Source organism: Bradyrhizobium sp. S3.7.6, from assembly GCF_054061875.1.
This window is the reverse complement of sequence record NZ_JBSSEQ010000003.1, coordinates 173015-230685: the sequence shown is the minus strand read 5'-3', so window position 1 is coordinate 230685 and position 57671 is coordinate 173015. Positions and strand designations below refer to the sequence as shown.

At 58.2% G+C, this 57671-nt stretch carries 36 protein-coding genes and 6 pseudogenes; 23 read left to right on the top strand and 19 right to left on the bottom strand.

Annotated features, from left to right (window positions below):
* Nucleotides 1-168: 168 nt before the first annotated feature.
* The 3 genes from ACVJ5M_RS44590 (at nt 169) to dctA (ending at nt 2605) form a co-directional block, all read left to right on the top strand.
* On the top strand, nt 169-474 hold the full coding sequence (locus ACVJ5M_RS44590) for a hypothetical protein (protein ID WP_354079523.1): 306 nt from the start codon (nt 169-171) through the stop codon (nt 472-474).
* Nucleotides 475-697: 223 nt separating this feature from the next.
* The gene (locus tag ACVJ5M_RS44585; protein ID WP_354079525.1) at nt 698-1024 is read left to right on the top strand and encodes a TlpA disulfide reductase family protein; all 327 of its coding nucleotides are present in this window, start codon (nt 698-700) and stop codon (nt 1022-1024) included.
* A gap of 285 nt (nt 1025-1309) precedes the next feature.
* Nucleotides 1310-2605, top strand: a complete 1296-nt coding sequence (dctA, locus tag ACVJ5M_RS44580) for a C4-dicarboxylate transporter DctA (RefSeq protein WP_187437134.1) — start codon at nt 1310-1312, stop codon at nt 2603-2605.
* Between the two features lie 286 nt (nt 2606-2891).
* Here the strand turns inward: dctA and ACVJ5M_RS44575 are convergent.
* The 11 genes and pseudogenes from ACVJ5M_RS44575 to ACVJ5M_RS44525 all read right to left on the bottom strand — a co-directional run.
* Nucleotides 2892-3510, bottom strand: a pseudogene (locus tag ACVJ5M_RS44575) (Ku protein); the annotation flags it as partial.
* A 436-nt stretch (nt 3511-3946) separates the two neighbouring features.
* Nucleotides 3947-4514, bottom strand: a pseudogene (locus ACVJ5M_RS44570) (MFS transporter); the annotation flags it as partial.
* 287 nt (nt 4515-4801) lie between these two features.
* Entirely contained in the window at nt 4802-5539 is a 738-nt protein-coding gene (locus ACVJ5M_RS44565; protein ID WP_354079527.1) for an outer membrane protein, read from the bottom strand.
* Nucleotides 5540-5757: 218 nt separating this feature from the next.
* The gene (locus tag ACVJ5M_RS44560; protein ID WP_354079529.1) at nt 5758-6072 is read right to left on the bottom strand and encodes a hypothetical protein; all 315 of its coding nucleotides are present in this window, start codon (nt 6070-6072) and stop codon (nt 5758-5760) included.
* Nucleotides 6073-7513: 1441 nt separating this feature from the next.
* Nucleotides 7514-7684: pseudogene (locus ACVJ5M_RS44555) on the bottom strand (ISL3 family transposase); the annotation flags it as partial.
* A 164-nt stretch (nt 7685-7848) separates the two neighbouring features.
* A complete protein-coding gene (locus tag ACVJ5M_RS44550; protein WP_354079531.1) occupies nt 7849-8199 on the bottom strand; it encodes a hypothetical protein in 351 nt (116 codons plus the stop codon).
* A gap of 1262 nt (nt 8200-9461) precedes the next feature.
* Nucleotides 9462-10490 carry an LLM class flavin-dependent oxidoreductase gene (locus ACVJ5M_RS44545; RefSeq protein WP_354079533.1) on the bottom strand — a complete coding sequence of 343 codons (1029 nt, stop codon included), beginning with the start codon at nt 10488-10490 and terminating at the stop codon, nt 9462-9464.
* Between the two features lie 217 nt (nt 10491-10707).
* Complete coding sequence (gene hisC, locus ACVJ5M_RS44540) at nt 10708-11784, bottom strand: histidinol-phosphate transaminase (RefSeq protein ID WP_354079623.1); 1077 nt, start codon at nt 11782-11784, stop codon at nt 10708-10710.
* An 861-nt stretch (nt 11785-12645) separates the two neighbouring features.
* On the bottom strand, nt 12646-13578 hold the full coding sequence (locus ACVJ5M_RS44535; protein WP_354079535.1) for a branched-chain amino acid ABC transporter substrate-binding protein: 933 nt from the start codon (nt 13576-13578) through the stop codon (nt 12646-12648).
* A 594-nt stretch (nt 13579-14172) separates the two neighbouring features.
* The gene (locus tag ACVJ5M_RS44530) at nt 14173-14892 is read right to left on the bottom strand and encodes a MerR family transcriptional regulator (protein WP_354079537.1); all 720 of its coding nucleotides are present in this window, start codon (nt 14890-14892) and stop codon (nt 14173-14175) included.
* Nucleotides 14893-17219: 2327 nt separating this feature from the next.
* The gene (locus ACVJ5M_RS44525) at nt 17220-18164 is read right to left on the bottom strand and encodes a LysR family transcriptional regulator (RefSeq protein ID WP_354079539.1); all 945 of its coding nucleotides are present in this window, start codon (nt 18162-18164) and stop codon (nt 17220-17222) included.
* Nucleotides 18165-18611: 447 nt separating this feature from the next.
* Here ACVJ5M_RS44525 and ACVJ5M_RS44520 point away from each other — a divergent pair, with 447 nt between their 5' ends.
* The 13 genes from ACVJ5M_RS44520 to ACVJ5M_RS44460 all read left to right on the top strand — a co-directional run bounded on the left by ACVJ5M_RS44520 (nt 18612) and on the right by ACVJ5M_RS44460 (nt 34183).
* Nucleotides 18612-19028 (top strand): response regulator transcription factor, encoded by a 417-nt coding sequence (locus ACVJ5M_RS44520; RefSeq protein ID WP_354079541.1) that lies wholly within the window; start codon nt 18612-18614, stop codon nt 19026-19028.
* A complete protein-coding gene (locus ACVJ5M_RS44515) occupies nt 19025-19657 on the top strand; it encodes a NodA family N-acyltransferase (RefSeq protein WP_085399767.1) in 633 nt (210 codons plus the stop codon). The genes ACVJ5M_RS44520 and ACVJ5M_RS44515 overlap by 4 nt, the downstream gene beginning before the upstream one ends.
* Nucleotides 19654-20331: a chitooligosaccharide deacetylase NodB gene (gene nodB / locus ACVJ5M_RS44510; RefSeq protein ID WP_456679750.1), complete on the top strand. Its 678-nt coding sequence runs from the start codon at nt 19654-19656 to the stop codon at nt 20329-20331. Before ACVJ5M_RS44515 ends, nodB begins: the two co-directional genes overlap by 4 nt.
* Nucleotides 20328-21683, top strand: coding sequence for a chitooligosaccharide synthase NodC (gene nodC / locus ACVJ5M_RS44505; protein ID WP_354079543.1), 1356 nt, complete (start codon nt 20328-20330; stop codon nt 21681-21683). Before nodB ends, nodC begins: the two co-directional genes overlap by 4 nt.
* A gap of 23 nt (nt 21684-21706) precedes the next feature.
* Nucleotides 21707-22336 (top strand): nodulation methyltransferase NodS, encoded by a 630-nt coding sequence (gene nodS, locus ACVJ5M_RS44500; protein ID WP_354079545.1) that lies wholly within the window; start codon nt 21707-21709, stop codon nt 22334-22336.
* Nucleotides 22337-22347: 11 nt separating this feature from the next.
* Nucleotides 22348-24060, top strand: coding sequence for a nodulation protein NodU (gene nodU / locus ACVJ5M_RS44495; RefSeq protein ID WP_354079547.1), 1713 nt, complete (start codon nt 22348-22350; stop codon nt 24058-24060).
* A gap of 4 nt (nt 24061-24064) precedes the next feature.
* Entirely contained in the window at nt 24065-24979 is a 915-nt protein-coding gene (nodI, locus tag ACVJ5M_RS44490) for a nodulation factor ABC transporter ATP-binding protein NodI (protein ID WP_354079549.1), read from the top strand.
* 3 nt (nt 24980-24982) lie between these two features.
* Nucleotides 24983-25771: an ABC transporter permease gene (locus ACVJ5M_RS44485; RefSeq protein ID WP_354079551.1), complete on the top strand. Its 789-nt coding sequence runs from the start codon at nt 24983-24985 to the stop codon at nt 25769-25771.
* 196 nt (nt 25772-25967) lie between these two features.
* Nucleotides 25968-27971: a carbamoyltransferase family protein gene (locus ACVJ5M_RS44480; RefSeq protein WP_354079627.1), complete on the top strand. Its 2004-nt coding sequence runs from the start codon at nt 25968-25970 to the stop codon at nt 27969-27971.
* A 195-nt stretch (nt 27972-28166) separates the two neighbouring features.
* Nucleotides 28167-29141 (top strand): nodulation protein NodZ, encoded by a 975-nt coding sequence (locus ACVJ5M_RS44475; RefSeq protein ID WP_354079553.1) that lies wholly within the window; start codon nt 28167-28169, stop codon nt 29139-29141.
* 920 nt (nt 29142-30061) lie between these two features.
* On the top strand, nt 30062-30904 hold the full coding sequence (locus ACVJ5M_RS44470) for an SDR family NAD(P)-dependent oxidoreductase (RefSeq protein WP_354079555.1): 843 nt from the start codon (nt 30062-30064) through the stop codon (nt 30902-30904).
* A gap of 256 nt (nt 30905-31160) precedes the next feature.
* Complete coding sequence (gene nifA / locus ACVJ5M_RS44465; RefSeq protein ID WP_354079557.1) at nt 31161-32906, top strand: nif-specific transcriptional activator NifA; 1746 nt, start codon at nt 31161-31163, stop codon at nt 32904-32906.
* A 410-nt stretch (nt 32907-33316) separates the two neighbouring features.
* Entirely contained in the window at nt 33317-34183 is an 867-nt protein-coding gene (locus ACVJ5M_RS44460) for an electron transfer flavoprotein subunit beta/FixA family protein (RefSeq protein ID WP_354079559.1), read from the top strand.
* Nucleotides 34184-34774: 591 nt separating this feature from the next.
* Here the strand turns inward: ACVJ5M_RS44460 and tcuC are convergent.
* The 6 genes from tcuC to ACVJ5M_RS44430 all read right to left on the bottom strand — a co-directional run bounded on the left by tcuC (nt 34775) and on the right by ACVJ5M_RS44430 (nt 46538).
* Nucleotides 34775-36124: an MFS transporter gene (gene tcuC / locus ACVJ5M_RS44455; RefSeq protein ID WP_354079561.1), complete on the bottom strand. Its 1350-nt coding sequence runs from the start codon at nt 36122-36124 to the stop codon at nt 34775-34777.
* Between the two features lie 962 nt (nt 36125-37086).
* Nucleotides 37087-38913: a glutamine--fructose-6-phosphate transaminase (isomerizing) gene (glmS, locus tag ACVJ5M_RS44450; protein ID WP_354079563.1), complete on the bottom strand. Its 1827-nt coding sequence runs from the start codon at nt 38911-38913 to the stop codon at nt 37087-37089.
* 222 nt (nt 38914-39135) lie between these two features.
* A complete protein-coding gene (gene fcl, locus ACVJ5M_RS44445) occupies nt 39136-40113 on the bottom strand; it encodes a GDP-L-fucose synthase (RefSeq protein ID WP_354079565.1) in 978 nt (325 codons plus the stop codon).
* Nucleotides 40094-41179 (bottom strand): GDP-mannose 4,6-dehydratase, encoded by a 1086-nt coding sequence (gene gmd, locus ACVJ5M_RS44440; protein ID WP_354079567.1) that lies wholly within the window; start codon nt 41177-41179, stop codon nt 40094-40096. Before gmd ends, fcl begins: the two co-directional genes overlap by 20 nt.
* A 2822-nt stretch (nt 41180-44001) precedes the next feature.
* On the bottom strand, nt 44002-45381 hold the full coding sequence (locus ACVJ5M_RS44435) for a Gfo/Idh/MocA family oxidoreductase (protein WP_354079569.1): 1380 nt from the start codon (nt 45379-45381) through the stop codon (nt 44002-44004).
* Between the two features lie 131 nt (nt 45382-45512).
* Nucleotides 45513-46538, bottom strand: a complete 1026-nt coding sequence (locus tag ACVJ5M_RS44430; protein WP_354079571.1) for a radical SAM protein — start codon at nt 46536-46538, stop codon at nt 45513-45515.
* 333 nt (nt 46539-46871) lie between these two features.
* On the opposite strand from ACVJ5M_RS44430, the pseudogene ACVJ5M_RS44425 reads away from it, so the two are divergent.
* The 7 genes and pseudogenes from ACVJ5M_RS44425 to panB all read left to right on the top strand — a co-directional run.
* Nucleotides 46872-47617, top strand: a pseudogene (locus ACVJ5M_RS44425) (IS630 family transposase); the annotation flags it as partial.
* Between the two features lie 178 nt (nt 47618-47795).
* Nucleotides 47796-48320, top strand: a pseudogene (locus ACVJ5M_RS44420) (radical SAM protein); the annotation flags it as partial.
* A 60-nt stretch (nt 48321-48380) separates the two neighbouring features.
* Nucleotides 48381-48734: an aspartate 1-decarboxylase gene (panD, locus tag ACVJ5M_RS44415; protein WP_148774902.1), complete on the top strand. Its 354-nt coding sequence runs from the start codon at nt 48381-48383 to the stop codon at nt 48732-48734.
* A gap of 84 nt (nt 48735-48818) precedes the next feature.
* Nucleotides 48819-49972 (top strand): annotated as a pseudogene (locus ACVJ5M_RS44410) (8-amino-7-oxononanoate synthase).
* Nucleotides 49969-50601, top strand: a complete 633-nt coding sequence (gene bioD / locus ACVJ5M_RS44405; protein ID WP_354079574.1) for a dethiobiotin synthase — start codon at nt 49969-49971, stop codon at nt 50599-50601. Before ACVJ5M_RS44410 ends, bioD begins: the two are co-directional and overlap by 4 nt.
* Before the next feature lie 157 nt (nt 50602-50758).
* Nucleotides 50759-51298, top strand: a complete 540-nt coding sequence (locus ACVJ5M_RS44400; RefSeq protein WP_456679749.1) for an aminotransferase class III-fold pyridoxal phosphate-dependent enzyme — start codon at nt 50759-50761, stop codon at nt 51296-51298.
* Between the two features lie 772 nt (nt 51299-52070).
* Entirely contained in the window at nt 52071-52943 is an 873-nt protein-coding gene (panB, locus tag ACVJ5M_RS44395) for a 3-methyl-2-oxobutanoate hydroxymethyltransferase (protein ID WP_354100146.1), read from the top strand.
* A gap of 936 nt (nt 52944-53879) precedes the next feature.
* Here panB and nolL read toward each other — a convergent pair.
* Both nolL and ectB read right to left on the bottom strand, forming a co-directional pair.
* Entirely contained in the window at nt 53880-55001 is a 1122-nt protein-coding gene (gene nolL, locus ACVJ5M_RS44390) for a nodulation factor fucose acetyltransferase NolL (protein WP_354079578.1), read from the bottom strand.
* Nucleotides 55002-55931: 930 nt separating this feature from the next.
* Entirely contained in the window at nt 55932-57185 is a 1254-nt protein-coding gene (gene ectB, locus ACVJ5M_RS44385) for a diaminobutyrate--2-oxoglutarate transaminase (RefSeq protein ID WP_354079580.1), read from the bottom strand.
* Nucleotides 57186-57671 lie beyond the last annotated feature (486 nt).

The following is a 57671-nucleotide window of genomic DNA, read 5'->3' as shown; positions in this document are numbered from 1 at the left end:
CGATCATAGCTGCTGTGTTCATTGCAGCCGAACTCGCGCTGATCTTGCATCCACCTTTCCTGTCGCTACCTCATGGATCATTGTGGTGGCGGTGGGATCAGCAATCCCCCTCAGCTACGCGATCATCGGAGATTACTTTCCGGCCGAATTGACGCCCGCGCAAACGCCGTGCTCAACGTTCTGCATTTCGGGTGGGCTTTCCTGGTCCAGTACGGGACGGGGTTAATTCTCGAGCAATGGCCGGCAAAGGACGGACACTGCCCCTCAATCGCGTATCAGACGGCGTTCAGTATCAATGTGCTGCTGCAGCTGGCCGCCCTGGTCTGGTTCATCGCCCCTCGGATCAAAGAGTTGAACTGGAAATCTCAGATCGCCCTCAAGCGCAAGTCGACGGACCAAAGCAGGTCAGTTCACGTCGTGATCCCGAGCGCCGGATTGGTCATCCTGGAAACCGATCGGGATGTGGAGTGGTGAACTCGGCCTTGCGCTGCCTGGCTTTCGGCCTCGTCGGTCTACAGGCGCGTCAAGAACGTCCGGCCGGCTGATCGCCTGAGAAGCTCCAAATAACTGGTCGGATATGCGACATGCGTCGCGAGGTCGACAGGAATAATACGAAAAATGCGTAATATCAATGAGCGCGGGCTGGCATGCGACTTGCTATCTTTCTCGGAACAGCCAGGTGAAATGAGTTTGAGCAATGACCAGTCTGACTGAGAGCGCAAGTCAAGTCGGTGCGGCAGATGTGCTGAGCGTCGGTTCGCGCGCCCCCTTGATCAAAGTTGAGGACTGGTTACGTGGCCAGCCGGTTATAAAGTTCGAGCCTGGGAAAGTATACATCGTCGACTTTTGGGCGACGTGGTCCGGACCATGTATCGCCTCGATGGCGCATTTTGTGATCCTGCAAGACAAATACAGGAACAATGGAGTTGAGTTGGTGGGCATCGTGTCGCGCTCCGGCGCGATAGCTGCGAGAGTGCCTGCCGAAGTGAAGAATGGTCGCCGGCTGCTAAGGTTGGCGTCATAGAAGCTGCCGGATGGCATCTTCGAACAACCAAACAAGATAGAAATGGGTGGTGACGCTGATGCTCTCCAGCTCTCAAGGACGCTTTCTCACAATTCTATCGCTGCTCTCAGAAGCGATTCAGAACCTCGTTTCGCTTAGATGGCAAGCCGATTCGGGAATCCGCGGCAATGGACGGGCCCATCCGGAGCGGTCAGAGTCCCCTGCGCCCCGCACCGAAGGAACACTGAGCGAAGCGGTACCTTCCTTGTCACTCCTCTTTGGTACCACGGCGCCGGGTCGAGCATGATGTACACTCACCGCCAGCGCCGCTCTGTCAAAGCCGCCGCCCTGTTCCGGCCATCTGGCCCCTGGTACAAAGTTCTTTACATCCAGGTACTCATCGCGATCCTGATTGGGATTCTCGTTGGCTGGTTGTGGCCTGCTGTGGGGACGAGCAGCTGGGTCAAAGCGCTTGGCGACGGTTTCATCAAGCTGATCAAGATGGTGATCGCACCGATCATCTTCTGTACTGTTGTGTCCGGAATTGCGCATGTTCAGGATGCACGAAAGGTCGGCCGAGTCGGCGTCAAGGCACTGCTTTACTTCGAGATCGTATCAACCTTCGCGCTCGTCCTGGGTCTCGTGATGGGCAATCTCGTTCAGGCCGGTCATGGACTTGCTCCCAGGGCTGATGCCGCGGCGGTAGCTAACTATGTCAAGACGGCGGAAGGGCAGAAGGCGGTCGATTTTCTCCTCAATATCATTCCTGATAGCGTGGTTGGCGCCCTGGCGCGAGGCGACGTGCTACAGGTGCTGCTGTTTGCCATCCTATTCGGGTTCTCGCTGATGGCGCTTGGCGAGCGTGGTGAGCGGATGCGCGGTCTGGTTGACGATGCTGCGCACGCGGTGTTTGGTGTCATTAGAATCGTGATGAAGGCCGCGCCGATCGGAGCGTTCGGCGCCATGGCCTACACCATCGGTGAATTCGGACCCTCCGCGCTCGGTAAACTCATCGGATTAGTTGCCCTGTTCTATGTGACAGCCGGGCTCTTCGTGATCATTGTGCTTGGCCTGATCGCGCGCTTGGTCGGCTTTTCCATCCTAAAGTTCATCGTCTACATCAAGGATGAGCTGCTGATCGTGCTCGGAACGTCGTCGTCCGAAAGCGCGCTGCCGCAGTTGATGGAAAAGCTCGAACGGCTGGGCTGTTCCAAGCCGGTCGTGGGCCTAGTGGTACCGACGGGATACTCTTTCAATTTGGATGGGACTAACATTTACATGACGTTGGCGACGTTGTTCATCGCGCAGGCGCTCGGGGTCGATCTCAGCTTTGGCCAGCAGCTCACGATACTGGTTGTGGCAATGCTCACCTCGAAGGGCGCAAGCGGTGTTACCGGTGCTGGTTTCGTTACCCTGGCCGCAACGTTGACGGTGGTCAGTCCTGAGCTTGTCCCGGGCATCGCGATCGTATTCTCAATCGACAAGTTCATGAGCGAGGTGCGCGCGCTTACGAACATTATCGGGAACGGTATTGCCGCGGTGTTTGTATCCTGGTGGGAAGGCGAACTCGACCATGACTCACTACACGCGCAGCTCAAGTAGACGTGCGAGCTCAGCTCGCCCAGGCTGGCGGGGATGCTCGCAAGCGACGCGGCCTCCCACGACCCGGCCAGCAAACGTCCAACCAAATCGCCGCCCCGCGATCACTTTGCTGCAGCTCAGACGGCCAATACCGTCGCCAACGGAATGCTGCGGGCCAGCAAAGCCGCAGTTCAACCCTGAGTGGCACGCTTTGGCAATCGGCCTTCAAAGCGGCGGCCGCGGTGGCTGCATAGGTCTTGCAGCAAGCGCCTAACTGCTTTCGAATTGTTTTGCGGTCCTGGTTTCGCTGTCTTCGTCTTCTGATTGGCTTCTGCGCGGCCTTAGTCTCAGCTGCCGCGCCGCCGATGCTCTTGCGCAGCGCGTCCATCAGGTCAACGACCTTCTCGCCGCGCGGACGCTCCTTCGGCACGATCGGCTTGCCCGCCCGCTTCTGGTCGACGATGGGCTCGGCGAGATCGAGCATATGCTTGCTGCTTTGACGTCCTGGATATCTTCGAAATATTGTGCTTGCTGCGCATCTCGGGTGGCGCAAGAGGACGCCCAAGCCGTATCAAGTAGCGCGGGTCGATGTCGGACCTGTCGTCGAACTGACCGATCTCGATGGTCCGCGTGGATTCCAACGCGATATCCTCGAGCTCCTCATGGGTGAGCTCGATGAACTGACCCTTGTGGAGTTCGGAGCCTTTCACGATGTCATCGTTGGGTACGTCGTCGCCAGTATCCGCGTCGACCTTCAGGTATATGATCCGACGGCCCGGTTGAGCTGGTTGAACGAGACCTTGTCGCTCTCCGTGGTCGCCAGATACAAAGCAACCGCACACGTGCACGGAGATCCTCAAAAAGCCTTTACAGTTACCCGCGGGGCCATAGTACGCAGAACTCCGTTTAGGGCGACTCGGATTCAAGATGAACGACCGTATCCAGTTCCGACAGACGGCCAGGCGAATCCCATCGGGAACATCGCTACATGCGGGAATACTGGGGGGCGTCCAGGGGAGCGAAGGAAGCGGGTCGCACAACGGATGGGCATTTCGAGCCCGCCGATGTCGCGCTCGGTCGTTGATCGAGCGCTTGCTGAGCCAGCAACGCAGCCGCTTCGAGCCCATTGCGGGTCGCCATACTCAATCGCCTCATCGTTGTCCCTGCGCTCCCTTGCCATTGAGGAGCACTTTACGTGAGGCAACAACTCAGCATTCAGGAACATTTCTCGCGACGCAATGCGCTTCCATCCAGATTGTTGCGCTATACGCCTGAAACCATTGCGCGGCTGAGCTCTTCAGGCGAAAGACGGAAGGCTCAGAGATGCGTTTCTAAAGGAAACGCGCGAGCATGATCAGCAGATACCGTATTAAGCGCGAACGCGGGCCTCTGCCCCTCCGCTTCAACGAGAATACCGCCAACCGCCGGTCCAACACTTCGCGCGATATTATAACTGATGCCGTTAACGCGACTGCCGCAGGGCAGAGCTTCCGACAGCACCTGCTCGCTCACCGAAGATTACCAAGCGGGTCCCATGAGCGCCATGCCGTCGCCGACGGTAAAGCAGAACGTCAGACAACGATTCTGGCGTAGTGAGACCCAGCCAGTCAAGGACGGCCAACGCGGTCGCGCCGCAAAGCTCGATCGAATGCGCAACTCGCCCCACAATGCGACGGTCATGCATGTCGGCAATTGCCCCAGCAGATATCGCAATCAGCATGATGGGCAGCAGGAGCGCGGTCTTGCACAAGCGCAAGCTGGTCCGCCGAAGACGTCACCTGCGTCATCGCCCAGGCTGCGCCGACGCCCTGGATCAGGATGCCGAGATTTGTGAGCAACTCGCAAGCCAGATGCGTCGAAAAGGTGGATAGCGCAATGGTGCTGTGATGCCGTCGCTGCTGGACGACAGGGGCTTGGACGGATGCGTCATCTCGGCTCGTACCTTGCCTCCCATTCACCGCCACGGCGTCAACTCGAGCAGCAGCTTCACAAATACGGCTCTCATCTGCCCGGTTCGTCTCTTGTGACATCCTCGCGTATCTGAGCGTTTTCTGGGGCTCGGATTGCGACGACAGACTATAGCCAAGGAGAACGGCTTTGCTTAAGCGCGGTCTCCCGGAATGCATAAGACCGTGTATGGCTCCTGTACAGCAGACTGACAGGTCAAAACAGCCCCGACCATCCGCCGGGGCTTTCGATCCGCCGTTGAACGACAGATCAATATTTGAGAAGAATCGGACCGCCGAACTTATAGTTGAGCCGTGCAGTCAGAAGATCGAAATCCTGGCGGATGCGATCGGTCCCACCAGCGGGCGCGGCGAAGTTCACCGTGGCGGGCTGCATGAATAGGTGATCGTACTCGAAAGCAACCGACCAGTTCGGTGCGAACCCGTACTCGATGCCGGCTCCCAAAGCGCCGCCCCAAAGAACGTGCTCGCTGTTCCCAAGCTGCGCGCCCGTGAGGGTCGAGCTGATCTGATAGGTGTTGCTCGTGACTGCGGCGCCGCCTTTGGCGTAAAGCAGTACGTTGTCGAAGGCATAGCCAATCTGCCCCGTCATGAGACCGAACGCATCAATCTTGGTCTGGTTGATACCGACAAACGCGATGCTGTGATTCGACCCGGCCAAATCAGCCCAGTTCCCCTGGCCTTCAACACCCAGCACGATCGGGCCCGCCTGCCATCGATAGCCGATCTGGCCACCAACCGTCACGCCGGCCGCATCATGACAGCCCTCGGCCGTGCCGCCATTGAAATCCCAGCAATTCGAGCTAGAGCCCAAGCCACCGTTCATACCGAGATAGTAGCCGCTCCAGTCGTAGGTTGCAGCCGCGACAGGCTGCGGAGCTATGTTGTAGAGAGGTTGGACGGGCTGCGCAGCCAGATCCGCGCCAAATGCGGGCGCCATCGCGTCAAGCGCCACAAGGCTCACAGTCGCGAGCAACAAGTTCTTCATTTCTACTCTCATGTCTTGAGTGCCTCCGAGCCTCGTGCGTCTTAACAACGTCCGCGCGAATTGCTGTAACTGCATCGCAACAGTCGCGCCCAAAGGAATGTTCGAACCGAACGCTGCGTCAGGTTGCGGCATTGCAGATCATCTCCAACCGCGTCGCAATGTTCGGTCGCGTGCGAACACGGGTCGCTTAGGTGTTGACGAAAAGCGGGCAGCTGATCTCAGGGGATTAAGCGCACCGCAAGCCAGATGATACCCAGCCACACCGCAACCAAGGAGAGCAGAGCACTTTGCAACGTCCTTGCTCTTATCCTGTCGCGCCATCGAAGGAGCTGCGATGAGCAACCGGTGAAGCGCCGACCCCGTACAACAGCTATCATTTCATCATAATCAGTGAACCGGAAGTGAGAGCGATGTTCGCGAATATACGCCAGCCGCTCAGTGGGTGAGAGGCACTGTGCCCATGCTTTCCATGCCTCGTCATCAAAACACGCGCTATTCTCAACGAGTTCGGCGAGGCGCTCGTCAGGTTTCATGATGCATCCGCTGCACTGACTATCGGGATCGAGTTTTACGAAGGAAGCCTCACCTACGAAACCTTTCCGTTTAGGTAGGCGAGTTAAACGAATCGAACTCGGCCAGGACGCATTGGTCACGATCAGCGCGGCCTTGATCCTGACGTGAGATGAACATCGGAATCGTTGCGAGGGCTCTGGATCTCTCCTTTCGCCAGGTGCAGATCGCGACGGGCATCGAAGCGCTGTAGATGCACTAGCAGAGTGAAGGCGGCTCCTTGTCGACGCTGCCGCCGTGCTCGCCGTCGCATTCAGTTCAAGCGCTAGCTCGCGTGCCAGACATATCTTCTCCGAGGTTCGCACCAGCGCTGATTAGAAGTCGGTCCGGCAATTGCTCACGCACATGCTAAGATCGCACAGATGGACGTTGTCAGGCCGGGGGCGTTTGCAACTCCACCGCCGCCGACCTGATGATCCGTGAATGGCCGACCCGCGGTCTTCATCGCTCAGCATCTCGGGTCAGATCGGCGATCAGTCACACGTTACACCGTGCTGTTGGGACCGCCTCAAGGCGAGCACGCGCGTGGCCTCCACTCCGCCTTGCAAATCTGTGCTCGACGAACCGACGGTGAAGGGCGTTCTCCCTCGCGTGGCGGATCCGCAATTTCCCTCTTTGAGCGAGGCCGAATGCAACGTTAGGAACCACGGCGTGCGGGAACTCGGAGCGGCGGCGGAGCAGAAGTGCCGGAATGAAAGAGAGCACCATAGAGCCGGGCGCGCTCACGTCGCTTGCGGGAACGCCAGCTGCGCACACCGTAGCCCAGTCCAAAGCCGCCAAAGAAGATTATAGTGAGAAACACGAGTGCTGTGGTCATCTGGATGTCTAAACCGGAGGATTGCTTGATGTGTTACGTCACACTCCCGCCATCGGTGGCTAACTAGTTGGTCGGCGCGAGGCGGCGGATGCCTCGTTCCTACAACGTGACGCTACGTACGATTCAAGTCCCTTCGGCTACTCCCAGCCAAAATCTATTCTAACACGAGGTGGCCTGCAGCAGCAGTGGGCGCGAGCCAGGCGTAGTCTGCAGATGCCCTGAGCGGCCCACGCCGTGATCGTTGCAGGAAACGAGATTCGTTATGGGCTGATACCCGTCGTTTGGTCAGAGTGTTGCGCTTCTCTCGGCCGCTTGCCCCACCCGACCCGGGCGGGACGAAGAAGACGTTCGGCGGCAGCTGAAACGTGGACGAGGCTAGCCGTCTCCTGCGCAATACCGGCGTGCTGTTAAGACGCCTGGGCTATTCGCGTGGGGCGGCGGGCAGGCGGTCGCATTGTGGTGCAAGGCGTGCCGGAGTCATCCTCTGAAGCCGAGGGCCTAAATTAGGCTCTGACGCTATTTTGGCGCAGCACTGGTCATGTGGAGCCGATTACCCGAGCCTGCAGCAAGTCGAGCTTGGCGCGCCCTTACATTTGGAGCTTAACCAGTTTGAGTTTGGTGATCTGGCCTTCGGTCTGTCCGTTGGACCAGGACGTCGTAATCGCTGCGCTGACGGCGGCTTTGTCCTTGATGACGCCGTTGGCGAAAGACATGACGAGGCTTGCGCATGCTCGTTCCAACCATGGTTCTAGCTCTCCGTGAGCCTTCTTGCGGATCATCGCAGATTCATCAACTACCGAGGTGATGTCGCTCCATTCCAGGAGCTTAAAAGCTCCTCAGGAGCTCAATCGAAGCGCCTCGGCTAACATCAACAGTGCTCAGCCAAGTGTTGCGGCGGGCAATGGGTGGAGCGGGGCATGGATCAATGCATCTTTCGATTAGCGCTGCAGATACCGACTCGGCTAAGCGGATCCTGAGTGCGGCGCGGTTCGCTGGTGATCAACATTTTCGTTGCAAAATCGAGCGACCTGAATGCTCGGTCCCGGACCGCCTGCGGCAAATCGGGAGTCGCGTCGATCGCAGCGCGCGCGTCGCTCATAATCTTATCTTTTGCGGAACGACGCTTTGCATCTAACATTACATGAAGCGTCTCTCGAACGTCAGGTGAGATTGAGCCGTCTCCATCGATCAATTCTCGAAGTTTCCACAACATACGCTCGACTGCTGCCATAGAACCGAGGACTGACATCAGTCTTGGTGACATCATTGCCATCTCCTTCTCCAGCCAGATTCTGGCGACCATCCAGCGAAATCAGATCTGTTCCCGTTTGACACCGGCGCGCGCGGCGCCCCTGAAAACGGCGAATGATTGGGGTGCAATTTCTCTGCCAGGGGCGTGAGGCGCAGGTTGCTCGGGGAAGCTCGCAAAGCGTGCGATTTGCGAGGCAAGGCATTTATCTTTGTGCTCCAAGCCGTAACCCGGGCGGGTGCGGTGGCTCACGTCGAAAAACCGACATGGAGGGTGGTTCTGTTTGCCACAAACCGCCAGCGGCATCGGAGTTGGACTTCCCCTGCCAGGCGTCCAATGCTTTTCCGCTTGTTCACTGCGATCGCTCTGTTAACCAGGCGGAATTGACTGAGTGATCCCCGGTCACGCAACGGTGGTCATCAGATACCCGGTGCTCGGGGCGCGCCCACGCGTTTTGTGATTGCATGGGTACATCGAGATTGAGCCTCCCGATCTGGCGACGGCGTGTTGGCGTGCGCTATGTTGACCTCGATCGATCTCTTGAGTCTCCATCGGCCGTCTAGTCGAGCTCAGAAGAGATGCTAACTTAAACGCACATATCATTTCTCGTACCGGAGTCCGTATCTCGGATTGATTCACTTCGTCTGTCTTACTGTCCTCGTCCCTGCACGGCTATGCTGTGCAAACCGTGCATTTCACCCACCACCGGCCACCGCGTTTCTCCGCGCGTAACTTGCCGCGGCGGATCCGAGAGAGCACGGCTTCGGGGCTTATGTCGTTCATCACTGCGAACCGCTGAACAGTGAGGTAGTCCTCATCGAGAGGTCGCGGGGTGCTAATGCCGTGCGCGGCCAGCAGAATGCGCAGCGAAGCCAATTCCGCTAGCACGATCTCGAGCTTACGCGCGATCTCTTCGGTCTGAGCGGAGCGCTGCCGGGACCGCGTCACGACAGGCCCGCTCGGGCGATAAGCCACACCTCGGATTCGTGTAGAATGGGATCGACGAACCAGCGCGCCAAAGCGGAACGAGCGTGAGCCGACTTACCTGCCCAAGCAAACCACTGCTCGGACAGTATCAAGGCACGCAAAGTGAAGGACAGGCCGTTCGTTGCCGTTACGCCTCCTGTTCGGTGATGTAGTCGAAAGGGTCGAATCCGCACAAAGGCCCTTTGGACCGCAAGAGCTGCCTTATAGATGCATTCGGCTCCGGTACTCATCGACCTCGGCGTTGTCATTTGTTGCTGGATCAATGGCGACTTCTATTGCAATTCGCTGTTGGCTCACGGTCAGCGGTCTGCCGCTATGAGCTCGGAGTGAATCGCAGTTGCCGTATTGAGGCAGGCATCCAGTGTCAGAGATCCGAAGGCGAGCTGGCAAAGAAGATAGTTGGCCCCTGCCTCTTCCAGATGATCGAGAAGAGTTTGGCGCACCGAAGCGCCCGTTCCGACGACGCACAGTTCACTGTCGATCGCGGCATCTAAGGTTAGGGGCAGGTTGGGTGGAGTCGGGATGTCATTGAGCTCGTACAGGAACTTAAAGCTTTTGAGCCATGTTTCGTAGGCTGGCGCGGCGAGGGAACGGGCGGCTGCTTCAGAGCTGGCAATTACGACCATGCGGAGCAATGCGAGAAATGGTGCTGAACCGCTGGCGTCACGCTCCGCGTTTCGATGAGCGTGATAGCGATCGGTGACCTTGCGAACGGCAGAAGAAGGCCCCATGCACGCCAGATTTGCGCCATTTGCCGCCGCCCAATGAGCGGACTCTGGCCGATTTGTAGCAACCCATGTCGGGGGACAAGGACGCTGGTGAGGTGAAAGCGTCAAGGGAACGTCGCTCAGCGCAAAATGCTGCCCTTGGTATGAAAGCGGGCCGCCATTCATCGCGCTAACGAAGATTTGGGAAGCTTCCTCGTAACGGCTCGAGGCAACGTCGGCTCCAACCCCAAAATAGCTCAGCTCGATCGGTAGGGAGCCGCGACCAAGTCCGACCTCAACCCTGCCGCTGCTCAGGTGATCCAACATGCAGATCTCCTCGAATGCACGCAGCGGGTGATAGAGGTTGAGCAGCATGACCAATGGACCAACGCGAAGTCGCTGTGTGCGTTGTATGACGCTCGACAGAAACAAGTTCGGCGAGGGGCCCCTTCCATGGGGAGTGCAATGATGCTCCGCCAGATGATAGGCATAGAAACCGAGCCGGTCGTAGGCCTCCGCCAGCGCGAGGCGGTCCGCGTATTGCCGGGCGATATCGCGGCCGTCCTCGTCAAGATGATCAAAGATGCCGCAGGTCAGGTTTGAGGGAAGAACATTTCTCACTCAGTTATCTCCTAGGTAGAGAGGACCGGAATCGCCGGGTTTCGGGAGGTGCAAGTGGCGCTCGCTGGCAATGCGCTGCATAGGCTGCGAAGCCGTTCTCAACAGCTCGTAATGCGCTGACTGGATGAGAACTGACTCCGGCTGCGTCGCGAAGCTGCATCAGACGTCGTCCGGATCGATCACAAGCGGGGATCCGTGACATGAGTGGAACGGGCCACTAGCCACGGAATCCCACTTTCTTAAGAATGCTGCCGACCGCCGGAAGAAAAGCATCCATCTGGCGCTTTGTACCGATGCTAATCCGAATGCACTCTTCCAGGCCGGCATCCGGAAAGAAGGCAACAAGGACTTTGTGGTCTTCCAACGCCGCCTGCCACCATCTGCCACTCTGGCCTAGGGGCACACGGGCGAGGAGGAAATTCGCGTGGGAAGGCGTGACAGAGAACCCAAATTCTGAAAGGGCGGCCGCTACGCGCTGCCGCTCAAGTCTGACGTGGCGATGGTTCTCCTCGTAGGCGTCGCGATGCGCAAGGACGCTCATGCCCACCGCATGAGCGACCACATTCATGTTGAAAACATTCTGGATGTTGCGAAGCCGCCCAATTAGCTCGGGATGGCCGAAACCGAAGCCGACGCGAATGCCAGCGGCGGAATAACTCTTGGAAAACGTGCGCAGGACCAGAAGATTCGAATGGCGCTCAACAAGGCGTAGGCCGTCCTCAGGTGCGAAATCGACATAAGCTTCGTCCAATACGATCAATCGGTCAGATCGTATAACGAGGCGTTCGATCTCAGCAAGCGGAACAAAGGTTCCGGTCGGATTGTTCGGATTGGCCAGCAGAATGAATTTGGCATGTTTAGCCGCACCGAAAAGCAGCTCGTCCATCGGCAAGCAGTCAGGTTCAGACCAGGGAATTTCAATGAAACGGGCCCCTTGCAACATGGCAAGCTTGCGATTGAATGAGAAGCCGGGCGACATCATTGCGACGCCGTCCCCCGGGGCAAGAAAGGCTCTGTAAATGAGGCTGAGGAGTTCAGACGATCCATTGCCAGCCATAACGCAATCAGTTGCAATGCCATAAGCAGCTGCGGCCGCTTGTCTCAAGCTGACATTGTCGTCTTCTGGATAGAGGTATTGCAGCTCAAGAGCTGCAATTGCGCTTCGCATCACGATGCCCGGCAACGGAAATGGGTTCTCATTCGTGTTCAGTTTCACGCAACCATTGTCCGGGGTGGGCCGCCCGGACGGCAGAGCATCCAATTCGCGAGCGACCGGCGAGAGCGAGGAAAGCATAACTTGCAGTTTGGCATCCAATTTGGTGTTCTCCCTTTTGTCGACGCGAGCAGTTGACGGCGATCATCGAGCCTACGTGGCGGGTGCTATATTTAGAGCCGGCAAGCGCAAGGCGCGCATGAATGTGAATGTTGGGGGTTCAATAGGTGGGCTTAGATCTAAGCGCCGCACCGGATCAGAGCCCGTCTCAAAGTCCGGTAGCGATCAGCACGGATCAGGCGTCGCACGGCGTTATCCCAGCGAATACCTGTTTCCAGGAGGGGATGGAACGCCACGTCCACTCGGCCGAACAGCGCTGCTAACGCTTGGCCTGAACTCGCGCAATCCGCAGACAAACTGCGCGCGACTGACATCTTGCCACAAGCTACGTTCCTTCTGAAGAAGCGCTGACGGCTCACTGCCGAGAGCGAGGCGCGCATCAGTGTGCCTAGCTGGAAGAAGGTACCGATGTTCGTCGGTCTTACGAATGCTGAAGTTGTGCTCACTGCAGTGGCACCAGGCGAATCGGAACGTACTCTTCGGACGGCCGTACGGGCGCGCATGACAGCTGTGATAGCATTGCCACGAGGACTAGAAATGCTGCGACTGCGGCGACTGCGATGCACGTGAGCAGCGCGTAATCGCTATGTCGAGGATGGTTCATCATTCGAACGCTCCGTGCGGTGTTGGGGCGGGCGATCAGTTCTGCTCGACCGCTTCCATGGTATTGTCGCGCCAGCGGTAAACGATGAAGCCAGGAGCGGCATTGTCTCCCTTGGAGTCGACTCGAACCGTGCCAATGACCGTTTCGATTGACTTTGAGCGTAGGGCCGCAGCGACCCGCGTGGCGTCGAAGCTGCCGGCCCGTTTGACCGAGTCTGCTCATGCTTGAACCGCGGCATAAGCGTAGAGCGTGTAACCTGCGGCAGGTAGGCTCGAACCCTTGAGCTTGGCGACAGTGGCTGCCCCTGCGGCATTCTTCGTCGGGTCCGGCATAAAGGTGAAGAGCGTGCCGTTTGCGGCGTCGCCGGCAATGGCCAAAACGTCGCTTGTCGTCAGCGGATCGTTGGCGATCACGGTCAGGCGTGCGACCGCCTCCGCAGCTTGACACACGATGAGGCCGATCTCGTTGTAATAACTGCCGATATAGGCGATCTGGATTCCCTCTCTCTTCAGTCTCGAAACCAGAGCGGGGTAATCCTTCTCGCCGGCAACATAGCTCTGTCGAAGAGTGCGCTCGCCGGCTGCACGAAGCGGCTGGTCAACGATATCGGGGATGCCTTTGCCAGCTGTACTCTTGTCATCGAGGACCGCGAGCTTTGCGCCTTGGTGATGCCGCACGATGTATTCTGCTGCAACCCGATCTTGTTGGTCATCGCGGCCGCCAACCCGAAACAGCTTGGTTTCGCCACGCTCTGTCAGGCTGGGAGTCGTCGAGGCAAGTGAGATCTGAATCACCTCCGCTTCGGCGTATATATCTGACGCCGGAATCGACGAGGATGAACAGAAGTGCCCAACGACAAGCTTGAGCCCGTCGGTTGTCAAGCGATTGGCAACAGCGGCGGCCTGCTTGGGATCGCATGCGTCGTCGGCATCAATCCTCAATATGAGCCTTGTGCCTGGCAGCAGACCCGATGCATTTATCGAATCCACAGCCGCAGCCGCTCCGTCGCGTATCTGCACGCCCAGCGCCGCAGTGCTTCCCGTCATTGGACCCGCTAACGCAACGTAAACGTCTTTTGCCCAGGCGCTCGAGCTCAGGATCAAGGAAAGGAGCGCGGCAGTTGCAAGCCTATGAGCGTGTAGAATCGACATGTGAAGCTCCCGATATCGCGCTACGTCTTGGTCAGAGTCGCCGTGGTACGACGCAGCGACCAGCAGTCCGGCGCAATGATGCTTGAATCGAACTCAGGCTGGTACGAACAGGCTCAAGTTGCTGCCAGGGTATCGGGCGGGCACGGACGAACGGACGTTTACGGGACTGGTCAGGAGAGCGTCCTCTAAGCGTTGACAGTACTCATATCGAACATCCTGCCGGTATTCGGTACACTCACCTATCTCCTGTACTCGACCGATGTGTGCCGACGAGGCGCTTGGAAGACCCGGACGATCATCCACCGACTTGTTCTCGTCGAGGGCTCTCACCGGGAAGTTCCAAAAGTGATGGCCGATCATTGGAGTCTCTCTCGGTCTAGCCGACGCTCTGTCCGCCCCGTCGCTGCGACGATGCGTTAGATGGTACAATTTGACGCTACGTGCGAATCAAGTACTTCGATGCTTGTCGAGGTTGATTTCCAAGATATTCAGAGCGGAAGACCCAATGAGTGCCGACAAAGAATTGAAGGGTCACCATCAACTCATTGGGTTTAGAGACATTCCGACAACCGAGATCGTGCGCAGCAGGGTGCGTCAATTCTGTCCCAGCTGATTTTCCAGCGCGGCGAGGGCGAGATCGAGGTATCGCATGAGGCTGGCATCCCAGCCGGCGAGGTTGTGTGGTTCCGTCAATCGCGTCAGCACCTTGAGTATCATTGAGACGGTCGAATCAACTCCTGCGATCTCGGTCAGGAGCGAACGGGCCTGACACGCGACCGCAATTGCCCGCTCACTGCACGGAGGCTCGCCCTGATCCATGCAGCTTCGTAGCTCGTCGCGAATCTTCCGCCAACGATCTTCGCGGCTAGCGTTAGAGGCGCATGTGCAGATGGCCGAGGGGGTACGCTTCTCAATCCGTGACATTGCATCTAACGTGGCCGGCAGTTCGTCGACACTGACTTGTGTCTCACCTTGCGTCGTCATATTGCGCAATCGGTCCCTTAATAATGTCGTCCGCGCGACTTGAAGTTCAATCCGTTCCAGATGGTTGCGCAATAGGTCCGTGAGAGACGTCCGCCCCTCGATTGCTTTGCGGATCTCAGGAAGTGAGAAGCCGAGCTCACGCAGCGCGCGAATCTGAGAGACGCGTTGTATGCTTTCACGATCGTACATGCGGTGACCGCCATCGGTGCGTTCCGAGACCGTTAACAACCCGGTGTGTTCGTAGTGATGCAGAGTGCGTACCGTTACGCCGGTCGCCTCTGCAAGTTCTCCAATGCGCCATCGGCGCCGTCGTGGTGTGGCGTTTGTCATGGTCCTCAATTTGCAAGCCTACAACCTGACGCCACGTGAGAATCAAGCTATTTCACTGGTCTAGATGATGCGTCTCTCGCTGCGAACCGCAGAAGGACTGAGAGCATGCTGTTGATCAAGCGGCCGAGACGAGTGCAAGCATCAAGTTCGCTAGCGGTGCCAATTCATCCCTCGCTGCGCGTTGCATAACAAGTCTGGCGATCGCCACGCGATTCTCGCTGGTTCGCATGCAGGTCGGTAAGGATGCGATTGCTTGATCGAAAAGATTTCCTAATTTCGCGAGATCCTCCGGATCGTAGACTCCACTCGACTTGTCCAAGAGCAGGCTCCTTTCATTGTCGCACTCGCGCCGCACGTGGCGAAGCCGTTTGGCTGTGATGGGGCAAAACGGAGACGAAGCGGCGACGTGCGCGAAAGAATGCGACAAGATGGCTGCGTGATGCCGTTGTGCAACACGGCGTTTGCTTGCCCTCCAAGACCGCGCTAACTGAAACGGTGCAAGTTCTCCTGGATGCTGCCGCAGCGTTGGCCATCTGCTGCCTGATCGGCATGAGAAGCGAAAGCAGGAGCAGGCAGCCCCGTGATCTTGAGACACGGCTTCACGAAACGGCGGACCCAGACACAGTACTGATCTGATCCGATGGGCCCTTCTTTCGGTCGCAATCCTTGCTGTGATGTCTATCGTCGAGCCGGGCGTTGATTGGTCTATGAACATCGTGGCGCGGCCGCTGGCTTGGCGCCTAGCAGCTTTTGTGACAGTCTGCTAGTCCGGTTGAGATGGCTTTGTGGGCGCGAAGGCGTTGCTCGCGCATGGCCACATCGGGTTTTGGGATGCCACAAGAGGATGGCTGCTCTTAAACGGTGCAAGTCCGCGGCCGCAGAGCGTCGGAGAGAAATGAGGCAAGGCGGGCCTCAAAACCATTCCCGGCATGTATCTCAACGCAAGCGCATCTCGCGCGGCTGGTCACACTTTGCTCGCGGTTGAGGACCGAGCCTCGAAGGATCGCTCCGGTATCCGTTGGACGTGGAGGCGCTCAAAACGGGCCAACGAGCGTCCCCGGCGCCGCGCGGTCACACCCCGGGGAAACGACGACGTGCCATGGTTCCTACAGCGATAACTCGCATATCCAGACGCGTGCCGGATCAGTGTTGCGGAGCGCAGTTCGGTTGTCGAGGTAATGGCTTGCTCGTCCGGAAGCTCAGTCACTCGATTCCATTCTCGAACAGTATCGCTTTGGTGTGCGCGCGCTGGACATAGAGGCTTTGGGTAAGATAGACGAGTCATGTTACCGCACCGAAGTTGCTCTTCGGGCGCAGCGGTGAGGGGGCCCTAACTCGAGGCTGGCGGCGGCGGCATCGCGTGCGCCACGCGCCACGACACTTTCGAAAACAACACGACTGTCGCGAGATCCGAAACGATGACCCAGCACCCACGATCTGATTTGGCTGGATTGAACATGTCGCCAGAGATGGTCAAAGCTGGAGGTGGAGCAGGGCTTGGCGAATGAGAGCGGCGAGCCATCCCGTGCGCGGACATCGGTACAGTTGCCGTCCTCTCATCATAAACCACTCATCACCGAAACACGCGGAGCGGGACAATGCCGCGAGCTCATGGCCGGTAGATCCAGGTTGATCCTGCGGCGAGCGACTTTGCGGTTGCGCTCGATCATGCGGGAACGAGTACAAAAAGAGCAAGATAAGCGCCGTTAGGATGACGTGTCCCAATCTCCATTCCAGCCTTGCGCAACGCCTCTCACTTGCAGGTTCCGCTCTCCCTGCGTTCGGTAGAACAAGCTGGCTCGACGCGAACGAGCGGGCATCTCCCGTGTAGGTCGCCCGCCACCTGGCCGACTAGCTACTGGCGACCTTCGGCATTACTTCGGTCGCCGGGACAGTTGCCGGTAAGGACAATGCCCACTGTCAGGCGAAGAGCGGTGCGGGTGCGCTATCAGCATCCACGTTGCAGCCTCGATCGCAGGTGTTGGTCTAGAACCTGACGCGGTGTGCGATTTAGGGGATTATAGTGCTGAGGCCAGATATCGTTCACGGGGTCGGGTCATTTTCGCGAGCTCTGAACTCAGCTCACGTGGAACGATGCGATGCAGCCGGTCCGGATCAGCGGAAAATCATTGCGGAGCGCCGCCGAGCGAGCTGTATGAGGCACAAGATCGTCATGACAGCGCGAGATAAATAGCGCCAACGATCCGATCACACCGCGCTCAAGCGCGCCAATTTCGACCTTGCCCAACGTCAGCCAGAGGACCGAAGCTTCGAGCCCGGCGTAGATGTGGTTAACCGAGAGCAGGTCGCAAGCGGCCCGAACAATCCTACAACGGGCTGTGACACTGGCTAGTCTCGGGCGGAGAGACCATCGTGGATGCCTCTTGGAAGAATATGTTTCGCATCCAAATGCTTGCAGGGTCAGTATTATGAATGGCGGGCCATTGGACGGCTTCGGTGAATGTGAGAAGTCGCAACGGAGGTTCTAGAACCCGCAGGGGCATCGTATCGGCGAAATGGCTGACGAGTCTTGAGGGCATGCTCGCTATACGGTTGGTGCCCAATAACATAGGCGGAATCATACCAAAACCCTGCACAGCGACCTCGGTGCGTATTTTGAAACCATGCTCGAGCAAGAGCCATTCGCGGAAAGAGGGCCTCAAGAAACGTCCAAATTGAGCTTCCACGTGCCCGATTGACATGTAGTTCTCGAACGTGAGTCGCGATGCTAGCTGCTTGTTCAAGGGGCAGCCCACGCAAACGAAAGAGTCCTCGAACAGTGCCACCTTTGGATGCGCACTCGACATAAACATCTCCGGATACATCAGAAAATCAACTTCACCGCGCCGGAGAAGCTCATCGGGTTCCTCTGAAGGTGGCAGCAATTCGAAGCAGATTCTAGGAGCCTCCCGCACAACGCGGTCCACGATTTTTCGAAAAAATACGACAGTCATGAAGTCGGACAGGATGATCCTGAATCGCCGATTGGATTGGGACGGATTGAAGTCGTCTGGAGAAATGATGGAGAGCTGAATGTGAGCGAGAGCCTCGCGAATCGGGGCTGCAAGCGCTTCAGCCCGCGGCGTTGGAACCAGTTTTCGGCCCCTCATCGTGAATAGCTCATCGCGAAAGTAAGTGCGAAGCCGCGCGACGGCGGCACTCATGGCGGGTTGACTGAGGTTGATGCTTCTTGCCGCCGAGGTGAGGCTGCCTTGCGTCACCAGGGCGTCGAACGCGACGAGGAGATTCAGATCGAGGCCCTTGAAACGCATAATCCTGAGTGATCCACGGTGTGAATGTGTTCTATCGACACAATCGATTTTACCATTTGTACCGAATGAGGATAGCAAACGATCGTATAGCGAGAAGTCAGATCGATCAGAATGGTTACAAATCGTTGCGCGTCTAAGCCCAGCGCAAGGGATCGATCAAGACGTCTGGACCGTGCGGTCGCAGGTTCGCGCATGTTGCGCAAGCCATATCTCGCCGAGTTCGGACGGTGCGGATCCGCAAACTTGCGTTGGCGTATACGACGAGCAAACCATCGTTTGGCTTTGCCAACCCATTCTATATCGGCCGTGTACCGCCGTAGAATTGAGCGAACGCTCAGCTTGGCCGTAGATTTCCACCCAGTCGGACCCTTCCGGTTGCGGGTGCCGAATGTGTTGTGGTCGCAGTCGATTGGATTGCGTCCTTGCTGGGGTGAAATCGTGCGGAACATGCAAGCGAAGGCGTCCTTTGCGAATCTGATGCGAGTTGCGCACACGCTCGACGTCGTCTGCATTGTCAATACAGATCGGTCAGTGCGTGAAGCTCTCACGGATGTGGTGTTTTCCGCAGGCTACGTGCCCGAACCGTTCGAGAGCGCAGACGGGTTCTTGAAATCGGGCCACCGTTTGATCACGTCGTGCGTGATCGCGGACATGCAGTCGAGCGTGATGAGTGGTCTCGAGCTTTTCCGTCATCTGGTTGCATCTGGAGGCGCGATTCCCACCGTTCTGCTCACAGACCACCCCGGAGACCACGTGAGCCGAGTCCTGCAAGATGGGCTCCAGTTCCTGAGCAAGCCTTTCGAACGTGGTGAACTGCTGGCCTGCATCAAGAGCCAGATAGCGAATAGGAGTTACGCTCCATGAACATGATCGCGCCCGGGTCCACACGAGGTGTTTCGGCGCGCCCTCCAGTTCGTTGGAGGCTGTGCTGGGAGAATGAGCTTCAAATTGCTGACCATATTGAATTGTCCGACTTCTTCCGCAAGACCTATGGTCCGACCGGGGAATTCAATGCAAAGCCCTTTGAAGGTCATCGAAGCTGGGCCGGCGCAAGGCCTGAGATTCGGGCAATTGGCTACGATGATCGTGGCGTCGCGATTCACATCGGCGCACTGCGCCGCTTCATAAAAGTTGGTGAGGTCGATCTGCTCGTGGCTGAGCTCGGATTGTACGGGGTACGCCCGGATCTCGAGGGGCTCGGAATAAGCCACTCCATCCGCGTGATGTATCCCGTATTGCGGGATCTTGGCGTGCCATTCGGCTTTGGCACAGTCCGATCTGCCCTGCAGAAACATATTACCAGACTGCTCGGGCGACAGGGCTTGGCGACTGTTCTGCCAGGGCTCCGCGTTCGGTCTGCTCGTCCGGACATCTATCTCACTGTGCCTCCGACGCGCGTGGAGGACGTGGTCGGCCTAGTTTTGCCGATTGCCAGGCCAATGAGCGAATGGCCGGCCGGTGAGATGATTGAACGAAACGGGCCAGAGCTGTGACGTCAACAAACGACCTGACAGAAGCGCGGAGCGACTACGCTGAGGCCGGCGGAGAGCACTGCGTCTATCTGACCTTTGATGATGGTCCAAACCCGCATTGCACGCCGGCTATTCTGGACGTGCTGGCCCAGCATCGGGCCCCCGCCACCTTCTGCGTGATCGGTGCATATGCAGCGGGCCAGCCGGAGCTGATCCAGCGCATCATTGCCGAAGGGCACGAAATCGCAAACCACACAATGACGCACCCGGAATTGTCCAAATGCATGCCGGATGAGGTGGAATACGAGATCCTCACAACGAACAAGGTCATTGGAATGGCCTGCCCCCAAGCCTCTGTGCGGCACATGCGTGCGCCCTACGGGATATGGTCCAAGGAGGCCCTCGCCGCGTCGGCGAAGGCCGATCTGGCCGCCCTGCACTGGTCAGTCGATCCGCAAGACTGGGCTCGTCCCGGCGTCGAGGCGATTGTTGCCGCAGTGCTGGCCTCGCTCCAGCCGGGTGCAATCGTGCTCCTGCACGACGGATGCCCCCCCGACGAGCTGGGACGCCGCCCTCATGCTGGTCGGCGCGACCAGACCGTAATGGCACTCGCCCAGCTCGTTCCAGCACTGCATGACCGTGGATTTGCAATCCGGTCGCTTCCTCAACCTAACCGAATCGATCAATGCCCATGACCTTGCTTGCCACCATCAGCACCGTTGCTGTTGCCTCCTACGCGTTGCTCTCCAGCGTCCATAAAAGCGCGCAGGCGCTTTATGCGCTGCGAACCGACGCCTCACTGCCGCCGTATGACCCGGTCAACACCGGTGCTCTGCCCAGCGTGGATGTCATCGTGCCCTGCTTCAACGAGGACCCGCGCACGCTGGCGGCCTGCCTGAAGTCTATTGCAAGCCAGGACTACCCAGGGCGATTGCACGTCTATGTGGTCGATGACGGCTCCGCAAATGTCGGTGCAGTGGCACACGTGCACGCAAGCTACGCACATGACCCAAGGGTCCGCGTCATTCTGCTGCAAAGCAACGTTGGAAAGCGCAAGGCGCAGATTGCCGCGATACGCCGGTCATTTGGCGATCTCGTGCTCAACGTCGATTCCGACACGGAAATCGCCAGCGATGTTGTCAGCAAGCTCGTACGCAAGATGCAGGATCCAGCCGTCGGCGCCGCCATGGGCCAATTGACGGCCAGCAACCGCAACGCCAGCTGGCTGACCGGATTGATCGACATGGAGTACTGGTTGGCGTGCAACGAGGAGCGCGCGGCTCAGACGCGCTTTGGTGCGGTCATGTGCTGCTGTGGGCCGTGTGCCATGTACCGCCGTTCCGCGCTCATGTTGCTGCTCGACCAGTACGAAACGCAGTTTTTCCGGGGAAAGCCGAGCGACTTCGGCGAGGACCGCCATCTGACGATCCTCATGCTCAAGGCAGGATTTCGAACCGAGTACGTTCCGGACGCCATCGCCGCCACGGTGGTCCCGGACAAGCTCTTGCCATATCTGCGGCAACAGCTCCGCTGGGCGCGGAGCACTTACCGCGACACGCTGCTCGGTTTGCACCTGCTGCCCGGCCTCGATCGGTACCTCACGCTCGATGTGCTCGGACAGAACCTCGGGCCGCTGCTGCTCGCCATCTCGTCGATTGCCGCGATCGCTCAGCTCGCGCTCACGGACAGCGTGCCCTGGTGGACCGGTCTGACCATCGTCGTGATGACCATGGTTCGATGCAGCGTGGCGGCCCTTCGCGCCGGCGAGCTTCGATTTCTCGGATTCGCGCTGCACACCCCGATCAACATCTTCCTCCTGCTCCCAATGAAGGCCTACGCGCTCTGTACCTTGAGCAACAGCGACTGGCTCTCGCGCAAAGTAGCGAAATCGGACGATGGTGACTCCAACGCCTCGATAGAAGACGCGACAACTGGACCACGCCTTAACTCAGGATCGGGAACGCCTGGCTCAATTGGCAGGGCAGGTCGTTTGCGCACCTCCTCGCGGCTGATCGCGTCGGATGACGTTGCGGCCGAGACTGACTAAGCAGCTTTTAGGGGATTTAACTCGTGAGTGTAGACAACACATATCAATTGCTAGAACGGGAGCTGGCTAACGACGACCCGTGGCGGCTTGACGACAATCCGTTCGAACGTAAGCGTCACACCCAACTGCTCCGCTTATCGCTGTCGAACGGCGCCGTCTCAAACGGCCTCGAGATCGGGTGCGCGGCCGGTGCATTCACAGAGAAGCTTGCTCCTCACTGCAAACGACTCACGGTCATCGATGTTATGCCGCGAGCGATCGGTCGAGCGGTCCAGCGGACCAAGAGGTGGTCGCATATCAGCTGGGCGGCGACCGATATTCTGCAGTTCTCGACCGCAGAGTTGTTCGATCTGATCGTGGTCGCCGAAGTTCTTTACTATCTCGAAAACATGACCCGGATGCGTACCGCGATTGACAATATGGTGAAGATGCTTGCCCCAGGTGGGCATCTGATCTTCGGATCTGCACGTGATGCCACCTGCAGGCGATGGGGGCATGTCGCTGGCGCCGAGACGGTCATCGCGATGTTGACTGAAGCGCTCGTTGAGGTCGAACGCGCGCAGTGCCAGGGGCAGTCAGCCGATGAAGACTGCTTGTTGGTTCGCTTTCGCAATCCGGAGCAATCTTCGGTCCTTCCCAACGGCCGAGCTTGAAAGGAGCCACTATGCGTATCTGCGGTATCAAGTTGACGCATGACGGGGCAGTCGCTCTGATCGAGGACGGCCGGCTGGTATTTTGTGTCGAACAGGAGAAGCTGAACAACAATCCGCGCTATCAAACCATTGACAACCTGGATGCCGTTGTCAGCGCCTTGGCGGAGCACGGGCTGGATCCGAACGATGTTGATCAGTTCGTCATTGATGGCTGGGATGGAGAGTTCGAATCGCAGTTTGAAGTCCTTAGTGGGCCGACGACCGTCAAGCTCAAGGGCGCGCCGTATGTCGAACGGCAAGGCGATAGCCCCCTGATGTCCCGCGATCGCATCGGCCTCTTGCTCGACGGGAAGCTATATCCTTATCAAAGCTATCCCCATGTTACCGGGCACGTAGCATCCGCGTACTGCGCCAGCTCGTTTGCCACATCCGCACAATCTGCTTTCTGCTTGGTGTGGGACGGCTGCATGTTTCCACGCCTCTACTATGTCGAGCCTCACGGCATCCGTTTCATCGAATGCCTGTTTCCGATGATAGGTCACGCCTATGCGACGGCAGGACATCACTTTGGACCTTACAGGCGGGCAGACCGGACCAGCTGGGATCTCGGTATAGCCGGCAAGCTGATGGCCTATATCGCGCTGGGATCGCCCGACGGGGATATTATCGAGACGTTTCAGGAGCTCTATGAGGCGCACTTTGCCACGCATGCTGACGGCGCATGCCGTGAGCTTGCAGAAACCAACAGCTCACGATCGCCACTTGAAGCTCTGCACGACTTCTTCGATGCGTGCGCACTGCGATTGAAGGCCAAGCAAGCCGAAGACGTCCTTGCGTCATTTCACGTCTTTCTAGAGCGTCTGCTGGTTCGCACAATTTCCGATGTTGTGCAGCGGCATTCGCATCTTGCGGGGGCGCGTAACCTCTGCATAGCCGGCGGCTGTGGCTTGAATATTAAGTGGAATAGTGCATTTCGTGGGACCGGCCTGTTCGATGTCGTGTGGGTGCCGCCCTTTCCGAACGACAGCGGCTCAGCCATCGGTGCTGCTTGCTCTGCACTGGCGGCACAGCAAGGCTTTAAAGCTCTGGAATGGTCGGTCTACAGTGGACCGGCCGTTCGTCCCAGCGAAGTTCCGCCCGAATGGGAGAGCGCGCCCTGCACTATGGGCGAACTTGCGGCAATTCTCGCGGGCGACAAGCCCGTTGTCTTCCTTACTGGGCGCGCCGAGCTCGGACCACGAGCTTTGGGCGGCAGAAGCATTCTCGCAGCTGCGACCTGGGCAGGAATGAAAGATCATCTCAACGACATCAAACTTCGCGAGCATTTCAGGCCGGTAGCGCCGATATGCCTGGAGGATCGCGCGGCGGAGATTTTTAGCCCTGGAGTACCCGATCCGTACATGCTGTTCGATCACCAGACGCGACCGGAATGGCGGGACAAAATTCCGGCCGTCGTGCATCTCGATGGATCTGCCCGCCTACAGACGGTTTCCAGAACCTCTCCACATAAAGTGACCGAGCTTCTCATCGAGTACGAAAAGCTCACAGCCATTCCGCTGCTTTGCAATACCAGCGCCAATCTGCATGGACGCGGCTTCTTCCCGGATGCTGCCGCCGCGTGCGAGTGGGGACGCGTCGATCACGTATGGTGTGACGGCCTGCTTTGGACAAAACGGCGCGCGACCCAGGAAGCGGCGCGAACAACGTCCGTCGCGATGGGGTAAGCGAATGTCAACCGCGGCAGTCGACCTTTTCGAGGTGAGCAAGTCCTACAACGACAGGGTCGTCGTGGACGCTCTTTCGTTTACGGTCTCGCCGGGAGAGTGTTTCGGTCTGCTGGGACCAAACGGCGCGGGTAAAAGCACGCTTGCGCGTTTGATCCTGGGTGTTGCATCGCCCGACGCAGGTAAGATATGCGTGCTTGGCGAGCCGGTGCCGACACATGCGCGCTTGGCGCGCCGGGGCATCGGGGTTGTCCCACAATTTGACAACCTTGATCTTCAGCTCACGGTGCGCGAAAACTTGCTGGTTTTCGGGCGCTATTTCGCGATGAGCGCGGCCGAGGTGAAAGCGGTCACGCCAGCACTGCTCGAATTCGCCCGCCTGGAGAACAAGGCGGATGCCCGCGTCGGCCAACTGTCCGGTGGCATGAAGCGGCGCCTGACGCTGGCTCGTGCCCTCATTAATGACCCGCAGCTCCTGGTGCTTGATGAACCGACAACCGGCCTTGATCCGCACGGCCGTCACCTGATCTGGGAACGCTTGCGCGCGCTATTAGCGCGCGGCAAAACGATTCTTCTCACCACCCATTTCATGGAAGAGGCGGAGCGGTTGTGCGATCGCCTGTGCGTGCTTGAGCACGGCCGTAAGATCGCCGAAGGCCGGCCTCATGCGCTGATCGAGCAGCAGATCGGCTGCCAAGTCATCGAGATTTACGGTGGTAATCCGCATGAACTGCTGCCGCTGGTCAGGCCCCAAGTGCAGCGCGCTGAGGTGAGCGGGGAGACGCTGTTCTGTTATGTCACGGATCCAGAACAGGTGCGCGTCCGGCTTGCCAACCGAACGGATCTCCGCCTTCTGCAGCGTCCTCCAAATCTGGAGGATGTCTTCTTACGGCTAACCGGGCGAGAGATGAAGGACTGAACGATGTGGCAACGTTTTGCGCCGGCCCTCCCTGCCAATCCATGGAACTGGATATCGGTATGGCGCCGCAATTTTCTGGTCTGGCGGAAAGTCGCTCTGGCGTCGATTCTTGGAAATCTGGCCGAGCCGATGAGCTCTCTGTTCGGTCTCGGTATTGGCCTTGGAATGATCATCGGTGGCGTTGAGGGGACCTCATACATCTCGTTTCTGGCGGCTGGCATGGTCGCCGCAAGCGCGATGGTCTCCGCAACTTTCGAAACGATCTACGCGGCTTACGCGCGCATGCAGACAAACTGCACGTGGGAGGCAGTACTCTGTACGCCCCTTACGCTCGGCGACATTGTTCTCGGTGAAGTGGCATGGGCAGCGAGCAAGGCCTTGCTTGCCGGTACGGCGATCACGATTGTTGCCGCCGGGCTGGGTTATGCGGAGTGGTCATCCATTCCCTACGCGCTACCAGCCATCGCCCTCACTGGCGTTACGTTCGCGAGCCTCGCAATGGTCGTTTCAGCCCTTGCACCGAGCCACGACTATTTCATCTTCTACCAGTCACTCATTCTCACGCCCATGATGTATTTGAGCGGGACGATCTTCCCAATGAGCCAGTTGCCAGGTTCATTTCAACGCATAGCGGCCTTGTTGCCGCTGACTCATTCGGTCGATCTTATTCGTCCGGCAATGCTCGGTCGTCCGATCGAGAGCGTCGGCTTACATGTGGGCGCACTCTTCATCTACGCAGCGTTTCCCTTCCTCATCGCGGCCGCGCTGCTTCGGCGACGCCTGATGCGGTGAGTGGAACACGACCTAAGGGAAGCATCGCATGCGCGAGATCAGATATCGGGCGTAACGAACTTCCGATTCGCGTGCGACGCTTGTGAGCCTCGGTACGCAGCGAGGCCTGGTCGGCCCCGCGGCGACGTGCGGCTTACTCGCCAAGCACGCGATAGGAAATAGGCCAAGAGGCCTCCCAGGATGAATGGAGAACAACATGCTGTGTCTAGGACTGAGTGGCGGGCTCGACAGGGTCTATGAAAACCCGCTTGAACTACCGAACACGTTTCTGCACGACGGCGCCGCAGTACTTGTCAAGGACGGGCGCGTGATCGCTGCAGTCGAAGAGGAGCGCCTCAACCGGATCAAGCACTCGAATAAGCTCCCGAGCAGTGCAATCGAATACTGTCTTGCAACCGCGGGCGTGGAGCTGCGCGATGTCGATCGCATTGCGTTTTACGCCACCGAAGCCTATTGCAACGCGATGCTCGAACGGCTGTTCATCTCACAGCCTGAGAGCTCAATTCCGCTAAATGCCAATCTGCTGTTACGACACCTTCTAGCGGCGGAGTTCGGCACCGAAATTGATCCCTCGCGGGTGTCATTCGTAGGCCACCATCAGGCCCATGCCGTGAGCGCTCTGGCGATGTCGGGTTTTGAAGAAAGCCTGGTTCTCGCGATCGACGGTTGTGGCGACTTCCTCTCGGGTCTCTTGGCGGTCGGGTCGGGCACCGAAATGACCGAGCTTATGACGTTTCCAGAGAATAACTCTCTCGGACTGTTCTATCTGGAGACGATCCGATACCTAGGCTACGGCCTGTTCGACGAGTATAAGGTTATGGGACTGGCTCCCTACGGGGATCCCACACGCTATCGCGAGCTTTTTGCCCAATTCTATGAGCTCTCCGCAAACGGTGGCTACCGCGTTCACCTCAACCGTATCGGCCCGGCATTGCTGCGCAATATCGAGGTCCGGCGAAAGGGAATGCCGTTCACGCAACAGCATCGCGATGTGAGCGCATCGTTGCAGGAGGCGCTGGAGCGGATCGTGTTTCACATTCTTCGGCATTACCGTGAGTCGACCGGAATGAAACGGTTGTGCCTGGCTGGCGGGGTGGCCCACAACTGCACTCTCAACGGTAAACTCCTGTATTCTGGCCTCTTCGAAGATATTTTCGTGCAGCCGGCTGCGCATGATGCCGGATGCGCATTGGGCGCGGCACTGATGGTATCGAACGAGGCCGGGCAGCCTGCGCCCCGCGAGCGACTCCAGGCGGTTTATTGGGGGCCAGATGTCGGCAGCGACGACAGCATCGAACAGGAACTGAAGCGATGGGCCGGACACCTGGAGATGGAACAGACCGCTGACGTCGCAACCAGAGCAGCCGAGTGGATCGCTAATGGCGCCGTGATCGGGTGGGTACAGGGCCGGTCCGAGTTCGGCCCTCGTGCGCTCGGCAACCGCAGTATTCTTGCGGACCCGAGGCCCGCCGCAAACAAGGAGCGGATTAACGCGATGGTCAAGAAGCGCGAGAGTTATCGACCATTTGCGCCATCGGTTCTGGAGGAGGATGCAGGCGCGTTCTTTGAGTTGCCGGATGGTCGCGCAGAATATCCCTTCATGAATTTCGTCGTTCGCGTGCGCGACTCCAAGCGTGCTTTGCTGGGGGCGATCACGCATATCGATGGTACGGCTCGGCTGCAAACGGTTTCCCGCACGAACAATGCCGCCTATTGGGAACTCATCAACGCGTTCAAGAGCCGGACAGGCGTCCCGATTCTACTTAATACGTCATTCAACAACAATGCTGAACCGATCATAGATTCCGTCGCCGATGCGATTACGGCGTTTTTGTCCACCGAGCTGGATGGTCTTGTGGTCGGGTCCTTCCTCGTCAAGAAGCGGGCAACAACGCTCGAAAGCTGGACTGAACTCGCTGTATCACTGCCGCCTCATGTATCGCTTTACCGGGTTCGCGCTCATGCGGGCCGAGAACGTCAGGAGACTGTCTGCGAGATCCGCATGGGCCACTCCAGCCATGACAGCGTGCGCCTCTCGCACGACCTATTCGACATGCTGATGCAAATAGAGAAGGAAGCTGTTCTTGCCGACCTTCTCGCAAGGGTCACCTCTGACAGGACTAGGCGCGAAGGACTCGTGAACGAACTGCGCGGGCTCTGGGATCAGCGCCGTATTCGGCTACATCCTGCGCGATCGTAAAAGGTGAGCAATGCGGAAGAGGGCTCCGTGGAAGCCTTTTGCATGACCTGCCGATCGCGGTGCCGTGGAGGATAGGCTTGCGGGTTGATCGCCTTGTGTCCTGGTGAGCAGCGGTCCATTGGCGGGGACCGGAATCGCAGAAGAGTAGGTACGCCACACAAAACTGATCTTGCGCAACGAGAAGGGTTTGATAATTTGACAAAGGAACGCTTTGTTATTTCTCGGAGGCGTACCGGCTTTGGTGATTGCCTCTGGTCGCTGGCGTCAGCCTGGTCGTACGCGCAGCGGACCGGGCGGACGCTCGTCATCGACTGGCGCGGTTCCTGTTACATCGACCAATCGTTCAGCAACGCCTTTCCGGTGTTCTTCGAGCCGGTTGAGGACATCGCTGGAGTGCCGGTGATTTGCGATGATCGGGTCAACCAGCTCTCGTTTCCCGGACCGTTCTTCCCGCGGTGGTGGAATAGGCCATCGATCGACTGCATCAATCGCCCGGATGAGCAGATCTTCCGAGAACGGGACGAACTGACCGAACTGTTCCAGTCAAGAGACGATAACGAAGCCAACACCATTGTCTGTGACGCTTGCCTGATGTGGCGTTGTGGCGAGGAAGCCGAACGACTGATCTTTCGGAACATCAAACTCAGGCCTGAAATTCGAGCACGGATCGACGCGTTCTTTGGGGAACACTTTAGCGGCCATAGCATCATCGGCGTTCATGTTCGGCACGGCAATGGCGAAAATATCATGGAGCATGCGCCGTACTGGGCCGATTCGGAGCTCGCCCTTCGTCAGGTCTGCATGGCAATCCGCAAAGCCAAGGCTTTGCCATATCCGAAGCCTGTAAAGGTCTTCCTGTGCACGGACAGTGCACAGGTGCTCGAACACGTATCGGTTATGTTTCCCGATGTCTTCGCCGTACCAAAACGTTTCCAGGCCGATCGCGCAGGGCCGTTGCATAGTGCGGAAATGGGAATTGAAGGTGGAGCTTCCGCTCTCGTCGACATGTATCTTCTTGCGCGATGCGCTACCGTGATCCGCTTTCCCCCAACCAGCGCCTTCACGCGCTACGCCCGACTGCTCGTGCCACGCATTATTGAATTCGATCTGAGCAATCCGGAGCATCTGACCATGATCGATAACCCATACGAGCATTTCGCGGCTTCATGAAGTGCCGCGAGTCTGCTCGAGCCCGGGCAATGGTGGGCTAGATCATCTGCCTGATACTGCTGGCGTCGACACCATCGAGTTTCGCAACCTGTCGCAGAAATGGTGTATGGCGGCTTCCGTCCGTAAGCGATTGCTGACCGGCGCACTATTACGGATGCGGTGCGGCTGCTAAGGCGAATTCCGGCGAAGCGTAGGCCAATGCCGGCAAGCGCCGGCGGCCTTGCCCCGCAATGCTTCGGGCCGTCAGGTGTCGCGCGGAAGGGTATGGCTCGTCATCATCGGGTCCAAACCGGCATCGCTGCCAGACCTTGGTAAGCACGGCAACGCCGGTCTGGGCCGCCCGGGGAAATCTAGCGTAGCAGACGGTCACGTCAGAATGTCCCAGCACCAAGGAGGTACGTCCGCTAGATGGATCGCCCCTGTGGACTATCCTTTTGCGGTCGGTGCGTTTTCTGACGACGGCCGTGTTCAACCTGCGGTTTTCGAGTCCTTTCGGCTGTAGCTGATGAACAGCACGATCGCAGGCCATGGACAGCGGAACTGATTCGGATCTGCGCTCGCGATACAAGGGATGAACACTCTCGGACGAACTGGCCATTGGTCCTGATCTCCGCCAAGGACAGTTGATCTATCTCCGCCAACCCCAAATGAGCCACAGACCACCCGTGGAGTGCGACGCAGTCAGCTCGCCCTGGAATCACCAGGCTCTCGGCTCGAAGACGTAGCGCGCGCATTGGGCGGCTCGCCCGGGGAGCTCGACGACAAGCATTGCTGCGGCGTTGCTGCTGTCGAAAAGCAAACAGGCCAGATGTTCGGAACCTGCCATTTGGGTCGCAACGGTTCGCCGTTTGTGCCCTGCATTGCTTTGGCCCGGATCCTGCAGCAGGTGCATATCCGAGGGAAGCGGACGGGAGCGGCGTGTGAATCTAGGTCTACCAGATGACAAAGCGGTTGCAGCTCAATCGCCGGAAACGGACCCTGGCAGTCCAGTTCACGCTCGCGCCGGTCGAGCGGGCCGCCCGCTGCGTGACCCGAAGACGCTGGTATTGACGGGGGCATCGCGCGGTATCGGTCGCGCTACCGGAAAATTGTTTTCGGAAGCCGGTTGGCGCGTCATTTCTTGCGCGCGCCAACCATTCGACGCGGCACGCTGCCCATGGGACTCAGAGGGCGACAGCTATATCAAAGTCGACCTGAGCGACCATCGGACGCTGCCGCGCGTGATTGCCGAGATCAAGGAGTGCCTTGCCGGCGCACCATTGCATGGACTGGTAAACAATGCCGGAAACTCACCAAAAACGCCGAACGGTGCCCGGCTGACGTCGCTGGCGACCTCAGTCGATACTTGGATGAGCGTGTTCCACCTCAATCTGGTGGCGCCGATCCTGCTCGCCCAAGGTCTGTTCGATGAGCTGAAAGCGGCTTCAGGCGCGATCGTCAATGTGACTTCGATCGCCGGGTCGCGGGTGCATCCATTTGCAGGCACGGCATATGCGACTTCGAAAGCTGCGCTCGCTTGTCTCACGCGTGAAATGGCGCACGATTACGCCTCACATGGCATTCGCGTCAATGCGGTCGCGCCCGGAGAAATCAAGACGGACATTTTGTCGCCTGCCACGGAAGCACATCTTGTGCCAAAGATCCCACTTCGCCGAGTGGGTACACCCGAAGAGGTCGCCAAGGTCATTTTCTTCCTATGTTCAGATGCGGCAAGTTATGTCACTGGCGCCGAAGTCCCGATCAATGGCGGACAACACTTGTGATGAATTCGCCCCTGGCGAAGCCCGGTTAATCTGAACCTCATGGATGGAACTCATTTTGGCCAGGGCGAATCCGCGCAGGGGGTTGGAAGACTAACGCAGCATATCTAGTCGCTGTAGGTGCTGCCGACGTGATGAAGAGGCGTCATCTCTCGCCCCGCCCTGAGAACCGGATGTCAGATCGAGGGGGCATGCAACACGGGTCCAACAAGTCCGATCAAGGTCATGGGAGGATCAAGAAAGGAACGGAGAAGTCGTTATGCTGGACAGCGTTTCCCTGCGCGAAACACTAAACTTAACCTCCGACGCGGACCCTTCCGGTTTTATTGTGCCATCGCAAGAGAAATCGCTAAGCACGATCTTTGAAATAGCGCACACGCTGACCGGCCTATCCCGGCTCGAAACCAAGCTGACGAGCTTCATCGAGCGTCTGCAATCGCTCGTGCAGATGCGCCGCGGCATCGTGTGCCTGTTCGATCATGACGGGGTGCCGGAGATCATCGTGGACGAGGCCCGGAGCGAAGGGCGCGATGAGCGCTGCGGGGTGTCCTTGCCGCGTGCAGCAATTGATCAAATTGTCGCGACGGGGCGGCCGCTCATTGTCGAGAACGTCGCGCTGCATTCGGCCTTCAGTCCTTCGGACGTCGAGATGCTAGATGCCGCTGGTAATAAGCCTGTTGCGTTCATCGGCGTTCCCATAGACATTGACGAGAAAGTTGTGGGTACGCTGAGCATTGACCGCATCGCGGACAACGGGACGCGCGCGCAGCTCGAGGACGACCTCCACCTGCTGACCATGGTCGCTCGCCTTCTGGGCCAGACGGCGAAGCTGCATTGCTTCATTGTGCGCGATCGCGGGCGCCTTATGGACGAGGAGTTCCGGCTGCAGAAGCAGCTGTCCGAACTCAAGCCTCTTGGGCGGGAGCGTAAGAAGGTTCAAGTGGACGGAATTATCGGCGACAGCCCGGCGCTGCGCGCGTTGCTTGAGAAGATCGAGGTGATCGCACACTCCAACAGCACAGTTCTGCTGCGTGGCGAATCGGGTACCGGAAAAGAGCTGGTCGCGAAGGCGATTCACGAGCGTTCAGCGCGCGCCAAACGGCCTTTTATCAAGCTGAATTGCGCAGCCCTGACTGAGACAGTGCTAGAATCCGAATTGTTCGGTCACGAGAAGGGAGCGTTTACGGGCGCCTTCAATATGCGCAAGGGTCGCTTCGAGCTCGCCGACAAGGGAACGTTGTTTCTAGATGAGATCGGTGAGATCTCGGCGTCGTTCCAGGCGAAGCTCCTGCGCGTGCTTCAGGAGCAGGAATTCGAGCGAGTGGGCGGCAATCAGACGGTCAAAGTCGATGTCCGCGTGATTGCAGCCACGAACAGGAATCTTGAAGAGGCGGTGGCAAGGAAGGAGTTTCGTGCCGATCTCTATTACCGCATCAGCGTGGTTCCTCTGCTACTGCCCCCGCTGCGCGAAAGACGCAGTGATATTCCGCTTCTCGCCGCTCGCTTCTTGAAGAACTTCAACAATGAAAACGGCCGTGCTCTGGTGTTCGATTCAAGTGCGATTGACGTCCTCATGAGCTGCGAATTTCCCGGTAATGTCCGCGAGCTCGAGAACTGCGTGCAGCGGACCGCGACCCTCGCGCAAGGATCGTCGATCGTAAGACATGATTTTGCATGCTGCCACGGGCAATGCCTGTCGGCCAAGCTATGGAGGTGTGGACCGGAGGAAATGGCGCGACAGCCGAGCCCGAATTTCTCATTGCCCGCGAGGCTGAGCATGCCGCCGCCAGAAGCTATAACAGCCGTTCAGCCGGTCAGTAGCGAGCTGACACCGCTAGGGCCACCCGCAGTGGGTGCTGGGAAACTCGCCGATCGCGAGCGCGTCATCGCAGCCATGGAAAGATCCGGGTGGGTACAGGCGAAGGCGGCGCGCCTGCTTGGACTGACCCCGCGCCAGATTGGCTATGCCTTGCGAAGACACGGTATCGAGATCAAGCGCTTCTGAGCAAAGCGTCGGGCTCGCTCCTCTCTCGCGCTCGGCCGACTGGGATAGGAGAGCGTGGCAAGAGGCGATTGCCAGCTCTGATGCATACTGCGGATGCTAGCCTTATGCCTTGCTTGGGATACGCTCGCCGGTGAAGGATAGGGCGTCTTCGCGCCGGCTGGTCTTGTCATCGTCTGTTTGCACGTATTCGCGCTGAAAACTGGCTTGGCGTGGAACCGGCGCGTGATTGCCGCGGCTCCGTTGCTCCCGTAACTCGGATCAGCTTAAGATCACGCCCATGCTCAAGCCGTCGCAATTGCGCCAACGGATTCGCCGTCAGTCTTTGCATGCCTTCCTCATCGGCGAAATCCCTGGGGTGGTATGACATTTGCTGCTCGTCGGGAGCCGGCTCAGCATCTTAGGAGAAGTACATGCACAGCATCGTCTGCATCAAACAGGTCCCCGACTCCGCTCAAATCCGCGTGCACCCAGTTACGAATACGATCATGCGCCAGGGCGTGCCGACCATCATCAACCCATATGATCTCTTCGCGCTGGAAGCTGCGCTCGAGCTACGAGACAGGTTCGGCGGCGAAATTACCGTCCTCACAATGGGGCCGCCATCGGCAGAAGACTCTCTCCGAAAGGCACTGACATTTGGTGCCGATCGAGCTGTCCTGCTCACCGATCGTAGCTTCGCGGGCTCCGATACGCTGGCGACGAGTTACGCGCTGGCGTGCGCGATTCGCAATATCGGGAGGGAATATGGCCCGCCGGATGTCATATTCACTGGCAAGCAGACGATCGACGGCGATACGGCGCAGGTGGGACCTGGCATTGCAAAGAGGCTCGGGGTCCAGCAGCTTACTTATGTTTCCACAATCAAAGCGTTGAACTTCAAAGTACGCACGATCGAGGCGGAACGGCGCTGCGAAGGCGGCGTCCAGGTGCTGCGTTCCAAGCTGCCGTGTCTCGTCAGCATGTTGGAGGCAACCAATCAAATTCGCCGCGGTGCAATGATAGATGCGTTGCGTGCTGCACGTGCCACAATCGTAAAATGGAGCGCCCAAAATGCCGGCGTGGATGACATGGCCAAATGCGGTCTGAGGGGGTCGCCGACCGTCGTCAAACGTGTTTTCGCGCCCTCCGCGCGAGCGGAGAAGGCGACGTGGGTGGAGGCGGCCGAGCAGCCGGCGCAAGCATTGATCGACGCCATGTTCAAGCGCAACCCTATGCTCGAAACGGAGCTCGCACAGCTCGCGCGCGGTACCCCATCTGCGCAAGCTAGCGGTGCGTGAAGTCGCGGCTGATCGAGCGGAGCCGGCGATGGCCCGGGTCGTGGTCATGCATGGGCCCGTCGCTCCGTTGCACCAGGCACGATCAACCTTGTCGACAGCTCCCCGCGAAACTGAGATACGGGTCAGCATACAACTTGCGTATCTCAGCGAGAGGCCGGTATCGGATCAACATACCAGACGTCTCGTTACGCTAACGTTTGGCGACCTGCGATACACCAATTCACTGGGGAATTCATGCAGTCTGAAGACGTGCCCGTTCAGTTTGTGTGGCAGCCGCACAGAATTCCCGCCAATTTCAGCGCGTGGACCTCGCGCGAGGGATCTATCCCTCGCGCGAGATCTGCCGTGTTTCACGTGACTGCAAAGTGCGAGCATTATCATCGCGCCGTTCGACCACAGAACGAAATCAAGGGTGGCGATAATGTTCAGCCATTCCTGGTCAACGCCAGCTTGTCCCGATACTGCCCGAGATCGCGTAGGAAGAACCGTGACCGGCAGAGTGGCCCGCCCACCACCGTGAGATCACCGCAAGGGCAGTGACGCACCAAGTTCAGTTCAGTCTTGGGCCGTCAACGTCCCCGAGGGCGCGTGCTAATGCGCGGTAAATTGCGCGGCTACGGTCTTGTTAGACCGCTCGGGACGCGACGGCTTCGCAACTCTCTTGGCGCTTCCTGGATAAATCGTGACTGCGGCGATGATGCCGAGCAAAGCTGCAAACATCAACCAGAAACCGGGCGAAGCCTTGTCGTCGGTCCTATCGATCAACCAGGTCGATGCGAGCGGGGTAAACGTGCCAAAGAGAGCTGCGGCGAGTGCGAAGGCCAAAGAAAAGCAGGTTGTGCGCACGTGCTTCGGCACGATTTCGACCAAAGCGCCCAACATGGCGCCGCTATAGGTGCCAAAGTAGAACGAGAACATCATCTCCACTACCAGCATCTTGCCAAAGCTTGGGTCGGTCACAAGCCATGACAACGCCGGATATACAGTCACCAAGGCGAGGCTTGCAATGGTCAGTAAGACCGGCTTCCGGCCGATTTTGTCTGAAATCGCGCCGCCGATTGGGTTCCAGATGAAGTTGGTCACGGCGACCAAAAGCGTTACCAAGAGCGTGTTCTGCGACGACAGATGCAATACGTGCTTGCCGAACGTAGGCGTGTACACCGTGACGAAATAGAAGGTCGTGGTCGTCAGCATCGCGATCATCATGCCAAGAAGTACAACGCGCCAGTTCGCAACCGTGGAGGCAAAGACCTCGCGGGCCGTTGGGTGGGTCTTCATGGCCAGGAATTCCGGAGTTTCCTCCAGCGTCCGGCGCAGGAAGAAGATAAGCGGAACGATCAAGCAGCCAAGGAAGAACGGGATCCGCCAGCCCCAGGCTGCAACCATTTCGGCCGGAAGTGCTTCGCTCAAAAAATATCCGATAAGAGCCGCGACAAAGATCGCAACCTGCTGGCTCGAGGACTGAAACGATGTGTAGAAACCGCGATTGCCCGGAGTGGCAATCTCGGAAAGGTAGACGGAAACGCCCCCAACTTCAACGCCGGCAGAAAAGCCCTGCAACAGCCGTCCGAACAGCACGATCACGGGTGCGGCAATGCCGATCGTCGCGTAGCCGGGACAAAAGGCGATGATGATGGTGCCAATCGCCATTATCGAAAGCGTAATGATCAGGCCTTGCCGACGGCCAATCTGGTCGATATAGGCTCCAAGCACGATAGCGCCAACAGGTCGCATCAAGGCACCCAGCCAGAACACACCGAAGGTGTTAAGCAGCGACGCGGTTTCGCTTGCTGATGGAAAGAACGCGTTTCCGATGGCACTGGCGTAGAACCCGAACAAGAAGAAATCGAACTGCTCGAGGAAGTTGCCGCTCGTCGCACGTAAGATGTCGCCAATGCGCAATTTGGCATTTGACGCGTGCTCAATGGACGCTGGTGACATGGCGAGGTTCCTCTCGGTTTGAAATGGCCGGTTCCGAGAGAATCTCACGCCAGCCGAGTGCAGTGTCACGGCCGCGAATCTGCCATTAGGGCACCGTCGACCAACCCGTAAGCGCCTGACGTTTCCGGCATATTTTCGGCAATGGCCGCAATGTCGCAAGGATTTTCCGGCCTTATTCCGCGCGCGCAGCAGGAGTGACTCTCAAGCTACTGAAACCTCGGGCGATTCTAGGTGACAAGGTTGTTGTTTGTGGCGTGGCGGGTTTCTCATCGAGCGCATCGACCTGGAATGAAAGGGAAGCACGCGATGCGTGGCATACGCCGCGCGGCAGGGAAGAGCTTCGTGAGACAGGTCGCGCTAGAACAACTCGCCAGAATGCGATTGGGGCCGAGCCGGACTAAACATGTCACCCGATGTCCAGCGATTTGGGTTGCACGGAACAGGTTTGGTGAGCGTGCTGGCGATCAAGCCCGTCCGCTCGCGCCGATCGCCATGCTCGGCAAGTGCCACGTTGTCCTTCGAAGCGAGACGCGCCTCGTACTTCGAGGGGCGCTGCGGTCCGAATGCGGTCCAAAACCCGCACTGAGCGGAGAGGAACATAGCGGCCTCCGCAGCGATAACGGGCATCGTTTGGATCAATCCAACAGGTTCATCTGGCTTCCACGCCGCATGAAACACCTGGTTGTTCGTCACCAATTATAACCTGGTCCAAGCAATCGGAACGCCGCGATCGGTCATATGCGACTCCTTGTTTGCCGGAAGACGCGCCAGCCTCTTAACCTGATTGGCCGTAAGATTTTGCGCATGAGTCTCAGCTTCCCGACCATAACCCCCGGCACAACCAAATACGCCATGCGATGGCGTCGGGCCTGGAGTTGGGCGGCACATCATGATGAGATCTGCCGGGGCTTTGCGCGCCCTCGGTAATGACCCACGCCGATTCCAGCTGACGTTGCCTTGGCTCATTCGACGGTGACCGATTTCGCTAGATTTCGCGGTTGGTCGACGTCCGTGCCCATCAAGTTGGCCGTGTGATAGGCCAGGAGCTGCACCGGAATCGCATAGACAATGGGCGTAAATGTCGTCCCCATCTCCGGCAGCACGATCGTCGCGAGTGTATCCATGGACACCTTCGCGGCTCCGCTAGCGTCCGTTATCACGATAATCTTGCCGCCGCGTGCGGCGACCTCCTGCATGTTCGAGATGGTCTTTTCGAAGAGCCGGTCGCAAGGAGCGATGACAATTACGGGAACGCTCTCGTCGACCAAGGCGATGGGGCCGTGCTTGAGCTCTCCGGCCGCATAGCCCGCGGCGTGAATATAGGAGATTTCCTTCAGCTTCAGTGCCCCTTCCAGCGCCAGTGGAAACGACGTGCCGCGACCAAGATATAGCACGTCACGCGATTTGGCGATGTCGCGTGCGAGCTTCTCGATCTGCGGCTCGCTGGCAAGCGCAGCTGTAACTAGCCGGGGAATTTCGATCAGCGCTCGCACGACATCGATCTCGTCGCTCTCCGACAATTCACCCCGCGCCTTGCCCGCAGCGACCGCAAGCGCCGCCAGGACGACAAGCTGGCATGTGAACGCCTTGGTCGAGGCAACGCCGATTTCAGGTCCGGCGAGTGTTTGCAACACCGTTCCGCTTTCGCGCGCAATGGTCGAGCCTAGAACGTTCACGATCGAGAGCGTATGCAGGCCTTGAGACTTGGCGTAGCGCAGGGCGGCCAGCGTATCGGCCGTCTCGCCGGACTGCGAGATGAAGATAGCAAGATCTCCCCTGCGCATCGGTGCCTCACGATAGCGAAACTCGGAGGCGACATCGAGCTCGACCGGAATACGAGCCAGCCGTTCGAACCAGTATTTGGCGATATGGCCGGCATATCCTGCCGTACCGCAAGCCGTGATCGAGATATGTCCGATCGCATTGAAATCGAACGGAAGCTCCTGCGGCAGTGCGACGCTCTCGTTGGCGATATCGACGTAGTGCGCCAGCGTCTGCCCGATCACCTCTGGCTGTTCGTGGATTTCCTTCGCCATGAAGTGGCGGTAGTTTGCTTTGTCGACGAGAACCGACGACGTGGCAGATTTCACCACCTCCCGGCGGGCGACTGTGCCTTGTGCGTCGTAGACCACGGCGACGTTGCGGTTGAGGACAGCCCAATCGCCGTCCTCAAGGTAGGTGATCAAGTCGGTAAGGTGCGCGAGCGCGATAGCATCCGATCCGAGATACATTTCGCCTTCGCCATGGCCGATCGCAAGCGGTGAACCCTTCCGCGCACCGATCATGAGGTCGTGTTGCCCCTTGAACAGGATTGCAAGCGCAAACGCGCCCACTAGCCGCGGCAGCGACGCTTTTACTGCGTCCTGCGGCGAGCAGCCATTTTTCAGATATGAGTCGATAAGATGCGCCACCACCTCGGTGTCTGTTTCAGAGGCGAAATAGGCGCCATGCTGTTTCAGCTCCGCGCGCAGCTCGCGGAAATTCTCGATAATGCCGTTATGGACAACTGCAACATTGTCCGTTGCGTGGGGATGAGCATTATGCTCGGTCGGCTTGCCATGGGTAGCCCAGCGCGTATGCCCAATCCCGGCATGGCCTGAGAGCGGATGGCGGCGAACGCGTGTCTCAAGGTTCCTCAGCTTGCCCTCGGCGCGCCGAAGCTCGATATAATTTCCTTTCAGCGTTCCGATGCCTGCTGAGTCGTAGCCGCGATATTCCAGTCGCTTAAGTGAATCAATGAGTCGATCCGCGACCGGACCGCGCCCCAGGATGCCGACAATCCCGCACATGCTAATCAGTTTACCTCAAGTTCATAACAGAGCGTGCCGCAAGGCGCGCCTGACCAATTCGCTCGCTCTAGCTATGGGCCAGTCTAGCCCGTGCCTGCCCTCGATCGGGGCACGCGTCACCCGGCGGTGCGCAAGCTCCAAGCAACACGTGGGGCCCTGTCGAATTCGCCGGACGATCCTAAAGCAACTTTCTGGGAACCGAACAATGATTGCCATCAGCGGCTAGCAGCTGCATGGTTCTGTCCTTTTGTCCGATGTAGCCGATGCCACCAAGAAGGCTTGGTAGGCCTGCCGCATTCCATGTGTGAGCCATGTCCTCGCGCGCCAGCCGAGGCCCGCGAGACGGCTGACGTCGAGCAGCTTGCGCGGCGTGCCGTCGGGCCGGGAGCTATCGAAACTGATCTCGCCGATATAGCCGACGACTTCGGCGACGATGCGGGCAAACTCGGCAATGGTGATGTCCTCTCCGGTGCCGATGTTGATCAGCTCCGCGCTCGAATAGGTCTTCATCAAATGCACGCAGGCATCGGCCATGTCGTCGACATAGAGGAACTCGCGCCGCGGCGTGCCAGTGCCCCAGACTACGACGCTTCTTGCGCCCGAAACCTTTGCCTCATGGAAGCGCCGGATAAGGGCCGCGACCACGTGGCTATAATCGGGATGATAATTGTCGCCGGGGCCGTAGAGATTGGTCGGCATCACGCTGATGAAGTCGCTGCCATATTGGCTGCGATAGGCCTCCACCATTTTGATGCCGGCGATCTTGGCAATCGCATAGGGCTCGTTGGACGGTTCCAGCGGGCCGGTCAGCACTGAGTCCTCGCGTAGCGGTTGGGCGGCCAGCTTCGGATAAATGCAGGACGAGCCGAGGAACATCAGCTTCTCGGCACCATTTTGATGCGCGGCATGGATCACATTGGCCGCGATCGCGATATTATCGTAGATGAACTGGGCGCGCAGCGTGGCGTTGGCGACGATGCCACCGACCTTGGCGGCGGCGAGGAATACGACTCGCGGCCGCGTCCTCGCAAACCAGTCGAACACGGCGGCCTGGTTGCAGAGATCGAGCTCACGCCGGTCCACCGTCAGGAGATTCACGTCCTCGCGCGCCAGCCGGCGCATGAGCGCGCTGCCGACCATGCCGCGATGGCCGGCGACGTAGACGCTTTTGCCCTTCAGCTCAAACGAAGCGTTTGCCATTGGCCGCATCCCGCTTTGCCTCCGCCAGATCGCTCGCCACCATCTCGGCGACGAGTTCCGCAAAACTCCGCTTCGGTGTCCAGCCGAGCACCTCGCGTGCCTTGCTGGCATCGCCGACGAGGAGATCGACCTCGGTGGGGCGGAAATAGGTCGGATCGATCTTCACCACCGTCTTGCCGCTCTTGGCATCGATTCCGGTCTCGTCGACGCCTGCGCCGCGCCATTCAACGCGACGGCCGACCAGCGCGAAGGACAGCTCGACCATCTCGCGCACCGAGCGCGTCTCGCCGGTGGCGAGCACGAAATCGTCGGGCTTGTCGGCCTGCAGGATCATGTGCATGCCCTCGATGTAATCCCTGGCGTGACCCCAGTCGCGCTTGGCCTCGAGATTGCCAAGATAGAGCGTCTGCTCGAGCCCCACCTCGATGCGCGCCACGCCGCGCGTGATCTTGCGGGTGACAAATGTCTCACCGCGAATTGGGCTCTCATGGTTGAACAGGATGCCGTTCGAGGCAAACATGCCGTAGGCTTCGCGGTAGTTCACCGTGATCCAGTAGCCGTAGAGCTTGGCGACGCCATAAGGCGAGCGCGGATAGAACGGCGTGGTCTCCTTCTGCGGGATCTCCTGGACCAGGCCGTAGAGCTCGGAGGTCGAGGCCTGGTAGAACCGCGTCTCCTTCTCCATGCCGAGGATGCGGATCGCTTCCAGGAGGCGCAGCACGCCAATGGCGTCGGCGTTGGCGGTGTATTCGGGGCTTTCGAAGCTGACGGCGACGTGGCTTTGGGCGGCGAGATTGTAGATCTCGGTCGGCCGGATCTGCTGCACCAGGCGGATCAGATTGGTCGAATCCGTCATGTCGCCGTAATGCATCAGGAACGGCACGTCGCCGACATGCGGATCCTGGTAGAGATGGTCGACGCGTGCGGTGTTGAACGAGGATGAGCGCCGCTTGATGCCGTGCACGACATAGCCGAGCGACAGCAGATGTTCGGCAAGATAGGCACCGTCCTGTCCAGTCACGCCGGTGATGAGAGCGACCCGCCGTTTGCTCGCTTGGTTTGACAAATCTTCTCTCTGCGCATGTTAATGTCGTCCCGCGATCGACGACCTTTAGTCGCGTCGGCCTCCGATGCGGAAGCGTCACGCTCTCGAAGCACCGAATTCTGGACGTGTATAGACATTGCATCGATCGCTCAACTGTACGGAGGTAAACGTTCCACATCGAAACGGTTTTGAAGGACTATACGAAAGTTTGCAATCCGGCGGGTTTCGTTCGCCTTCCTCGACCGTCGCTCCGTTGCTTGGGTGCGACCAGTGGAATTGCGGCGCGGACAGGTGGTGAGCGACCCGCCGGGACCAGAAGCCGTTCCACTGTCTTTGCTTGCTCAACTCGCGCGGCGAGCCAGGCCATAGGATGGCCGCCTCGGACATGCGACCTGCTCGAAAGGGCCGATCGTTGGGCTGCGAATAAGGCAGGCATGCAATCGGGCTCCTTGAGCTGTCGATGCGTATATCGAGGAGGCGTCGATAATCTCCAAGGCCTGAACCCTCCTGAGATTGCTCAGCAAGCTGTGAGCCAGCTCATAATCCGACCAGCTTTCGTACGATGGCCCAATCATTGCAGCCGGGCATGACGAAGACGTCGCGATAGGAGGATGCGTACCGAACATTGTGCCAACGTGTATGCCCACAGCTGCTCCGTTTCGGCGCGAGCAAACTATTTGCAGGTTCGCGGTAGGTGGATCACGACCACCTGTATGGCCTCCAACTTCCATTCCACTCTGAGCAGCGAAAAAGGCAACCTCCGACATGAGCAATATCTCAAATCGGGCAATCGCCACGCGGCGACGCTACTCCGATCTTAGCTTCCAGTTCTCCTGCACTCGCCGTTTAATCGCAAGATCGTGCAATGAATCGCTGAGGCTACCTCACTGAGGCGTTTCGAGGCATCGCGGGCGTTCTGCAATCTGAGCTACAAATGACACACTCCTAATTGGTCGCCCGGAAGCTGTTGTACGGCCAGGCGCGGTCGCCAGCTGCATTGAAGACCTTACAATCTGACGCTACGTTCGATTCAAGCACTTATGTCGAGAGTCGCGCATTTGGCGCGGGATCTGACGCGAACCACCAATGAGTCCAATCTCCACTATCATTTTGCGTTGGCGTGGTGTTTCCAAGCGGGCGTTCTCAACCGAGAAGAATGCAGTGAAGCTTACTCGACGCGCTTGCGTTTGTTGCGAGTGGTTTGTCGCATCTCAGACATTGACAGAGCGGGCGGCATTGACGGCAAATGAGGTTGCTTTTGCGAAAGCCCGCCTACGGGATCTTACGTAGGGCATGTGTCGCATTTTCTTGATCTAAAAACTGCATCGTCTTTTGCATGAAGCAGAAGAAGCCATTCCCCGACGCCAAACATTGGCGAGGCCGTGCGGAAGCGACGCGAGTAAAAGCGGAGTCGCTCAAGGACAACACATCCAGACGCAGGCTCCTCAAGGTCTCGCTAAGGAATATGATAAGCTGGCTCGCCTGGCGGAGAAGCGGCAGAGACATGAGGTTGACGGGCAGTTCTGATCGCCGCCGGAACGCACGGTTGCATCGAAGGTCAAGGCGTCGTGATCGCAGCGCGGAAGCCTCTCCGTTGGACGGCTCTGCGAAACCGCCCTCATACGGTAACGCCAATGAGCGAGGCTGCTCAATGAGTGCGGTCCGCGCGTCCGAGCGCCTCACGGCCAAATTTGGCGGCGGAAGCCAATTCGCGTGGCGTGACCCGGCGAACCGGCTACTTTGTCACGTCGACGGCTTCAGCAGACGATGCAACATACAGATGACGCATTGACGGTGCCTCAGTCGGCAAGCCGGCTAACCGCTGGACATGAGAAGGAATGAGATGAAAGCCCACCGTCAGACCGTCGCAAGGGCGAAATTTCAAGCCTCTTACTCGACGAACTGGCGAAGCATTGGCGTCAATTCGTCTGCATGAGGCAAGTTCGCAACGAAGTCACGCATGACGAGAAACTTCAAGCGAAACTCATAGTCGAAAGGCCAACCACAACAGAACTCTCCGGTGGACAATTCCGGACAGAACCGATGCTCTTCATCCAGATAAGTTCGGTGCAGATGATCAGGAGTATTTGGGGCTGCCGATGCCGGGGTGGCAGCCGCTCGATATATCAGTCGGACGACACGAGCGGTGCCGGCGTCAACTCTACCGGAACCACTCCGTTACAATCCGATCTCATCTCCGACAGCAGCGGGTTGCGCGACCCATGATCTGGCGGTCAGGCCATCGCGACATGCGTTTGTCTATGCGACAGCACCACATGCAACAATCGCGACAATTGACGTTTACGCCCGCGCTTCCAGTATCTGCGGCTCTGCTCTTCGACTGGCCGTTCCTATGGCCCGATAGGATCGCCAGATGAGGGCCCGACGCATCCGGCCCGCGAACGAAACTCGTTCCGTTCGCACCAGCGCCGATTTCTCCGCGGGTCGTCTCACACCTCTTTGGCACTCTTCGCCTTCTGGAGAAGAGACTACCTGCAATTCAACTCACGTTCGTTCCATGTGCTCTCTCTTTCGTTTCGTTGCCGCCAGTGTTATCTCGTATTTTGCGTCTGGCTCTGTCCTCGACGGGACGACTTCATCGTCTGGATTGGCTTCAGCGCCGATCTACACGCTGTCTATCGCGGCTCCTGCCGCTCTTCGTGCTCGGCGGCGTTGGGCGCAATCGCCGGCTCCTGATCGATACCACTCACCCACAGCGCGAGCGGGGCGCCAAGCACGCTGATAGATTTACTGATGGGTTCAATCACAAGGAAGGGAGAGGCAGACCGCAGCCATCACTTCGACGTCCTGACTCCGGGCGAGCCAGAGGTAACGGGGCTTGGTTATGCTCCAGCTTTCTCGACAGCGGCAGATCCTATAGGTTCTCTGCGATCGCTCGTGACAGCAGTGAGATAGCGAGCGAAGAGCGAGATCGTTCGTGTGTGCGAATCGAGGGTACTTCTGCCGCTGTGTCCCGCCAACCAATCGTCGAAGAGCTTCCTCCGGGCAGCCCCTAGATCCGCATTTTGGATAAGTGTGTCCCGCGTTGGGTAGAGTCTCTCCCGGAAAGCTGCCCGGCCTAGGAAGCTGCCATTTCGCCAAAGAGTGATGCGAGCCTCTTTCGCAAATTGCGGATGAGCTTCTGTGCCAAAGTGCGGGCGCTTCACGATCCTGGCCTCGATCGCAGCAAAAGGACCGATATTCAAGCGAATGGTCTCGGATGCGTACCGGCCGTTTTTATTGTAGATGTTGGTTGGCAGTTGCCGCCAATTGCGCAGCGAGACGCTCGTTTGCAGTAGGTCGAGCCGGAAGAGGCAGATGGTATTGCCGCTTTCGCAATGGCGTGCGGCTCCACATGAGACGAGGTCCGTCTCGCCCCAGAACCGCGGAGCGGGAAATGAGGGAGCGAGTGGGGCGGGCCCTCTTAGCCTCTGGACCAAATCAGGGGCGACCTGTCCGACTTGATCGGCGGCGGTGGCCCGATGGACATCCAGCTCTATCGCCAGAGGCCCGAAGTTGTCTTCATTAGTACCCAGAAGGCTGGAAAGGATATCGACGTGATGATAGCCGGAATGACAAAGCATTCCATAGCCATACCGATATGGATGATCTTGGCGGGAGAGAATCTCCTCTTCCGTGTTCCAGACTCCCTCGTGATGCTCGATGCCAATATAGGTGATGGGCGTGCCGAGCTTACGGGAGGCGTGGCGCGCATAACGTCCAATCAGGTCGTAGACTGCGTTGTATCGGCGCGGGGCCATCACGACGCAGCGCCCGCCACTCCGGTTGGAGATCGCCTTGAGTTCCGCCGCCTCCCCAACAACTCGGTCCACAGCAGGGCGCCCATTCGAACCCATTGGAAGCACAACCGGCTTGTCGACCAGACAATCAAGACCAAGTCCAAGTGCCGCGCGAAGGTAGTCCAGATGGGCCTTCGGTTCGGTCGAGACAATGACTTTAGAGCGTGGACTTGCCAACGCTCTGAGAGCGTCCTCCCCTTCGCCGGAGTACCAGATGCCCTGTGGTCGGAGATCGGGTACCCAAGAGATACTCATCGGCTTGCACGCGCGCGTCTTGAAAAAGGCATGCACAGCATTTTTCGTGCTCGCGAGCTCAATCACATGGAATCCCGAGGCTCGCCTGCTGGCGACGGCGCTCTCGATCAGCGGAATATACTTAGCCATGGCGTGAGGACCGAGCCCGACGAGTACAAGATCGTTCATGTCTTCTGATCTCCTCTCGCCTCCGTCCCGATCAGAACCTCGAACGCGAACCGGTCAGAGTTTGGGTCGATCCGACGCAACCGAAATGGCACTCCTTGCAGAACCGACCGTTCCGATCCAAGGCTCGTCGGTCATCCGCAGGCAAGCGCGCGATTTTCGATATTCTTCAGAAGGGCCACCTGCGAGGGGCAGTGGGCGCAGCCGCTGTCCGCCCGGTAGTGCTTCAGCGCCGGAGAGGTTCGCCAAGCCGTCTCGAGATCGAATTCAGGGGATCGGATGTTGCCGACAAGGAACGCCTCGCTCTCGGGATCCCCAACAACGTAGGGGCAGGGGTAGAGATCGCCATTTGCCGAGAGGTAGACAGAGGTGATGCCGCAGTCACATTTGGAGAATTTAACGTTCGGCCGCGGCTGGCTTGTATCAACAAAAATCGGAGGTGGCAGCTCAAGGCGGGCCGAGGTCTTTGCAGCCGTTGCGATCAGAGCCTGCTGCAACTCTCTGATCTCATCAGCCGACCCTAGGAGCGCTTCCTCGTTGTCCAGGGCGGCACCTGAGGCGAACATCGGCTTAATTCTGAAGGAACCAACGCCAATCGAGGACAGCAGTCGATACGCGTCGAGCGCTTCAGCGATGTTCTGTCGATTGGCTGTCATCCTGGCCTGCACCAAGACTCCGCGATTGGCTGCTTCGGACATCTGACGGAGTGCGGAATCGTAAACACCCGGCTTTCCGCGGAAGCGGTCCACAGTGTCCCGCTTTGCGCCGTCGAAGCTAAATTGAAGGGTGAGCTTCCCAGGATCATCGAAGATGGAGACCACATCAGAAATTGGAACTTGGCCAAGCCCCGCTGTATTTAATTGGACTTGCATTCCCCGTTTTTGTCCATGCGCTAGCACGGCTTCCGTTCGCGGAAACACGACTCTGAGAAGCGGCTCACCACCCGTCACTGAGACCTTTGTCAGGCCATACCGGTCGATAAGCAGATCGATAAAGTTTGTCATCTCATCGACCGACAACTGCGACGGCTCTAAACGTCTCTTGTATTCGTCGCGATACTGTTGGGGGACATAACAATGCTTGCAATGAAGGTTGCAATAAAACGATACGCAGAGTCTCAGATGGTCAAACACAATCGGAAGCCGCTTGTCGGGTGGCATCGGGTGCTCCTCGGTGGTCTGACCGTATCTTGAGCAAGGCTTGGGCCACTCCCAAGCAGACGATTCTTGGCGATTTTCTTTGGCGCTATGTCATGCTCAAAACAAACCCGTCGCGTTCCGCGCAAGAGCCTCGTTTGCTTTCTGACAGAACGGAGTGATCGGGCAGGAATGCGATCACGACAGAGGCTTGGGTTGAGGCGCGACCGCCCGGACGATCGATGGCGCACCAAGCAACTAGTGGTCCGTCACAGTGATTTTGACGTTTTGATACCGAGCTATTCGAGGATCGGCAAGCTTTCAGCGGCACGAGGATTTCGATGCCTCTGGGGACGCTCTGTCGGACGAGACACCGTGCGTCGCCGGGTGGCCGAGAATGACCTCAAGCCGCGGCGCAGGGACATGTGGTGCATTCCCCATGTCGATGGCGAATATGTCGCTTCGCATGGAAGATGTGCTCGATCTCTATACTGAAGCGCCTGAGCCTGAGCGGCCCCTGGTCTGCTTCGAGACCCCCGTCCAGCTGATCGGCGAGGTGCGCCAGCCGGTCCCGGCCCAACCGGGACGACGCGAGCGCTACGATTAACGAGTATCGCCGCAACGGCACCGCCAATCTCTTCCTCACCTTCGATCCATATCGGAGTTGGCGCAACATCAAGGTCACCAACCGTCGCGCCGCCGTGGACTATGCCCACTGCATGCTTGAACTCGTCGACGTCCATTACCCCGGCGCCACCTGTATCCGTGTCGTGCAGGACAATTTGTCGATCCACAAGCCTGGGGCGCTGTATGAGGCCTTCGCGCCCGCCGAGGCCCGACGTATCCTGAGCCGCCTCGAATTCCACTTCACCCCGAAGCACGCCAGCTGGCTCAACATGGTCGAGTGCGAGATCAGCGGGTCTCAACGCCGGTGCCTCGGCCGACGCATCGACGACCCCAAAAGGCTCCGAAACCAGATCGCCGCTTGGCAACGGCGGCGAAATATCCGAGCTCGCATCAAATCGATGTTCACAACCGACAAAGCCCGCGCCAAACTCGGCCGCGCCTATCCAGTCACCGCCAAGGAGTCAAAATCACTGTAGCTGAGTGAGGGGCCGCCGAGGAGTCTTGTTGCGCGTTCCTCGATGCTGCGAGGAAATCCTGCGTGAGAGGCGGCTATGAGCCTGATATGAGCGCCATCCCGGCGCAACTCACCGATAATTCTCGCTTAATACCGGGCAAGAGTGCTGCTTTGCGGAGCTACGCACGATGGTGTCGTCTATGATTGAGCGAAAGTCTTGGGGGGCTGTGGAAGTCAAAGGCAATAGCGGCCGCAACGGCGTGCCGGTCCGCCGCGACTGGGAACGTGCCGAGGCGGGAGAGCTTTACGCGCTGCTATTTGCCGACCTCCTATTTCACGGCTAGACCGTTCATCGCGACAATTTCGATCCAAACCACGTCGAAACCGCACGTTTGCTCAGCGTCAAGACCGGCGGTTGTCCTGAAGACTGCGCCTACTCCGCACAGGGCGTGCATTACGACACTGGCCTGAAGGCGACCCGCTTGATGGATCGCGCGGATGTGGTCGCCGCCGCGCAGCGCGCCAAGGCCGCCGGGACGACTCGCTTCTGCATGGCCGCGGCCTGGCGCAGTCCAAAGGACCGCGATCTCGATCAGGTCTGCGACACGATTGCCGCCATTAAACGTGTTGTCATAGAGGCGTGCGTAACGCTCGGCATGCTCGCGTCAAAGCAAGCCGGACGGCTCGCCGACGCCGGCCTCGACTTTTACAATCACAACGTCAACTTCGCTTAGGTTGTCAAACCAATAAAGGTGCTGCGCGCAAGCGATCAGCGCAGGTGAAACATGCAGATTGTCTTGATGAAGGGAACGATCCATTGCGCTTCGGTAACCGAAGCCGACCTGCACTATGAAGGCTCGATCTCGATTGATCGCGGGCTCCTGGACGCGGCCGGTATCCTGATCAACGAACGCGTCGAGCTCTACAATCTTGAGACGGGGGCACGCTTTGCAACGTTTGTGACAGAAGCGCCACAAGGATCCGGGACCGTAGACGTGAACGGTGCGGCGGCCCGACTGGCGATGCCCGGAGATAAGATAAGTATCGTCGCATACGCGTCATTTGACGAGGAGGATGCAAGACTCTTCAGGCCGCGAATTGTGCTGGTTGATCGAGACAATCGCATCCTGCCGGTTTGAAGTCAAACAGCCAACGCGAAAAGGCCCTGTTCTTCGCCGCCAATTGGCGTTTTGCGGCGTCCATCGTTGCTCAGCGAGTGAAGAATGAGTTCCGTCATTGCCGCAAAATCGGCCAGCTATGTGGCAGGCTTGGATGCGCTTAAAGAAGACGATCGCCAGCGCGGTATCATGCCGCGCATCGGGACCGACTTTTCATCAAGCGATTATCTGGCCCTGGCGAGCGCGCCGCGCATGAAAACGGCCATTCTGACGGCGCTAGAAGCCGGTACTCCGATCGGAGCCGGCGGATCACGGCTTCTGCGCGGCAACTACGAGGAGCACGAATGCCTCGAGGCAGAAGCAGCGCGGTTTTTCGGGCGCAGACCGCGCTCTTCTTCGGCTGTGGCTATTTCGCAAGTTTTCCAGTGCCGACAAGGCTGCCGCAACGGCACAACCTGCTTGTCCTTGAGTCTCTGGTTCACGCCAATACTCATGAAGGGGCGCGAGCTGGCCGAGTCGCTTTCAGACTCTGCGCCCATAAGGACCCGCAGGCTATCAAGAGCGAAATTCGCGACTGGCGTGCCGCGGGCGGAGCGGGGCAGGTCTGGATCGTAGTCGAGAGCCTCTACAGCATGGATGGCGCATTCGCACTGCTGGACGATCTGCTCGCGATCGTGGGCCGACACGATGTGTTCTTGATCGTGGACGAGGCGGATGCCACCGGTGTTTGTGGCGAGCAAGGACGAGGTCTCACAGCGCCCTATGAAGGACGCGAAAATCTCCTCGTTGTTCATACCTGCGGCAAAGCGCTGGGAGCTGCCGGGGCGCTTGTCACCTCCTCTGGCGTGCTGCGCGACTTCATAATCAATCGCTGTCGCCTCCTTGTCCTCGCGACCGCCCCTTCGCCGTTAATGGCGGTGGCCGCATGGGAGACTCTGTTGATCCTGCAGGAGGAGCCGGAGCACCAACAGCGGCTGGCGACGCTTGTCGCGTTCACACATTTGAAGATCCTTGCGCGAGGCGAGAGAAATCCTTCGAACTCGCTGATCCTGCCCTATATCGTTGGCGAGAATGCCCGCGCCATGAGGCGAGCCCCCGCGCTACAAGCTCGAGGATTTGACGTCCGAGGAATCAAACCGCCAACGGCGCCGGCCGGCACGGCCCATTTACGAATTTCACTGACGCTCAACGTCGGAGAGGAAGAGGTACGTGCGATGCTCGATGCGCGCGCTGAGGAGACGAGGGGCGGATCTCGATGAGTCAGCGGATCGTCGTGACCGCCACAGATGCGGGGATAGGCAAAACTGTCTTTTCGGCAGGCCTTGCCCATCTCCTCGGCGCGAATTATTGGAAACCAATTCAGGCCGGGCTTGAAGGAGAGAGCGATAGCCAGCTGGTCGCACGACTGGGCGGTCTGTCGGCCGATCGGATCATTCCGGAGCGTTACCGCCTTAGAACGCCCGCTTCCCCGCATCATTCCGCCGAAATAGACGCAATTCGCATCGATCCCGATTCGCTCGTGGCGCCGGATACCGGGGAGCGACTGCTCGTCATCGAAGGCGTCGGCGGACTGATGGTGCCGCTGACCTCTAGCGCACTTTACATCGACGTCTTCGAGCGGTGGCGGCTTCCCGTCGTGCTTTGCGCCCGCACGCAACTCGGGACCATCAATCATTCTCTGCTGTCGATAGAGGCCTTGCGAAAGCGCCAGATCGAACTTCTTGGGATCGCATTCATCGGGGAAAGAAATTCTGAAACTGAGAGCGCAATTTGTGACATCACGCGGGTGCGCTGGTTAGGACGGCTGCCCTGGATTTCTCCTCTGACGGCAGACAGCCTGCAGGCTGTCTTCAAGGGTTCGTTTATCCCCGGCGATTTCAAGCCTTGATGCCAAACAAGAGGTGGCCGATTTGGCATCCATTCACGCAGCGTGCTCCTGACAACGAAATGACCACAGTTGTGCGTGGCGACGATGCTTATCTCTACACTGCGCCCATCGAATCAACAATGAACTCTCATCCTGGTGGGTCGTCACTCACGGCCCCTTGCCAGCCGCAAATCGTGAGCTCGATTCAGAACAACAGGCCTGCAAGCTGAACCAGATCATTTTCGCCGGCTACACGCACGATCCGGCCCAAGAGCTCGCTCGGCTCCTTTTGAACCTCGCACCCCGAGGCGTCGAACATGTCTTCTACTCGGATAGTAGCTCAGCCAGCGTGGAAGTCGCCTTGAAGATGGCACTCGGCTATCGGCACCATATAGGCGAACAGCGAACACGCATCGTTGTCATGCAACACTCCTATCAGGGCGACACCTTCGGGCGATGTCAGTTGGTGCCCGCGGGGTCTTCAACGCAGCGTACGCCCCTTTCCTGTTCGACGAGACCTCAATCCCGTTCCCTGCGAGCTGTCATGAGCAGGCGACGCTTGATGCGCCTTAGTCAGCATGTCGAAACGACAATCCCGCGGCTTGATCGTCGAGCCTCTGGTATCAGAGGCAGGCGGAATGTTGATGTACCCAGCCTTGAAGCTAAGAGAGATGAAGCGCATCTGCGAGGCGTCGGACATTCTGTTCATTGCCGATGAGGCATGACGGGCTAAGGCCGCACCGGAATATTCTGATGAGAGAGCCTTGCCATAGAAGGTGCGGCCGGCCGGGAGAGCGCGGGCTTCAGAGTGTGACCGTGCGTTCGTTTTCAATCCGATCGCGTCATTGCGATTGGGTACCCTTTGATCAGTATGGATGCCTGCGTGAAATCGCCACGAAGTAATGAAGATATGCACCCATTGGTGGCAGCTTGTTGCGGAAGGTGCTTCGTCAATATGATTAGTGGACAGCGGCCCGGACAGTGGGTCTTATCAAGAGGCGACGCACGCGAAGATGGTGGAAACGTCACCCTCATTCTGGAGTGTGCGGCCAACCGTGCGAGCGCCGGTGCATCTTTCCTATCTCGCTCGCCTGGATCACGGTCGCTTCGGAATGTGCCTGCAGTCCGCCGAAGACGCGGCTTTGAGCGCCATAAGCCAATCAACAGCCATACGAAATGGACATGCCGCCTTAACGTGGGCTTTGACACGTAGATCGGAGCCTCATAAGGACATTCACTGTCGCCGCTTGCGTGCATCGTCTCCAGGCTGCCGTTTTGAGTCGCAGAATGTTTGGATGGTGGAGCCCCAGAGCCACACTGCAGAGGAACATCTTGAAAGAGTTTGTCTGCTGATCGCGCAATCATTGGAACCTTTGTGCTTTCCAACTTCTCAGTGACGCGCCTTTTCGGCCTACCTATTGACAGAGACTATTTGCTCTTCCAAGGGAAAGGCCATTTCCAGAGAAATGCGCGGCCGGGTCAGATCGAACATGAGTCACATTTCGCAGCTGTCAATTGAGCGCGTCACGATTCCAGTTCTGCAACGATTCAAAGAGGAAAGGCGCGCCATCGTCATGACCACGGCTTATGACGCGGTCACGGCACGTATCGCCGATCCTGTGGTCGACGTCATTCTTGTTGGCGATAGCGTCGGCAACGTATGCCTTGGGTTTGATGATACTTTACCGGTCAGCATGGCGATGATGACTCACCACCTGGAGGCGGTCGCGCGGACAAAGCCTCGGGCCATGCTTGTAGCTGACATGCCGTTTCTTAGCTTTCATCTCAGTCCCGACGACACGATACGCAACGCTGGAGGCTTCCTGCAGCGTGGCGCCGACGCCGTCAAGCTTGACGGAGGGGGTAAGCGTGTCGAGATGATCCGAGCCTTGGTGAATTGCGAAATTCCCGTGATGGGCCATCTTGGTCTCACGCCACAAAGCGTCAACGCAATGGGTGGCTTCAAGGTACAAGGTCGGAACGCGGACGATGCCCTACGTCTGCTTTACGATGCGCAGCAGCTACAGCAGGCGGGATGCTTTGCTCTTGTCCTCGAAGGTATCCCGGCTGAGCTCGCTGCCCGAGCGACTGACTCTCTGACCATACCAACGATTGGGATCGGAGCGGGTCCAAGTTGCTCAGGTCAAGTTCTAGTGTTCCGCGACGTGTTGGGGCTCGCAGGAAGCTGTTATCCAAAATTCGTGCGTGTCTATGTAGAGGGCCATCAGCTGCTGCAGGAGGGCCTCTCGCGCTGGGCAGCTGATGTCCGTAGCGGAGCATTCCCTGCGGCGCAGGAGTCATATCGGATTCCGGACGGCTTGCGCGGGGCGATCGTAAACTGGACGCCTTCCAAGACAAGCTAGTGCAAGGTCCAACATGCGAACGAGCAAGTACGGTCGGGGAATTGCGCGGCGCCCTTGCAGAGGAGCGGCAGTCCGATAGCGAGGCGGGGCCCGCTGCGACGATAGGTTGGCCGCACGATCGTCATCTCGCCCTGGCCGAAAGCTCGACGACCTCCGTTATCACCGTTAGTAGCGCCTTCCGCGCACCCGCCCCAGTTGAGACCAAATGAGGATCTCGGCAGATAGTCTCGTGACTTCTCAAACGGTGAGAGGCCGTGCCGCGAAGCGGGTCGGGTTCGTCTCTGCGCCAGATCCCGGGAGACTTGCCCGGCTTTATTCGAGACCTCGTCGAACCGACGAACCCGCCAAGCCTCTACACGCTTGCATTTTCGCGGCCTTGCAAAATACGTGTGCAGGCTGTTCTATCGTGCAGCCATTGTCGCATGCATTGGAAAAAAGGGTTCAACAACGCACGGTCCTGCGCCGCATGGTCGTGAATCTAACTCTTCCGATCGAGATCGTCACCGTTTCGAGACGGTGAGAAGCCGACAGGCTCGCGATGACCAATCGGAGCGCCATCTCATCGAACAAGAACGGCTTGTTGGTTGCCGAGTGCCTTTTACTTCGAGCAGCTGCGGGTCTAGACGGAGATTCGAACGACTGGGAGGTCTCGGGTTCAGTACGGCAGTCGAAGAACCATCTTGCCGAGTGCGAATGGATTGGGTTCGATCTGCGTCGAAAACTGGCGGCTAGACGACTGGTACAGCGAAGCTAATCTCACGACACTCGACCGTATTTGGATGGACGGCAATGGGCTGAGTTCGCCGGTGCCATACAAACCGGAGCAATACAGGCTCGATGGGGTTGCTCTTATGCCGATCATCGCCTCGACGGCGGCACGCGGGCAACTCGATGCTATCGGCACCCTGCCGTACTCAAACGACCAAATCGATACAGCTAGTTCATTGCAGGTTTGGCTTGCGGGAGACCTGAGCGTGGTGGCATTCCAAGGACGAGCTGAGACAGATATGGAACGCCTCGAACGATCGAGCGGATCGTTAGGGCGATCGCAATGATCGCGGCCCCGAGCACACCCGCGATGATCACCCGGGTCGTGAGATCCCAAAGGTCTCCGAATTGTATGAAATCCATGAGACGGAACACGGTACCCTGGACCAGGTAGAGCAGCAGCGTGGCCTGGCCTAATTCCACAGCGATAAAACGGGCCATTCGGTTTAAATGGCCAAAGCTCCAGCATTGCAGCAGGAGTTCGATAGCGACTGCTGACGCAGCTGCAGAGCCAACAAACATCAGAACCACGTCTTTAGCTGACCGAAAGTCGTGAATTACCCCAAGATTATTGTAGATATAGGTGCTCTTGCCCCAAGCTAGAAAGCATACGCAGGTCACTATTAAGAGAAATACAATCAGGACCGGCTTGTGATGTCGCAATGCACTCGTCCATCGTTCTCTCGATTGAGCAAGCAAGAAGCCGAAGCAGAAGAACGGGTAAGTGAATCTGATCAGCGGTGATATGGAGAATGTCAGAGGCGCGAGCGCGACCAGTATGGCTGAGCCAATTATGACCCACGATCGGCGGGTGAGCCTGGTAGAAATCTTGATGAGAAGGTAGGAAATAAACGTGGCCCAGATAAACCAATACGTGCCGGCGAGATCGTCTACAAATTCCAAAAGTCCGCTCGTTAGGCTGGTCGCGCGCCACAACGCCGCTATCTTAGCTGTCTCCATTATCACCCACCAAAACAGCATCGGCAGCAAGAGCTGCTTCGCACGGTCGCTGGCGGCTCGAGTGAACGGCTTTTGAAGCAGCGATCGAGCAGAAAGATATCCGCTTATCGCCATAAAAAGTGGCATGTGAAACATATAGATCGATTTGTAGTACGGCGAATACCAAAACGCGTCGTCTCGGTAGATGACATACTGGATCAGGTGCCCAACAATCACCAAAACAATGAGTGCACCTTTCGCGAAATCTAAACTGAGATCTCGATCGTATGCCTCTGTCCTGCGCGAACTGGGGACGTTCGTTCCAGTCACGGCTCGCAATCTATCAAACATCTAGATATCTGTTGTTGACGAGCCGGCGGCCCGTTGTCCGCTTCTTCTGCCTCATTTTTGATCCAAACGAAAGGCGTTGGCGGGAGTTTTTGGAAGAGGAATAGGCTCAGCTTGTTAGGCCTGCCAAGAACTAGCTGTGGGCCGCGCATGTCTGAATGCCTCGGGGAACTTTGTGGCAAGGACAAGATATCCAGTTTGAGATCGGCTGTAGCGGCACGGGCGCGGCATACTACTTGCAGACGCGTTTGTGGGAGGAAGACTGTCACGCTCAGTCTCCCACTCGGCCCGACGCATCTCAGACCCGGCAGATGCGTCGGGCTTTCTCGGTTGGCCCAGCATAGTTGACACTTGGTCCGTCACTTTCGCTTGACGTCGAGGTGTTCACGCCAATCGGGCTTCTGATAGCTGAACGCGAGCAGGCCAACATTGGCGTTATGGCAGCGTGCCACGAGCGCGCGCCGATAGCGGTGCTCTGCAGTTCTGGAGCAAAAGCCGAGGACCGCCCTTTCTGATTGGGAGGCTTGTTCGGTTTCGTGTAACTGGCGCCGTCAACCACGCGTGCCTTGACGACTTTCGTCGCGCCATCTCTTAGTGCAGCTTGTGGCTTGGCGTGCATCCGCAAAGGCCTTAGTTGGATCGTACTCGCAGGATGATTGATAGCGAACCAGCTCGACCAGAGTCGCTCGCGATAGCGAGGTTTTATGGTCAAAGAGATGCTGCTCGCACTCAGTGTTGTGGACCAAGGAGGGCAGCAGCCGTTCTTCGCGCATCAGCCGACTCGGCGGATCACAGACAGCATTGGCCTTGAGCGTCACCTCCATAATCACGGCTTCAGAATTCCTGAACGTTTCGGCGGCAAGAACGGACTCGCGCCAGTGACTTGTGCGGCGATGCTGTCGCGCGCAACAGTTTCTCTCGTGTGCCTACAAATTAGCCTCCTCGGGCTGAATTCAACGTTTCGGTCAACGACACCTCGAATATGTCTAGGCCTTGTCCCAACGTGTCTTGGTCGATCGTAAGTGCGGGCAAGAACTTCACAACCTGATCCGTCGGTCCGCATCGCTCGATAATCAAGCCCTTCGCAAACGCTTTACGTGACGTCGCCTCTGCGATCTCTGTCGTTCTGCAATCGAAGCCGCATACCATGCCCCGTCCACGAACAGCAAACTTGTTTCCGTGCTGATGCGCGATAGCATCGAGTCGACGCCGCATAAGTGCGCCCAAGCGTTGGACCTGGTGCGAGAACGTCTGGTTACGCCAATACAGAGTCAAGGCCGCTTTGCCAGAAACGAGTGCAAGATTGTTTCCTCGAAACGTTCCCGTGTGCTCGCCTGGTTCCCATGCGTCGAGCGCTTCTTTGATCAAGAGCATCGACAACGGCAAGCCGTACCCGCTCAGCGATTTCGACATCACAACAATGTCTGGCGACAAAGCAGCGAACTCGAAACTGAAGAACTCGCCTGTACGACCACAGCCCATTTGGATATCGTCAACTATGAAAATAGCTCCGACCTCTTTTGCCAAAGCCTGAATTGACTGCAACCATTCCTTACCGGCGACGTTAATGCCTCCCTCTCCTTGCACGGTTTCGACGAGAATGGCGGCGGGAAGGTCAATGCCACTGCTCTCGTCCATTAATACCTTTCGCAGGTAATCCGCCGCGGAACCAAGATACCCATCGTATGGCATGAAAGTTGTGCCAGTTAAGGGAATGCTGCTGGCTTTGCGGTAAAAGCGATTACCGCTCGCAGCTATGGCTCCCAGGCTTTGGCCGTGATATCCATTCGTGAAAGAAATGACGTTGTGACGCCCTGTGATCTTACGCGAGAGCTTTAGAGCTGCCTCAACGGCGTTAGCTCCCGTAGGCCCCGTAAATTGAAAGCGGTAGGAAAGATTCCGTTCACGAAGGATGACAGAGCTAAAGGTCTCCATGAATTCGACCTTTGCTGGAGTGGCCATGTCCAAGCCGTGGACGACGCCGTCCGACTCCAGGTACTCGCTGATTGCTGCTTTGATCTCCTGGTTGTTGTGTCCGTAGTTTAGCGCTCCAGCGCCGGACAGAAAGTCAATGACCTTTCGGCCCCCCTCGGTGAACATAATCGAGCCGCGCGCCCGACTGAAGACAGCAGGAAAGGAACGTGAGTACGAGCGCGCATTGGACTCTAGCGTTTCGACTGTTTTCATTCTGCGCGGCCCGTGTACTCCAACCATTGATCGTCTCCTCGATAAGAAATTCTGCCCGACGGATAAGCGCGGCCAACTCGTACGAGATAGGCAAACCGGTCAACGCGCGGTTCCACGCCTCTCGACGTCCTTTGAGTCGCGCGTTGCGCGTCTGAAACTCAGCTCCAGCGATTTACCTGAGAATCATGCGGAACAAAGCTACTATGTCTAGTAGTGTCATCCACATCCAGGGGACGCCATTTGCTAAAGTCGTCTTTCGCGGACAGGCTTGCTTAGCCGCGCGCGAGGAGTTCGCGCTTGACGTGCGGCAAGCTTGCGTCAGAACAAATTCTTTGAATGAGAACGAATGTCATAACTTTCATCGTGACCCAAAGGGTCCGATGCGCTTCGGTCGGTAGCCAAGGCAGGGCTTGAGATCGCATCGATCAGCGGCATTAGTGTTACGGCTGCAACGGATGCGTAAGTTTCGGGTGCTTCCGTCCGCGG

Excerpts from the sequence above, each read along its gene's own strand:
- ACVJ5M_RS44585 (WP_354079525.1), top strand. The coding sequence starts at position 698 with ATGACCAGTCTGACTGAGAGCGCAAGTCAAGTCGGTGCGGCAGATGTG.
- dctA (WP_187437134.1), top strand. The coding sequence starts at position 1,310 with ATGTACACTCACCGCCAGCGCCGCTCTGTCAAAGCCGCCGCCCTGTTC.
- ACVJ5M_RS44565 (WP_354079527.1), bottom strand. The coding sequence starts at position 5,539 with ATGAAGAACTTGTTGCTCGCGACTGTGAGCCTTGTGGCGCTTGACGCG.
- ACVJ5M_RS44560 (WP_354079529.1), bottom strand. The coding sequence starts at position 6,072 with ATGAAACCTGACGAGCGCCTCGCCGAACTCGTTGAGAATAGCGCGTGT.
- ACVJ5M_RS44550 (WP_354079531.1), bottom strand. The coding sequence starts at position 8,199 with ATGGCAATGATGTCACCAAGACTGATGTCAGTCCTCGGTTCTATGGCA.
- hisC (WP_354079623.1), bottom strand. The coding sequence starts at position 11,784 with ATGCTTTCCTCGCTCTCGCCGGTCGCTCGCGAATTGGATGCTCTGCCG.
- ACVJ5M_RS44535 (WP_354079535.1), bottom strand. The coding sequence starts at position 13,578 with ATGTCGATTCTACACGCTCATAGGCTTGCAACTGCCGCGCTCCTTTCC.
- ACVJ5M_RS44530 (WP_354079537.1), bottom strand. The coding sequence starts at position 14,892 with ATGACAAACGCCACACCACGACGGCGCCGATGGCGCATTGGAGAACTT.
- ACVJ5M_RS44525 (WP_354079539.1), bottom strand. The coding sequence starts at position 18,164 with ATGCGTTTCAAGGGCCTCGATCTGAATCTCCTCGTCGCGTTCGACGCC.
- ACVJ5M_RS44520 (WP_354079541.1), top strand. The coding sequence starts at position 18,612 with ATGCAAGCGAAGGCGTCCTTTGCGAATCTGATGCGAGTTGCGCACACG.
- ACVJ5M_RS44515 (WP_085399767.1), top strand. The coding sequence starts at position 19,025 with ATGAACATGATCGCGCCCGGGTCCACACGAGGTGTTTCGGCGCGCCCT.
- nodC (WP_354079543.1), top strand. The coding sequence starts at position 20,328 with ATGACCTTGCTTGCCACCATCAGCACCGTTGCTGTTGCCTCCTACGCG.
- nodU (WP_354079547.1), top strand. The coding sequence starts at position 22,348 with ATGCGTATCTGCGGTATCAAGTTGACGCATGACGGGGCAGTCGCTCTG.
- nodI (WP_354079549.1), top strand. The coding sequence starts at position 24,065 with ATGTCAACCGCGGCAGTCGACCTTTTCGAGGTGAGCAAGTCCTACAAC.
- ACVJ5M_RS44485 (WP_354079551.1), top strand. The coding sequence starts at position 24,983 with ATGTGGCAACGTTTTGCGCCGGCCCTCCCTGCCAATCCATGGAACTGG.
- ACVJ5M_RS44480 (WP_354079627.1), top strand. The coding sequence starts at position 25,968 with ATGCTGTGTCTAGGACTGAGTGGCGGGCTCGACAGGGTCTATGAAAAC.
- nifA (WP_354079557.1), top strand. The coding sequence starts at position 31,161 with ATGCTGGACAGCGTTTCCCTGCGCGAAACACTAAACTTAACCTCCGAC.
- ACVJ5M_RS44460 (WP_354079559.1), top strand. The coding sequence starts at position 33,317 with ATGCACAGCATCGTCTGCATCAAACAGGTCCCCGACTCCGCTCAAATC.
- tcuC (WP_354079561.1), bottom strand. The coding sequence starts at position 36,124 with ATGTCACCAGCGTCCATTGAGCACGCGTCAAATGCCAAATTGCGCATT.
- glmS (WP_354079563.1), bottom strand. The coding sequence starts at position 38,913 with ATGTGCGGGATTGTCGGCATCCTGGGGCGCGGTCCGGTCGCGGATCGA.
- fcl (WP_354079565.1), bottom strand. The coding sequence starts at position 40,113 with ATGGCAAACGCTTCGTTTGAGCTGAAGGGCAAAAGCGTCTACGTCGCC.
- ACVJ5M_RS44435 (WP_354079569.1), bottom strand. The coding sequence starts at position 45,381 with ATGAACGATCTTGTACTCGTCGGGCTCGGTCCTCACGCCATGGCTAAG.
- ACVJ5M_RS44430 (WP_354079571.1), bottom strand. The coding sequence starts at position 46,538 with ATGCCACCCGACAAGCGGCTTCCGATTGTGTTTGACCATCTGAGACTC.
- panD (WP_148774902.1), top strand. The coding sequence starts at position 48,381 with ATGCAGATTGTCTTGATGAAGGGAACGATCCATTGCGCTTCGGTAACC.
- bioD (WP_354079574.1), top strand. The coding sequence starts at position 49,969 with ATGAGTCAGCGGATCGTCGTGACCGCCACAGATGCGGGGATAGGCAAA.
- panB (WP_354100146.1), top strand. The coding sequence starts at position 52,071 with ATGAGTCACATTTCGCAGCTGTCAATTGAGCGCGTCACGATTCCAGTT.
- nolL (WP_354079578.1), bottom strand. The coding sequence starts at position 55,001 with ATGTTTGATAGATTGCGAGCCGTGACTGGAACGAACGTCCCCAGTTCG.
- ectB (WP_354079580.1), bottom strand. The coding sequence starts at position 57,185 with ATGAAAACAGTCGAAACGCTAGAGTCCAATGCGCGCTCGTACTCACGT.